The organism is Acidobacteriota bacterium (assembly GCA_026393675.1).
Lineage (GTDB): Bacteria > Acidobacteriota > Vicinamibacteria > Vicinamibacterales > JAKQTR01 > JBAXOX01.
The window spans coordinates 115,343-173,013 of sequence record JAPKZQ010000046.1; the positions used below are offsets into that span (position 1 = coordinate 115,343).

Annotated in this window: 47 protein-coding genes and 1 pseudogene (2 of these 48 running past the window's edge); 15 read left to right on the top strand and 33 right to left on the bottom strand. The window is 65.2% G+C overall.

Translation table 11 applies throughout. The annotated features are described in order from the left end of the window. The 5 genes from lnt to NT151_13485 form a co-directional block, all read right to left on the bottom strand. Positions 1-231, bottom strand: the beginning of a protein-coding gene (gene lnt, locus NT151_13465) for an apolipoprotein N-acyltransferase (GenBank protein MCX6539923.1). It extends 1,254 nt beyond the left edge of the window; the window shows 231 of its 1,485 coding nt (coding positions 1-231); the start codon lies at positions 229-231; its stop codon lies off the left edge, out of view. A 17-nt stretch (positions 232-248) separates the two neighbouring features. Beyond that, complete coding sequence (locus NT151_13470; protein MCX6539924.1) at positions 249-914, bottom strand: SPOR domain-containing protein; 666 nt, start codon at positions 912-914, stop codon at positions 249-251. A 104-nt stretch (positions 915-1,018) separates the two neighbouring features. Further along, positions 1,019-1,768, bottom strand: a complete 750-nt coding sequence (locus NT151_13475; GenBank protein ID MCX6539925.1) for a slipin family protein — start codon at positions 1,766-1,768, stop codon at positions 1,019-1,021. After that, entirely contained in the window at positions 1,765-3,201 is a 1,437-nt protein-coding gene (locus NT151_13480; GenBank protein MCX6539926.1) for a nodulation protein NfeD, read from the bottom strand. The genes NT151_13475 and NT151_13480 overlap by 4 nt, the downstream gene beginning before the upstream one ends. Positions 3,202-3,359: 158 nt before the next feature. Then, positions 3,360-5,588, bottom strand: a complete 2,229-nt coding sequence (locus NT151_13485) for a tetratricopeptide repeat protein (GenBank protein ID MCX6539927.1) — start codon at positions 5,586-5,588, stop codon at positions 3,360-3,362. 47 nt (positions 5,589-5,635) lie between these two features. Between NT151_13485 and NT151_13490 the strand changes: the two genes are divergently transcribed. The 3 genes from NT151_13490 to NT151_13500 all read left to right on the top strand — a co-directional run bounded on the left by NT151_13490 (position 5,636) and on the right by NT151_13500 (position 9,115). Then, positions 5,636-6,226 (top strand): molybdenum cofactor guanylyltransferase, encoded by a 591-nt coding sequence (locus tag NT151_13490; protein MCX6539928.1) that lies wholly within the window; start codon positions 5,636-5,638, stop codon positions 6,224-6,226. Between the two features lie 60 nt (positions 6,227-6,286). Continuing rightward, complete coding sequence (gene argS / locus NT151_13495; GenBank protein MCX6539929.1) at positions 6,287-8,326, top strand: arginine--tRNA ligase; 2,040 nt, start codon at positions 6,287-6,289, stop codon at positions 8,324-8,326. 105 nt (positions 8,327-8,431) lie between these two features. Further along, positions 8,432-9,115 (top strand): gamma-glutamyl-gamma-aminobutyrate hydrolase family protein, encoded by a 684-nt coding sequence (locus NT151_13500; GenBank protein ID MCX6539930.1) that lies wholly within the window; start codon positions 8,432-8,434, stop codon positions 9,113-9,115. Between the two features lie 3 nt (positions 9,116-9,118). On the opposite strand, the gene NT151_13505 is transcribed toward NT151_13500, so the two are convergent. The 9 genes from NT151_13505 to NT151_13545 form a co-directional block, all read right to left on the bottom strand. Continuing rightward, a complete protein-coding gene (locus NT151_13505) occupies positions 9,119-10,417 on the bottom strand; it encodes a TRAM domain-containing protein (protein ID MCX6539931.1) in 1,299 nt (432 codons plus the stop codon). A gap of 1 nt (position 10,418) precedes the next feature. Beyond that, entirely contained in the window at positions 10,419-11,135 is a 717-nt protein-coding gene (locus NT151_13510) for a hypothetical protein (GenBank protein MCX6539932.1), read from the bottom strand. Next, positions 11,132-11,908, bottom strand: a complete 777-nt coding sequence (locus NT151_13515) for a type III pantothenate kinase (GenBank protein ID MCX6539933.1) — start codon at positions 11,906-11,908, stop codon at positions 11,132-11,134. The genes NT151_13510 and NT151_13515 overlap by 4 nt, the downstream gene beginning before the upstream one ends. A 9-nt stretch (positions 11,909-11,917) precedes the next feature. Further along, positions 11,918-12,751, bottom strand: a complete 834-nt coding sequence (locus tag NT151_13520; protein ID MCX6539934.1) for a biotin--[acetyl-CoA-carboxylase] ligase — start codon at positions 12,749-12,751, stop codon at positions 11,918-11,920. Beyond that, complete coding sequence (nadC, locus tag NT151_13525; protein ID MCX6539935.1) at positions 12,732-13,577, bottom strand: carboxylating nicotinate-nucleotide diphosphorylase; 846 nt, start codon at positions 13,575-13,577, stop codon at positions 12,732-12,734. The genes NT151_13520 and nadC overlap by 20 nt, the downstream gene beginning before the upstream one ends. Further along, positions 13,574-16,216 carry a valine--tRNA ligase gene (locus NT151_13530; protein MCX6539936.1) on the bottom strand — a complete coding sequence of 881 codons (2,643 nt, stop codon included), beginning with the start codon at positions 16,214-16,216 and terminating at the stop codon, positions 13,574-13,576. The genes nadC and NT151_13530 overlap by 4 nt, the downstream gene beginning before the upstream one ends. A 202-nt stretch (positions 16,217-16,418) precedes the next feature. Beyond that, positions 16,419-17,690, bottom strand: a complete 1,272-nt coding sequence (locus tag NT151_13535; GenBank protein ID MCX6539937.1) for a response regulator — start codon at positions 17,688-17,690, stop codon at positions 16,419-16,421. Positions 17,691-17,831: 141 nt separating this feature from the next. Beyond that, positions 17,832-18,239 carry a cobalamin B12-binding domain-containing protein gene (locus NT151_13540; protein MCX6539938.1) on the bottom strand — a complete coding sequence of 136 codons (408 nt, stop codon included), beginning with the start codon at positions 18,237-18,239 and terminating at the stop codon, positions 17,832-17,834. Between the two features lie 35 nt (positions 18,240-18,274). Continuing rightward, positions 18,275-19,948: a methylmalonyl-CoA mutase family protein gene (locus NT151_13545; protein MCX6539939.1), complete on the bottom strand. Its 1,674-nt coding sequence runs from the start codon at positions 19,946-19,948 to the stop codon at positions 18,275-18,277. A 267-nt stretch (positions 19,949-20,215) separates the two neighbouring features. Between NT151_13545 and NT151_13550 the strand changes: the two genes are divergently transcribed. The 5 genes from NT151_13550 (at position 20,216) to NT151_13570 (ending at position 28,603) form a co-directional block, all read left to right on the top strand. Continuing rightward, positions 20,216-21,499 (top strand): Glu/Leu/Phe/Val dehydrogenase, encoded by a 1,284-nt coding sequence (locus tag NT151_13550; GenBank protein MCX6539940.1) that lies wholly within the window; start codon positions 20,216-20,218, stop codon positions 21,497-21,499. Positions 21,500-21,762: 263 nt separating this feature from the next. Further along, positions 21,763-24,522: a PEP/pyruvate-binding domain-containing protein gene (locus NT151_13555; GenBank protein MCX6539941.1), complete on the top strand. Its 2,760-nt coding sequence runs from the start codon at positions 21,763-21,765 to the stop codon at positions 24,520-24,522. 141 nt (positions 24,523-24,663) lie between these two features. Continuing rightward, complete coding sequence (locus tag NT151_13560) at positions 24,664-25,995, top strand: IS1380 family transposase (GenBank protein ID MCX6539942.1); 1,332 nt, start codon at positions 24,664-24,666, stop codon at positions 25,993-25,995. Positions 25,996-26,343: 348 nt separating this feature from the next. Further along, entirely contained in the window at positions 26,344-27,846 is a 1,503-nt protein-coding gene (locus NT151_13565) for a PEGA domain-containing protein (protein MCX6539943.1), read from the top strand. A gap of 226 nt (positions 27,847-28,072) precedes the next feature. Further along, positions 28,073-28,603: a hypothetical protein gene (locus NT151_13570; GenBank protein MCX6539944.1), complete on the top strand. Its 531-nt coding sequence runs from the start codon at positions 28,073-28,075 to the stop codon at positions 28,601-28,603. Positions 28,604-29,079: 476 nt separating this feature from the next. Here NT151_13570 and NT151_13575 read toward each other — a convergent pair whose 3' ends face one another. Next, a complete protein-coding gene (locus tag NT151_13575; GenBank protein ID MCX6539945.1) occupies positions 29,080-31,242 on the bottom strand; it encodes a VWA domain-containing protein in 2,163 nt (720 codons plus the stop codon). Between the two features lie 40 nt (positions 31,243-31,282). Here NT151_13575 and NT151_13580 point away from each other — a divergent pair, with 40 nt between their 5' ends. Continuing rightward, the gene (locus NT151_13580; GenBank protein ID MCX6539946.1) at positions 31,283-32,443 is read left to right on the top strand and encodes an acyl-CoA dehydrogenase; all 1,161 of its coding nucleotides are present in this window, start codon (positions 31,283-31,285) and stop codon (positions 32,441-32,443) included. Positions 32,444-32,460: 17 nt separating this feature from the next. Beyond that, positions 32,461-34,983: an accessory Sec system translocase SecA2 gene (gene secA2, locus NT151_13585; GenBank protein ID MCX6539947.1), complete on the top strand. Its 2,523-nt coding sequence runs from the start codon at positions 32,461-32,463 to the stop codon at positions 34,981-34,983. 12 nt (positions 34,984-34,995) lie between these two features. On the opposite strand, the gene NT151_13590 is transcribed toward secA2, so the two are convergent. The 8 genes from NT151_13590 to cmk form a co-directional block, all read right to left on the bottom strand. Continuing rightward, positions 34,996-35,697, bottom strand: coding sequence for a TIGR04076 family protein (locus NT151_13590; GenBank protein MCX6539948.1), 702 nt, complete (start codon positions 35,695-35,697; stop codon positions 34,996-34,998). A gap of 25 nt (positions 35,698-35,722) precedes the next feature. Further along, positions 35,723-37,582, bottom strand: coding sequence for an aldehyde ferredoxin oxidoreductase family protein (locus tag NT151_13595; GenBank protein ID MCX6539949.1), 1,860 nt, complete (start codon positions 37,580-37,582; stop codon positions 35,723-35,725). Then, a complete protein-coding gene (locus tag NT151_13600) occupies positions 37,575-38,060 on the bottom strand; it encodes a 4Fe-4S dicluster domain-containing protein (GenBank protein ID MCX6539950.1) in 486 nt (161 codons plus the stop codon). The genes NT151_13595 and NT151_13600 overlap by 8 nt, the downstream gene beginning before the upstream one ends. Before the next feature lie 49 nt (positions 38,061-38,109). Beyond that, positions 38,110-39,270 carry an acyl-CoA dehydrogenase family protein gene (locus tag NT151_13605; GenBank protein MCX6539951.1) on the bottom strand — a complete coding sequence of 387 codons (1,161 nt, stop codon included), beginning with the start codon at positions 39,268-39,270 and terminating at the stop codon, positions 38,110-38,112. Next, entirely contained in the window at positions 39,267-39,725 is a 459-nt protein-coding gene (locus NT151_13610) for an HIT domain-containing protein (GenBank protein ID MCX6539952.1), read from the bottom strand. Before NT151_13610 ends, NT151_13605 begins: the two co-directional genes overlap by 4 nt. A 99-nt stretch (positions 39,726-39,824) precedes the next feature. Then, positions 39,825-40,244: an integration host factor subunit beta gene (locus NT151_13615; GenBank protein MCX6539953.1), complete on the bottom strand. Its 420-nt coding sequence runs from the start codon at positions 40,242-40,244 to the stop codon at positions 39,825-39,827. Between the two features lie 49 nt (positions 40,245-40,293). Next, entirely contained in the window at positions 40,294-42,090 is a 1,797-nt protein-coding gene (locus tag NT151_13620; protein ID MCX6539954.1) for a 30S ribosomal protein S1, read from the bottom strand. A gap of 212 nt (positions 42,091-42,302) precedes the next feature. Beyond that, on the bottom strand, positions 42,303-42,986 hold the full coding sequence (gene cmk, locus NT151_13625; GenBank protein MCX6539955.1) for a (d)CMP kinase: 684 nt from the start codon (positions 42,984-42,986) through the stop codon (positions 42,303-42,305). Positions 42,987-43,224: 238 nt separating this feature from the next. Here cmk and NT151_13630 point away from each other — a divergent pair, with 238 nt between their 5' ends. Together NT151_13630 and NT151_13635 are read left to right on the top strand one after the other, a co-directional pair. Beyond that, positions 43,225-44,427, top strand: coding sequence for a hypothetical protein (locus tag NT151_13630; GenBank protein MCX6539956.1), 1,203 nt, complete (start codon positions 43,225-43,227; stop codon positions 44,425-44,427). Continuing rightward, positions 44,427-45,059, top strand: a pseudogene (locus NT151_13635) (pseudouridine synthase). The gene NT151_13630 and the pseudogene NT151_13635 overlap by 1 nt, the downstream one beginning before the upstream one ends. 94 nt (positions 45,060-45,153) lie before the next feature. Here the strand turns inward: NT151_13635 and scpB are convergent. From scpB to uvrC, 4 genes are all read right to left on the bottom strand, one after another. Beyond that, positions 45,154-45,864, bottom strand: a complete 711-nt coding sequence (scpB, locus tag NT151_13640) for an SMC-Scp complex subunit ScpB (protein MCX6539957.1) — start codon at positions 45,862-45,864, stop codon at positions 45,154-45,156. Between the two features lie 43 nt (positions 45,865-45,907). Next, a complete protein-coding gene (locus NT151_13645; protein ID MCX6539958.1) occupies positions 45,908-46,687 on the bottom strand; it encodes a segregation/condensation protein A in 780 nt (259 codons plus the stop codon). Beyond that, positions 46,687-47,688, bottom strand: coding sequence for a tryptophan--tRNA ligase (trpS, locus tag NT151_13650; GenBank protein ID MCX6539959.1), 1,002 nt, complete (start codon positions 47,686-47,688; stop codon positions 46,687-46,689). The genes NT151_13645 and trpS overlap by 1 nt, the downstream gene beginning before the upstream one ends. Before the next feature lie 116 nt (positions 47,689-47,804). Then, complete coding sequence (gene uvrC, locus NT151_13655; protein MCX6539960.1) at positions 47,805-49,628, bottom strand: excinuclease ABC subunit UvrC; 1,824 nt, start codon at positions 49,626-49,628, stop codon at positions 47,805-47,807. 58 nt (positions 49,629-49,686) lie between these two features. Between uvrC and NT151_13660 the strand changes: the two genes are divergently transcribed. After that, on the top strand, positions 49,687-50,538 hold the full coding sequence (locus NT151_13660; protein MCX6539961.1) for a CDP-alcohol phosphatidyltransferase family protein: 852 nt from the start codon (positions 49,687-49,689) through the stop codon (positions 50,536-50,538). A gap of 81 nt (positions 50,539-50,619) precedes the next feature. Here NT151_13660 and NT151_13665 read toward each other — a convergent pair whose 3' ends face one another. The 3 genes from NT151_13665 to efp all read right to left on the bottom strand — a co-directional run bounded on the left by NT151_13665 (position 50,620) and on the right by efp (position 52,428). Then, the gene (locus tag NT151_13665) at positions 50,620-51,177 is read right to left on the bottom strand and encodes a hypothetical protein (protein MCX6539962.1); all 558 of its coding nucleotides are present in this window, start codon (positions 51,175-51,177) and stop codon (positions 50,620-50,622) included. A 21-nt stretch (positions 51,178-51,198) separates the two neighbouring features. Next, positions 51,199-51,789 (bottom strand): thymidine kinase, encoded by a 591-nt coding sequence (locus NT151_13670; protein MCX6539963.1) that lies wholly within the window; start codon positions 51,787-51,789, stop codon positions 51,199-51,201. Positions 51,790-51,864: 75 nt separating this feature from the next. Next, positions 51,865-52,428: an elongation factor P gene (gene efp, locus NT151_13675; GenBank protein MCX6539964.1), complete on the bottom strand. Its 564-nt coding sequence runs from the start codon at positions 52,426-52,428 to the stop codon at positions 51,865-51,867. 128 nt (positions 52,429-52,556) lie between these two features. On the opposite strand from efp, the gene NT151_13680 reads away from it, so the two are divergent. Both NT151_13680 and NT151_13685 read left to right on the top strand, forming a co-directional pair. Further along, positions 52,557-52,958, top strand: coding sequence for an Hsp20/alpha crystallin family protein (locus tag NT151_13680; GenBank protein MCX6539965.1), 402 nt, complete (start codon positions 52,557-52,559; stop codon positions 52,956-52,958). A 5-nt stretch (positions 52,959-52,963) separates the two neighbouring features. Beyond that, entirely contained in the window at positions 52,964-54,151 is a 1,188-nt protein-coding gene (locus NT151_13685; GenBank protein ID MCX6539966.1) for a trypsin-like peptidase domain-containing protein, read from the top strand. Here the strand turns inward: NT151_13685 and NT151_13690 are convergent. The 3 genes in view from NT151_13690 to uvrA are tightly spaced (each overlapping or abutting the next) and all read right to left on the bottom strand, a layout consistent with a single transcriptional unit that may run on beyond the window. Then, positions 54,119-54,805: a DNA-3-methyladenine glycosylase gene (locus NT151_13690; protein ID MCX6539967.1), complete on the bottom strand. Its 687-nt coding sequence runs from the start codon at positions 54,803-54,805 to the stop codon at positions 54,119-54,121. The genes NT151_13685 and NT151_13690 overlap by 33 nt on opposite strands. Further along, the gene (locus tag NT151_13695) at positions 54,802-56,136 is read right to left on the bottom strand and encodes a HEAT repeat domain-containing protein (GenBank protein ID MCX6539968.1); all 1,335 of its coding nucleotides are present in this window, start codon (positions 56,134-56,136) and stop codon (positions 54,802-54,804) included. The genes NT151_13690 and NT151_13695 overlap by 4 nt, the downstream gene beginning before the upstream one ends. Next, positions 56,133-57,671, bottom strand: partial view of an excinuclease ABC subunit UvrA gene (gene uvrA / locus NT151_13700; GenBank protein MCX6539969.1) — the 3' portion only. The gene runs 1,455 nt beyond the window's last position; 1,539 of the gene's 2,994 nt are visible here — the last part of the coding sequence; its start codon lies beyond the right edge, outside the window; it ends in the stop codon at positions 56,133-56,135. The genes NT151_13695 and uvrA overlap by 4 nt, the downstream gene beginning before the upstream one ends.

Sequence of the window (57,671 nt, forward strand, 5' to 3'; positions counted from 1 at the left end):
CAGGCCTCCGACCACGACGGCCAAGGGCCAGTTCAGGCCGCCAAACGTCTGCATCACCGCCGGCGTCCAATACACCGTGCCGCCGAAGTAGCCGGCACCGGCCACCAGACCAAGCAGGAACGCATGGCGCGTGCGGATCTCGGGATGCCGGACCAGCGCGAGCAGCAGCGGCGCGAGCCCGATCCACGCCACGGCAGAGTGTCCGTACCGCGGAAAGCTCACTGCGAGCAGGACGCCGGAGAGGATAGCTAGCGGGTAACCCAGGGCTTGTACTGTCCTTCGCTCTCGATCTTGCGGGCCACGGCATCGGCGTCGTGCCTGGTCTTGTAGGTGCCGACCTTCACGCGGAACACGCCGGTCCGATCGCCGGCTTCCGGCGCGACCACGCGGGCCTCGTAGCCTTTGGCCTTCAGCCGCTTGACAACGACATCCGCATCGCTGCGTTTCTTGACGGCGGCAACCTGGACCGTGAAGGGACCGGTCGCCGTGGCCTCGGCCCGACCCGCAGCCGGCGAATCGTCGGGCGCATCGGGCGGCGGCTGCGGCAAGTCAGTGGAGATCGTCCCTCCTGCCGGAGTCGCAGCCGTCGTCGGCGCTTTGAGCGGCTCGGCAGGCGCTTCCGGCTGCGACAGGCGCTTCGCGTACGAAAAGTCGTCAGTCTGCGATCCGGTGGGTTTCGCGCCCGCCGCGTCGGCAGCGGGCTGGGAATCCGGCACGGCCTGCGGCGCGCTCATCATCGCGCCTTCGGCGACCGGGCCGCGCTCGGCTTGGACACCACGGCCGACCAGGACGCCAAACAGGAACATGACGCCGCAGATCACACCAGCCGCCATCAGCGCGAAGACGAGCTGCTTCTCGTTGAGGTGCACGCCGCGTGTGGTGTCGTCGGCCATCGTCAGTGCGGTGCGGTCCATCTACCCTTCGACCCGAGTTGTGTTGCGCCCCACACGGCCTGTTCGCCGCCGTGAAACGGGGCGCGATGATCCGCCGCCGTCCGCCATCCACGTGAGCTCGGGGTTTAGGGCCTGTTCAGAATCCCCCGGAGCAGATCGATTGGCAGCGGGAAGATGATTGTCGAGTTCTTCTCGGCCGCGATCTCGGTCAACGTCTGCAGGTAGCGGAGCGTCATAGCCTCCGGCCCGCTGGCAATCACATGAGCGGCCTGCGCCAGTTTCTCCGAAGCTTCGAGTTCGCCCGCGGCGTGAATGATCTTAGCACGCTTCTCGCGCTCGGCCTCGGCCTGCCGCGCCATCGCGCGCTGCATGTTCTCCGGCAGATCGACGTGCTTCACTTCGACCGACGAGACCTTGATGCCCCACGGATCGGTGTGCTGATCGAGGATTTTCTGGAGCGTGGAGTTCAGCCGTTCGCGATCAGACAGCAGGCCGTCAAGATCCACCTGCCCGAGTACGCTGCGCAGCGTGGTCTGCGCCAACTGCGACGTGGCGTAATGATAATTCTCCACCTGCACGATCGCCCGGAGCGGATCCACCACGCGGAAATAGACGACCGCGTTGACCTTGACCGACACGTTGTCGCGCGTGATGACATCCTGCGGCGGCACGTCCATAACGACCGTGCGCAGGCCGACACGGACCATGCGATCGATTGGAGCGAAGACAAGAATCACGCCGGGACCCTTTGGTTCCGGCAGCAGCTTGCCCAGCCGGAAGATCACGCCCCGCTCATACTCCGCCAGCACCTTGATGGAGCTGACCACGTACAACACCAGCAGCAAGGGAAACAGAAGAATTGGATATTCGATCATGAGCGCAACTCCTTGTTCACACCATCACGGCTCACCGTCGCGGTGAGCCCGTTGATTCCCGTGACACACACGTGTTCCCCGGCCTCGATCGCCTCGCTGGCGTGCGCAGTCCAGGTTTCGCCGTGCACCGCTATCTGACCTTCACCACCGGCTGGAATCGGCGTCAGGGCCCTGCCGCGCTCACCGATCATGCCGGCCGCGCCGGTCACCGACCGCCGTCGTTGCGAGATCACCGCGAGGCGTACGAGGAACAGCAGAATGGCCGACAGCGCGAGGACCACCGGCACGATCAGGCCCAGGCTGACGCGTAGCTCCGGCGTGGGCGCATCGATCAGGATCATCGAGCCCAGCAGCAGGCTGACGATGCCCCCAACAGCCAGCACGCCGTAGCTGGTGACTTTGATTTCGAGCACGAGCAAGACGAGGCCGAACAGGATCAGCAGCGCGCCCGCGTAGTTGATGGGAAGCACCTGAAACGTGAAAAACGCGAGGAGCAGGCAGATGCCCCCGACCACGCCTGGCAGCACCGCACCAGGCGACCACAGTTCGATGGTGAGGCCAAGGACGCCGAGGCTGAGCAGGATGTACGCGATGTTCGGATGCGCCAGCGTGCCAAGGACCCGCTGGCGGAACGACATGTCGATCACCTCCACGCGCGCGCCGGCCACCTGCAGCCGTTGTGCGCGGGCGCGGTCGAATCGCTGGACCTCGCGGCCATCCAGCTTCCGCAGCAGATCGGGCACGTCGGTGGCGATCAGGTCGATGAGCGCGGGCACGGCGTTGAGCGCCTCCGATTCGGTGAACGCCCGACTGTCGGTGACCGCCTGTTCCGACAACTGCACGTTGCGGCCACGGCCCGCAGCGAGCGTTCGCGCGTAGGCGGCCACATCCGACGCCGCCTTCTTCGCGACCGTCTCGTCCATCTTCTCGCCCTGCCCCGACACCGGATGCGCCGCCCCGATATGCGTGCCGGGCGCCATCACCGCGACATCCGCGGCAATGGTGATGAGGAACCCCGCCGACGCCGCTCGCGCGCCAGACGGCGCCACGAACACCACGATCGGCGTCTTCGCCGCGAGCATCCTGGTGATGATCGTGCGCGTGGAATCGACCAGTCCGCCCGGCGTTTCGAGGGTGAAGATCAGAAGCGCCGCCCCCTGCTCGTCGGCCCGCGAGATCGCCTCGACCATGAACTCGGCCGACACGGGGTGGATGAGGGCGTCAACGTGGGCGACCAGCACGAGCGGACTGCTCGACGACGGTCTGCCTGTTTCACCCTGGATGCCGGCTTTCGCCGGCATGACGCCACCAGGTGATTGGGCGACGGCGTGGGTGGGCTGCCAGGGGACGCTGGCAAGCGCCAGCAAGACGCCCAACCAACAGGCGCCGCGGATGGCGTACCGACGGGCTTCGAACCGGGCAGATGCAGACATGACGCGCGCTCCAGTCAGACGCGCGCTGATTATATCCCCTTAGTGCTTCGACTCGTAGCTACAGTGGCGTATTCTCGCGGGGCGATCTGGTCAACAAACTCGCTCAGCACTAAGTCCTGAGGGAATACGTTCGTCACCGAACGTATGAATCGAAGGACTTAGGCGGACATCCCGGGGCCTCGCTTCAGCCGTTCGAGCAACTGCTGCGCCTGCGTGGATGCCGGATCGAGTGCCAAGGCCCGCTCCGCTTCACTGCGGGCGAGGTCCAGGGTCTTGGCCTCGAGATACCCTTCGGCGAGCCCCAGGTGCGCGGCGGCGGTCTCCTGGCTCCAGAGCGAGATCTTGAAGGCCTCGATCGCCTCCCGCAACCGCCCTGTCCGCAGGCAGATCCGGCCGACCAGCAGGTTGGCCTCCGCGTCGTAGGGCGCCAGGTACAGGGCCCGCTTCAATTCAGGTTCGGCCTCGCGGTCGTTGTCCTGATCGAAGAAGCGGCGGCCACGGTCCAGGTAGAACACGGCCAGCTCGCGCTGATCGCGCTGGCCAATCATCTCCACGGTTGCATCGACGCGCTCGGCTCGCGGTGGCTCGATCGCCTCTTTGAGCCGCTCCTGGCCGCGGGCCGGACTCGCCGCCGCAGTTTTGAGGTCGAGCATGTCGTACGAGGACGAGAGCCGTTGGGCAAGCGAGAGTTCACGGGTCGCCTCGGCGCTCTGACCGGCCGCCTGCAACACCGTGGCGAGCAGCGCGTGGGCGGCGCCATCGGCCGGACTCAGGCGCACCGCCTCGCGCAGCCACGAGGCCGCCGCCTGGGCGTCACCATCGAGCCACGTCGCGTAGCCCAGGTTGAAGACGTAGTCCGGATCAAGCTGGTCCAGGGTGCGCGCGTCCGAAAAGTACGTTGCCGCCCGGGCTGCCTCAGCCGGCAGGGTCGTCGCTCGCAGACGTACGACGCCCAGGTTGTTCTGGATAATCGCGGACGGCGCGCGCTGCCGCAGACCGGTCAGCAGTCGATAGGCGTCCGCGTACTCGCCGACGTGAATGTGGGAGACCGACGCCAGGAATCGGGCCTCCACGGCCACCGGCGAGGTGTCCGGCACGGCCCGCACGGCCTCGAGCGCGGCCCGATGTTCACCCGCCGCCGTATGCGCCTGCCACAGCGCGATGCGCGCGACGTCGTAGCTCGGGGCTGCCTGCAGCGCGGTGTGCAGGAATCTCACTTGCGCCGCCGGCGTCTGCGCGAGCAACCCTTTGATGTAGGCCTCAAAGGCGGCCAACGGAGGTGGCGAAGACCCGAGTGCCGGCCGCTCCGTATCGGAGACGGCCGATGACGATGCCATGCCCGCCGCCAGCCGGTCGACAATCGCGAACAACTCCTGGAGCTTCCCGCGAACGACAACCGGCGGATCGAGCCGGCCCTGCCACAAGCGAAGCCGGCGCGCGGTGAAGACCAGCGCATCGCCTTCCGACGTCACCGAGCCAATCACGATATCGGTAGCCCCCACCAACTGTCCGATGCGCACGACCGTCGCCCGGCTGAGCGCCGCGAACGGCGGCACCTGCAATCGCTCGAAGGCGCGCAAGCGTTCGTACCGAACCATGGCGTCGACGCCGGCGCCCCGCAGGCGCTCGGTCAACAGGACGGCCGACGCTTCTCCGAGCCAGGAGAACCGCGGATCGCGCGTTGCATTCTCGAACGGCATCACCAGCACGCGTTCGCGCGACGCGGCCACAGGCGCGGCGGTCTGAGCGTGCAACAACCCAGGCATCAGCACACACACCATCGCGAGCAACGGCACGACGATCGACACCACCTGCCGCGGCCTGATGGGACCAACCGTCACAGCGCACTGTCCATCTCCTCGAGCCTGGCACTGCTCAACCGCGACGTCGACTTCCACGTCCAGCGCCTGAGCCATGCCGCGGGCAACGGCGGCGTAGTACACGCAGAGCGCGGTAGCCGACGCGGCTCGCACGTCACAGAAGAGCGACCGCTGGAGCACGAATATGCCACGTCCGCCCTTCCACCGCATCGACGCCCGCGTTTCCTGCCACGTGTCGACAGCGATGCGCCGCGCCAGCCGGCCAGCGGCGCGCACCCGTAGACGCCACGGCAGTCGCCGCAGCCAGGCCCGCCGGAGCGGCGTCAGTTCATCGATGGTCCATTGCGCCGTCAATTCTCCTGCTCGCGTCATCACGGCGTTGTATACATCGTCTTCCTGCCTGAGGAAACTGAAGACCGCGCGCATCGCGCCGAGGGTGACGCGCCTCGACCGCATCCGCCGGGAATTGATCCACGACTCGTAGAACTCGAGCCGCATCGGCAGCCGTTCCGAAATGGCCTGATGGAGGCTGGCGACGAGCATCCGACCGATTACCGTCTCACTCATTTTTCTGCTAACGTAACGGCTTGGTACCCGGTGTGCCGGGGCGCCATATGTCCACTGCAGCGATTCTTGCCGGAGGCCGAGCCCGCCGCCTGGGCGGCCGGGACAAAAGCCAACTCGTCATTGACGGCCAGACGATTCTCGACCGCCAACTGCATGTGCTGCGCCGCTGCGCCGACCGCGTGGTCATTATCGCCGACGATCTGGCCCGCTTCGCGGACATCGGCGTGCCCGTCTTCGGAGATCTCGTGCCTGACGCCGGAGCCCTCGGCGGCATTTACACGGCTCTGGCCATCGCGAAAGAACCCGTGCTGGTCATCGCGTGCGACATGCCCTATCTCACCGCACCGTTTCTGACCCGCGTAATGGAAGCCGCGCAGGATGCCGATGTCGCCGTGCCCCACGCCGCCGACGGGTACCACCCGCTCTGCGCGTGCTACACCCAGGCGTGTGCCGAGCCCATTCGGCAACGCCTGGACGCTGGAGTGCTGAAAGTGCTCGATCTGTTTCGCGATGTGCACGTGCGAACCATCGACCCGATTGAGATCGCCGCCTTCGATCCGGACGGCCTTCTGTTGCTCAATATCAATACACCCGACGACCTGGCCCGCGCCGAACGTGGTCATGGTCGATTGGCGTGACATCAGTCATCGTAGATTCAGGATCCCAAGCGAGTCAACGAGGCCCGAGATGAACCGCACATGATTTTGTCGATTCAGGACACGATTCGGACCCGCGTCATCGCCGCCGTCAAGCAATTGTACGGCCTTTCGCCATCAGATCTGCCTTATGTGGCGTTAGCGGGAACGCCCAACCGCGCGCTGGGCGATCTGGCGGTGCCGCTGGCCTTCGAGTTGGCCCGTCGCCTTCGAAAAGCCCCGAAGCTCATCGGTCAGGAGATCGCGGCCACGCTTGGGGCGATTCCGGGCATCGCCCGCGTGGACTGCGCGGCCAACGGGTATCTGAACTTCTACTTCGATCGCGTCTCGTACCTGACGGATCGGTTGTCCGGGCGCGTGTCGGCAGCCGTCGCCGCCCAGGCACCGGCGAAGACGATCGTCGAACACACGGCGATCAACCCCAACAAGGCCGCGCACATCGGCCACCTGCGCAACGCCGCCCTGGGCGACACGCTGGTGCGTGCGCTCAGGTTCCTCGGGAACCCGGTCGAAATCCAGAACTACATCGACGACACCGGAGTCCAGGTCGCCGACGTCGTTGTGGGATTTCAGCAACTCGAGCACCAGACGCTTGCCGATGTTGAAGCCATCGCCTCGCGGCCGCGTTTCGACTACTACTGTTGGGATCTTTACGCCCGGGTGACCGAGTGGTACGCCGGCGACAAGGAGCGACTGGCGATCCGCGCACGAACGCTGCACGATCTCGAGCGCGGCGAAGGTGAGGCTGCCGCCATCGCCGCCTTCGTCGCCGATCGCATCGTCGGCTGCCACTTGAAAACGATGGCCCGGCTCAACGTCCAGTACGACCTGCTCACGTGGGAGGGCGACATCCTGCGGCTCCACTTCTGGAACCGCGCGTTCGAGACGTTGAAGGCGCAGGGCACGGTCTACTTCCAGCCAACTGGCCGACTCGCGGGATGCTGGGTGATGCGGATCGAAGACGAGACCTCCGCCGCGGTGGAGGTTGAAGGCGAATTGTCAGGCGACGCGCCTGGCGATGCGGCGACAGACGAGGGCGATCAGGCCGAGAAGGTTATCGTGCGATCCAACGGGACGGTGACCTACGTCGGTAAGGACATGGCGTACCAGTTCTGGAAGTTCGGACTGCTCGACCGGGACTTCCACTATCGCCTTTTTGGCGCACCAGGCAAGGACGGTCCTCTGTGGGCCACGTCGTCATCGCCGACATCCGATGAGGCGTCGAGGCCGGCGTTTGGCAAGGGTCACACGGTTTACAACGTGATTGACGTGCGGCAGTCTTACCTGCAGAAACTGCTGAAGCAGGCACTGGCCGCCGCCGGTCATCCTGGCGAAGCGGAACGTTCCGTGCACTTCTCGTACGAAATGGTGGCGCTCTCACACCAGACGGCGCGGCAGCTTGGGTACGATGCCGAAGCGAACGATACGACGAAACCGTTTGTCGAGGTGTCCGGCCGGAAGGGCCTGGGCGTCAAGGCCGACGACCTGATCGACACGCTCATCGCGAAGGCCCGCGGCGAAGTCGCCAAGCGCAATGCGGAACTCCCGCCTGCCGAGCAGCAGCGGACGGCCGAAATTATCGCCGTCGCGGCGGTGCGGTATTTTCTCGTGCGGTTCTCGCGAGGCAAGGTCATCGCCTTCGATATCGATGAGGCGCTGAGCTTCGAGGGCGAGAGCGGCCCCTACCTGCAGTACGCCGTGGTGCGCGCAAACAACATTTTCCAGAAGCTGAGCGAGCGCGACGGCCTGGACACGGCGCAGGTGACGGCCCGGTTGGCCACGACCGACTCGGCCGAACTGCGCGACAGCCTGGACGACCATGGACTCTGGGCACTGGTGCTCGAGAGTTCGCGACTCGACGATATCGCGCAGCAATCGGTGCGCGGCCTGGAGTTCTCGGTGCTGGCCAAGTGGGCGTTCGGGCTGGCGCAGATGTTCAACGGGTACTATCATCGCTATCCCGTCCTGAACGAGGAGCGGGGCGACGCGAAGATCTGGCGGGCGGCGGGCGTCGCGTACTTCCGCACGCAGATGACGCGGGCATTGGATCTGATGGGCATCGAGGTGCCAGCCCGGATGTAGCGTCCGGATGACGCAGGTAATCACTCCGGGAGTGATTGTGTCAACGCGAGGATTGTGCCAAGAGGCAATCACTCCGGGAGTGATTGTGTCGGAAGAGAATGAGTCATGCAGCCACTGATTGCGGTCAGCCCTTGCCGAGCGCTTCCCGACTACCAGGAGTCCATCCGCCGGGCGGGTGGCGAGCCTCGCGTGCTGGACCCGAGCGTCGATTGCGCCGACGAGGTCGTGACCTGGTGCCGCGGCTTGCTGCTGACCGGCGGCCCGGACGTCGATCCGGCGCGCTACGGCGAGCCGCGACATTCGTCCGTGTCCGAAATTGACAGCGCCCGCGACGAGTACGAGATTGGCCTGATCAGCAAGGCGCTCGCGGCAGACGTCCCCGTCCTGGCGATCTGCCGTGGGATGCAGGTGATGAACGTGGCGTGCGGCGGCACGCTGGTGCAGGACATCCCGTCGCAGGTCTTTGGCGCCCTGGAACACGCGATGAAGACGCCGCTCTTTGGCCTCGCCCATGAAGTGTGGGTGGTGCGCGGGAGCATCCTGTGGACGTTGATGCAGAACGAACTGAAGGACGCCGAGGCGCTCGACGTCAACAGCCGCCATCACCAGAGCGTCAAGCGCGTGGCCGAGGGGTTCGACCAGTCGGCAACGGCTCCTGATGGCGTGATCGAGGGCATGGAGCGCAGGGGCGCGACGTTCTGTGTGGGTGTGCAGTGGCACCCGGAGAACTTCTGGCGCACCGGCGAGTTCAGGCCTCTTTTCGACGGCTTCATCGCCGCCGCTCAGTAGCAGTCAGCGGACCAGCACGGCGAGGACTTCGACGTGGGCCGTGGTCGGGAACAAGTCGAATCCTTGAATGGCGTGCAGGTGGTAGCCCGCGTCCACGAACCGGCGCACGTCACGGGCGAAGGTCGCCACATCACACGACACGAAGACGACGCGATCGGCGCCAAGCCCGAGCGCGCCCGCCATCGCCTCGCGTGACATCCCGGTGCGGGGCGGGTCGAGGATGAGCGTACCGGGGCCGACCCCGGTCCTCTCCTGGACGAAACGCTCGACCGAGGTGTGACGCACCATAATGGACCGGCTGTAGGGTTGCGCGTTGACCTTCAAGTCGGCCGCCGAGGCCGGATGCCCCTCAACCGCGGTGACCGCGTGCCGCCCTGTGGCCGCCAGGCACACACCAAACAGGCCGACACCGGCGTACAGATCAACGACTGGGCCGGCCGGACACGCGGCGACGACCGACGCAACCAACTGATCCAGGAGGAAGCGGTTGCCCTGGAAGAACGCCCGCACGTGTCGGCGAAACCTGATCGGTGTGACGGCAGACGCGTCGGCACAACCGGAAAGTTGGAGGGCGTCCTCTACGAATGGACTTCCAGACACGATGCGCTCCGCCCGCATGGCGGGGTGGGACCACGACAGGCCGGTGACGCCAGGCACAGGGCCGAGTTCCTCGGGGAGCTCAAGCCGTGCGTCAGGTGCCAGGTCGATGTGCACCGCGCGCATGTCGCCGCTGCGGTTCTCAGAGACGTCGAGGTCGGCTGCCCCGGTCAACCCTGCCTCGCGGAGCATCTCTGCGACGGCATCAAGCGCGAGCGCCGTCTCTGGAAGCAGTTGTCCGGACTCCCGCACGTCGCAGATGCGATGCGTGTTCTCGAGAAAGAACCCGATGCGCCCGTTGCGCACGTGCACCCGGGCCCGCATGCGGTAGCCGCGCTCGGGCGACGGCATCACGGCGATCACGTCGGGTGGATCGAGCCGCGCCAGCCTCTTGAGCCCGTCGCGGATGATCTCGCCCTTCAGACGCGTCTGCTCGGGATACTCGATGTGCGCGTAGACAGCTCCTCCACAACGCGGATCGTCGGTCACCGTTCGTCGAGCGAGATGCGGCTCGAGGGCCTCTTCGACCACGGCGTAGGCCATTGATCGCTCCACCCGTTCGATACGCACCCGCGCCAACTCGCCGGGTATGGCCCCGGCCACGAGCAGCACACAGCCGTCGTGACGCGCAATCATGCGACCGCCCGCCACCGGTTTTTCCGGCGTCACCGTCACGAGGTCTCCGACCTTCAGCGCATCGGCCACGTCAGTCGGTGGTGAGGACGGGCAGCGCGAGGCGTTCGCGCAGGATTCGGTCGGTGCAGCGCTGGTGCGCCGCCCGGTAGGCCTCGGAGGTCATGCGGCCGCGAAACGGTTCGAGTTCGCCATCGGCCTCGCGCGCAATGTCAGCGGCGGCCGATTCGCCCACCGTCGCCCGCGCCACCTCGATGAGTCTGGCATCGAGCGCGGCCAGCTCGGCCACCACCGCGTCGCGAGCCGCGCCGCGGGCGTGGCGTGAGGCCGGGTGGAGGGCGTCCAGCTGGCGGACGACCTGGTCGAGGGCGGCATCCCAACCCGACGAAGGCGACGGCCCTGTCCGAAGCGCCGTGAGGCGGACGATCACGCGATCAACATGGGTCGAAAGGGACTGTCGGCGCCGAGGCGTCGCCTGCTCATCGGTGTCACTCTCGCCCTCGCTGGCCGCCGCCAGCCGCACGCCAACCGCTCGCCGCCACGCGTCAAACGCGTCAAGGATGTCGGCTTCGCAGAACTCGATTCGAACCGGGCGCCGGCGTGGTCCCTTGGCGGCGACGCGCTGGATATGACGATCGATCCCCTGGAACGCGACCTTGAGCGGCACGCCCATCGCCGCCCATTCGCGTACCTTGTCGAAGGCCGGACCGGAAATGCGCACCAGGTGCCCCTCGTTGCTCCGGCACAGGTAGGCTTCGATCTCGCGGCAGTATTCGGAGGAATCCGTCAATGATTCCTCTCCCACAACATCCGCAGCCCGGTGAGTGTCAGGTCCCGATCCACGGCCTCAACCGTATCGGTCTCCGGGGCGATGACGTCGGCCAGACCGCCGGTGGCCAGACAGAACGCCTTGCCGCCAAGCTCGGCGCGCATCCGATGCACGAGACCCTCGACCATGCCGACATATCCGAAAAACAGCCCCGACTGCATCGACGTGACCGTGGTCTTGCCAATCACGTGCAGGGGCTTGCGCACATCAATCCGGGGCAGCTTCGCCGCCCGCTGGAACAGGGCATCGGCCGAAATCTGGATGCCGGGACAGATGACGCCGCCCAGATACTCGCCTGCCGCGGACACCGCATCGAACGTGGTGGCGGTCCCGAAGTCCACCACGATCAACGGCATCTTGCGTGACCGGCCGTACAGCTCGTAGGCCGCGATGCTGTTCACGATGCGGTCGGCCCCAACTTCGGCCGGGTTGTCGTACAGCACCGTCATGCCGGTGTGGACGCCCGGTTCGAGATTGAGGGGCCGTGTGCCGAGATAACGCTCCGCCATGTCGATCACGCTGGCGGTCAGCGGCGGGACGACCGACGCCATGACGACGCCGTCGACGGCCGCCGGCCTGATGCCGGCGCGTTCGAGCAACTCGCTCACGAGCAATCCCATTTCATCAGCCGTCCGCTCGCGCATCGTGGCGAGCCGCCAGCTGTGCCCAAGCGTCTTGCCCTCGAACACGCCGAGCACGATGTTGGTGTTCCCGATGTCAATCGCCAGCAGCATACAGCACCCCTATAACCACATGATCTCGCCGGCGGTGACCCGCTCGATCGTGCCAGCCACGTCGATGCGCAGCGCGCCACCCTCGTCCACTCCCGCGGTCAGGCCCCGGTGTACGCCCGCACCGGTCCGCCATTCCACAGACGAGCCTACCGCGGACGGGGCCAGTTCGCGCCAACGGTCGATAACCGCCGCCGTCCGGCTCTCGGTGATTGCCGCGCGGGCTCGCGACAGGTTGACCAGCGCCCGGGCCAGCAGGGCTCCCCGATCGACGGGACGACCGAGTTCGGCTTCGATCGAGGTCGCGCGCGCCGCGACGTCTGGTGGGTATGCGGCCGACCGCAGGTTGATGCCGAACCCGAGCACGATGTACTCGAGTGAGGTACCCTGCCCCGCCCCTTCCGCAAGGATCCCCGCCAGCTTCCGCCGAGCCACCACGAGATCGTTGGGCCACTTGATCTCGACGCCGAGACCGGTGGCCTCGCGAATCGCATCAGCCAGCGCGACTCCGGCCATCAGCGTCAGCAGCGCGGATCCCGGTCTTGGACCAGTCCGGAGATCCGGCCGGACGATGGTGGAGACGTAGAGCCCGGCACCCGGGGGCGAACACCAGGTCCGCCCATGCCGGCCGCGGCCGGCGGTCTGCGCCTCGGCGACCACTGTCGTGCCTTCGCCGGCCCCCGCATCCGCCAATCGCGCCGCGACATCGTTGGTCGAGGTGACCTCGGCCGCGTAGAACAGCGGCGAGCCGAACCGGCCCCGTTCGGACTGCGACCATGCCAGCGCCTCCGCGATGTCGTGGGGCAGATCGGCGGCGTGCGCCGGATCAAAGGGATCGAAGTTCAAAGGTGATGTCTGAGGCTGGAGCCGAATCGGTGAGCGCGCCGATCGAGACGAAGTCCGCTCCGTCCGATGCCAGCTCCGCGACCCGCTCGAGTGAAATCTGACCAGACACCTCAACGCGGGCTCGTCCGCGGCACTGCTGCACCACGTGGCGGAGTTCCTCGCTCGACGCCCCGGTGAACAGGAGCACTCCCGCACCGACGGCCAGCGCCTCAGCTGCCTGGGCCGACGTCGAGATCTCGACCTGCACGGGTGTATGAGGACCCGCCGCGCGTGCGCGTTTGACGGCCGCGCCGATCCCGCCGGCGAAGCGAATGTGGCTGGCCTTGAGAATCAGCCCCTCATCGAGCGCCAGCCGGCCGTTCTCGCCTCCCCCCACGCGCACCGCGTACTTCTGGAGCGGCCGGAGCAGCGGCAGGGTCTTTCGCGTGTCGGCGATGATCACGCGGCCGCCGGCAGCATCGACGAACCGCCGCGTCAGCGTGGCAATGCCCGACAGGTGTCGGACAATGTTGAGCGCGGTCCGCTCCGCCGTCAGCATCGGTGCGGCGAGACCAGTCAAGACTGCGACCTGATCGCCCGGCTGGCACAGGTCGCCGTCCTGCCGGCGCGACACCACGGCGATGGCGGGGTCCAGTTGCCGAAATGCCTCGAGCGCGATGTCCAGGCCGGCCAGCACGGCCGGCGAGCGCGTCAACAGCACGCCTTCGGCCGTCGCGTCGGGAGGGATGATGGCCTGCACGGTCGCATCTCCCCATCCAAGATCTTCGGCAAGGCTTCGTCGCACAAAGTCACGGTAGACGCCGATCTCGATCGGTTCAATGGTCATGCGCCCAGCTCCGTGAGTTGTGCTTCGAGTTTCTGCTGCCGCTCCGTGATCTGGACGGCACGCGACTGCGTCTCCTGGACGACCAACACCGGGGCGCGCTCCACGAAGCTCGCCGTCCCCAGTTTGCGCGTGATCGACTCGGCCTCGCGAGCCAATCCCGCCAGCTCCTTCCGGAGTTTCTCGATCTCGGCCTCATGGTCTACGATGCCCGCCAGCGGCACGAACACGTGCGCGTGTTCGAGCACGCGCGTGACGGTGTCGACGTTGGGCGCCACATCGCCCCGGAATTCGAGCGACTCGAGGCCAGCCAACTGGCGCAGGTACGGCGCGTACTGCTCGAGCATGGCTCGGGCATGCCCATCGGTCTCGTCGATGATCGCGGTGATCTTCCGAGAAGGCGGCACGCTGCGCTCGGACCGCACGGTCCGAATCGTCGTCACCACCTGCTGCATGTAGGCGACGTCGGCCTCGGCCGACGTGTCGGCCCACTCTGGCATCAGCGTCGGGAATGCCGAGAGCGTCACGGTGGCGGCATCATTCGGTCGTTTCGGCAGCTTCTGCCAGATCTCTTCGGTGATGAACGGAACAAACGGGTGCAGCAATCGCATCAGGCGGTCGTGCACTTCGACCAGCACCGCCACCGCCGCATCGCGCACGGGCCCGGGCTGCTGCAGATCGATCTTGACGAACTCGATGTACCAATCCGCGAACTCGTGCCAGAAGAAGTGGTACAGCCGATCGCACGCCTGATCAAACCGGTACGTGGTGAGCGCATCGTTGACGTCGATGGCCAGCCGGCTGACGCCGCTCAACATCCACCGGTGAATCACGTGCAGGTCGCGACATGGCGGCAGTACCGGACGCGCAGGCAGATCGCCGATGTTCATCAGCAGGAAGCGCGAGGCATTCCAGATCTTGTTGATGAACTGCCGGTACCCGGTCATCCGCCCTTCCGAGAGCGGAATGTCCATGCCTGGCGACGCCATGGCCGCCAGCGTGAACCGCAGGGCGTCGGCGCCGATGTCGTCCATCACCGACAGCGGGTCGACAACGTTGCCTTTCGACTTGCTCATCTTCTGGCCGCGCTCGTCCCGCACGAGGCCCGTGATGTACACGGTGTGGAACGGCACATCGCCCCCGAACTTCAAGCCGAGCATGATCATCCGCGCGACCCAGAAGAAGATGATGTCGAATCCGGTCAATAACAGGGTCGTCGGGTAGTAGCGGGCCAGGTCGTCGGTCTTGTCGGGCCAGCCCAACGTGCTGAACGGCCAGAGCCCCGAACTGAACCACGTGTCGAGCACGTCGGTGTCCTGGCGCAGGACGGCGCCGCACCGGCACGCGCTCGGATCCTCCTCCGACACGATGGTCTCGCCGCACGCGTCGCAATACCACGCGGGGATGCGGTGGCCCCACCACAACTGACGCGAGATGCACCAGTCGTGGATGTTGGTCATCCACTCGAAGTAGGTCTTCGTCCAGTTGTCCGGCAGGAAGACCACGCGGCCTTCCTCTACGGCGCGGATGGCGTCGGCGGCGAGCGGACCGATCTTCACGAACCACTGCTTCGACACCAGCGGCTCGACCACGGTGCTGCAGCGATCGCAATGACCGACGGCGTGGCGATGCTCGACGATTTTCTCGATCACACCTTCGCCCTGCAGCCGCTCCACGAGCGCCTTGCGGGCCTTGAAGCGATCCTGGCCAGCGTAGGGCCCGGCCTCCGCGGTCATGTTGCCGTCCTCGTCTATCACCGACACGCTCGGCAGCGAGTGTCGCTGGCCCATCGCGAAGTCGTTCGGATCGTGGGCGGGCGTCACCTTGACGGCGCCGGTGCCAAACGCCGGATCAACAAAGGCATCGGCCACGATCGGCAGCATGCGGCCGAGCACGGGCAGCACGACGCGTTGGCCCACCAGGTGCCGGTATCGCTCATCGTCCGGGTTCACCGCGATGGCCGTGTCGCCCAGCATCGTTTCCGGGCGCGTGGTGGCCACCGTCACACCAGCCCCGCCGCCGACGCCCGCGTACCGGACAAAGTAGAGCTTGCCGTCACTCTCCCGGTGCTGCACCTCGAGGTCGGAGAGCGCCGTTCGGCACCGCGGGCACCAGTTGACGATGTACTTGTCACGATAGACCAGGCCCTCACGGTAGAGCGACACGAACTCGCGGCGCACAGCGCGCGACAGGCCCGGATCGAGCGTGAACCGCTCGCGCGACCAGTCGACCGAGTCGCCCAGCTTCCGCATCTGACCGGTGATCGTCTCGTGGCTGACCTTCACCCACTCCCACACGCGGGCTTCGAAGGCCTCGCGGCCCAGATCGTGGCGCGTCTTCTTCTCCTGCGCGAGTTGTTTCTCCACCACGTTCTGTGTCGCGATGCCCGCATGGTCGGTCCCCGGCAACCACAGCACGTCGTAGCCCTGCATCCGCTTCCAGCGCGCGATGATGTCGGGCATCGTGTGGTTGAGGGCATGGCCCATGTGCAGCGACCCGGTGACGTTGGGTGGAGGCAGCACCATGCTGAAGACGGGCTTGCCGCTGCTGGCGTCGGCGCGGAAGGCGCCAATCGACTCCCAGAAGCTGTACCAACGCGCGTCAACGTCTCGGTGATCGAAGGCTTTCGGTAGCTCGGACATCGGGTTTCCTGGAGAACCGTGAAGCGTACAGCGTAACCGCACAGCCGCCAGCCTATCAAGCGAGGCTTCGGCTTCGCTCAGTGCTTCGACTCGCAACTGCGGTTGCGCATTCTCGCAAGGCGATCCCGTCAAAATGCTCGCTCAGCACTGAGTCCTGAGAGAATAAGTTCGTCGCCGAACTTATGAATCGAAGGACTCAGCCCTACTTGATGGTGGCTTTGACCCGGTCGATCTCTTCGCGAACCAGCTTCTCGGCGATGCGAGAGACGATGTCGGTCACCATGTCGCGCACGACGCGGTCCGACATCCGCTCGACGACCTCGCTCGCGACGCGCTCGACGAGGCCGTCGATGGCGTCTGGCGAGAGCGTGGTGGGCGCCGTGACGGGCGCGGCCTGGCCGTGTTCAGCTGCCAGGAGCGCAGAGAAGGCCTGCGCGATGGCGGGCGCATGCTCGACCGCCTGGGACTCGGTTCCGGAGACGCCCACCGGCGGCTCGACGGGTGGCGACAACCAGCGGCCCGACGCCGGTAGCGGCTCGGTGGCATGGCTCGACGGCGCCGGCACTCCGGCGGGCGCCGCTGACGGGTCGAGCGGTTCGGGCTTGAGCGGGGTCTGTTGCATCGATGCGAACGCGGCATCAAGCTTCTCAAAGTAGTCGTCGAGTTCCGCGGCCGAGGAGGACGGGAGCGGCAGGGCAGGCGCGCCGAATCCGGGCACGGCAATCGGGGTGCGCCGGCTGATACGAATGGTGGATGGGTCGGCCGCCAGCACCTCGCGTTCCGGCGCGGCGAACGGGCTGTCGGTGGCGAGCGGTACGTCGGCCAGCCCCGCGTTCGGTTCCCGTTCCACTGAGGGCCGAAGATCCGGCACGGCCTGATGCGACCACTCGGAGGCGTTGGAACGCGCTCCGTATGCGGCCAGGTCCAGCGCGGGCGTAGCCGCCAGGAATGCGTCGAGCGGCGACAAGGGCGGCGCCTGGAGCAGCGTGGCTGCCGGTACCGCGATCGGCGGCGCGTCGAATACCGGCCCGACCGCCGGAGGAGGCAGGGGCGCCACCCGCCGGTCGACCACTACTGGTGGAGCCGTCGCGGCGCGGAGCGGCGGGGCCGCATCGAGCAGCTCGTTCACCCGCGTGATCACCATCTGGGGCTCGAACGGCTTGGCCAGCACGCCGTCGCAGCCGACCTCCCGCGCCCGCTGTTCGTCGACCGGCTCGAACGCTCCGGTCAGCAGCAGCACGGGAATGTGTGACAGGTGCGGCGTGTTCTTGACGTAGGCCGCCACCTCATACCCATCTAGTTCCGGCATGCCCACGTCGGCCAGCACGATGTCGGGGCGATCGGCCTCAATGCGGCGGATCGCCTCGCGTCCGTCGCCAACCGCGATCACCTCGATATCTTCGTCAGCGAAGGTCAGCTCGATGACGCGCTGGATGGTGACGCTGTCGTCGGCCAGCAAAAGCCTGTGCGGCATAGCCCCAAGTACCTGAACAGAAACGTGTTAGCGCCCGAGCGGCCTATCCGCCAAAGCGTAGTCTCCGGCTGCGTGGGAAGTCAAGCAGCCACAACGGGTTATCGGAATAAGTGCGGTGAGGGATTAGCCGGATCGCCAGTCTTACACGATCTCTGCGCGGGAGCGGGCGTGACCGGTGATGTAGTCGATGATCTCCTGCATCCGCGTGCCGGGCCGGAAGACCCCGTGGATGCCGACCTCGGCCAGCCGCGCCACATCAAGATCGGGAATGATGCCGCCGACCACCACCAGGACGTCATCGAGGCCCTTCTCCTTGAGCAGGCGCATGACCTCCGGGCAGATGTGGTTGTGCGCGCCTGAGAGGATTGACAGGCCGATCACGTCGGCGTCTTCCTGGATGGCGGCGCTGACAATCTGCTGAGGTGTCTGCCGGAGCCCCGTGTAGATCACTTCCATGCCGGCGTCGCGCAGCGCCCGAGCGATCACCTTGGCTCCGCGATCATGCCCATCGAGCCCGGGTTTTGCGATGACAACTCTAATCTTCGACATAACTCCCCGAATCCCGAACCCCGAATCCCGCGCCCCTAGATCATCGGCTGTTCAACGTACTCGCCCCACACCTCGCGGAGCGCATCACACATCTCGCCGACCGTCGCATACGCGCGCGTCGCCTCGAGCAACGGGATCATCGTGTTCGCCGTGCCTTCGGCCGCGCGCTTGAGATCGTCAAGCGCCTGGCGCACCCGCCCATTGTCGCGATCGCGGCGGAGCGCGCGGAGCCGCTCGATCTGGCGCGCCGCGGCGGCTTCGTCGATGGAGAGAATGGGCACCCCCCGGTCCCCGTCGACGACGAACTGGTTGACGCCGACGATGATCTTCTCTTTTCGCTCGACGGCCTGCTGAAAGCGATAGGCGCTGTCGGCGATCTCGCGCTGCGGGAATCCGCGCTCAATGGCCGCTACCATGCCGCCCATCCGATCGATCGTCTCGAAGTAGTCGAGCGCGCCCTTCTCCATGTCGAGCGTCAGCTTCTCGAGGAAGAATGAGCCTCCGAGCGGATCGACGGCGTGGGTCACGCCGCTTTCGTGGGCGATGATCTGCTGCGTCCGCAGGGCGAGTGTGGCCGCCTCCTCGGTGGGCAGCGCCAGCGCCTCATCGAGCGAGTTGGTGTGCAGCGATTGGGTGCCGCCGAGCACGGCCGAAAGCGCCTGCAGCGCCGTGCGGACGACGTTGTTGTACGGCTGCTGCGCGGTGAGCGACACGCCGGCCGTCTGGGTGTGGAAGCGGAGCTTCCACGACCGTTCGTCCTTCGCGCCAAACCGGTCGCGCATCACGTGGGCCCAGATCTTCCGGGCCGCGCGGTACTTGGCGAGTTCCTCGAAGAAGTCGCTGTGCGCGTTGAAGAAGAAGGAAATGCGCGGCACGAACTGATCGACATTCAGGCCCGCATCAACGCCGTACTGCACGTACTCAACCCCGTCGCGCAGCGTAAACGCCAGTTCCTGCAGTGCCGTCGCGCCGGCCTCCCTGATGTGATACCCGCTGACCGAGATCGTGTTCCACTTCGGCACCTGCTCGGCGCAGAATCCGAACACGTCGGTGATGAGGCGCATCGAGGGGCGCGGCGGATAGATGTACTCCTTCTGCGCGATGAACTCTTTCAGGATGTCGTTCTGGATGGTGCCGGAAATCGTCCGCCAGTCGGCCCCCTGCTGCTCGGCGACGACCAGATACATGGCGAACAGCATCGGCGCCGGCGAATTGATCGTCATCGACGTCGTGATGTCCGCAAGCGAGATGCCTTGGAACAACGTCTCCATGTCGGCCAGCGACGCGATACTGACGCCGCACTTCCCGACCTCGCCCAGCGAGAGTTCGTGATCGGGGTCGCGACCCATCAGCGTAGGCAGGTCGAATGCGACGCTCAGGCCGGTGCCGCCGGCCGCGAGCAGATGCTTGTATCGCTGGTTGGTCTCCTCGGGCGTCCCAAACCCGGAAAACTGCCTCATCGTCCAGAGCTTGCCGCGATAGCCGCTCGGATGGATGCCCCGGGTGTAGGGAAACTGACCCGGTTCGGCGAGATCGCGCGCCTCGTCCCACCCGGCCAGCGATTCAGGTGTGTACAGGCGGTCGATGGGGCGTCCAGAGATCGTGGTAAACGAGGTATCCCGCTCCCCACTCTTGTGCAGCGCCGGCTCCAGCGTCTCCTTTGCCCAACGCGCGATGCCGGAGGCCGCCTCGGGGGTCGCAGTCTTCATGTCTGACAGTTTATACCGAAGTGGCGCAGGGCCGAGGAGCCTGTTGAAGCGGCCTCGCCGCGTTGAACTCCTACTGTTTTGATGTGGCTTGACTTGCCACTGACCAATGGGTACTCTGGCCCCAACTGCCGTCGGGGGTTGCACTTGGCTCATCTATGCAACTTCTGCCGATGCCCCCGGTGAGACGAGCATTCAAATTCCTAGCGTTGTTCAGTTTGAATTCATCAACCGTTGAGTGCGGCGCCGCGGCGCCGGAGGAGTGCGACAGTGTCCAAGCCATTCAATCCGTTTGAAATGGCGCAGGCCCAGTTCGACAAGGTGGCCGACATCCTCGATCTGGATGCCGGTACCCGCGAGCTGTTGCGGTGGCCGATGCGCGAGTTTCAGTTCGCCATCCCCGTTCGCATGGATGACGGAAAAGTGAAGGTGTTCCGCGGCTTCCGCGTGCAGCACAACGATGCCCGCGGCCCCAACAAGGGCGGCATCCGCTTCCATCCGCACGAGACGCTCGACACGGTCCGCGCGCTGGGGACGTGGATGACCTGGAAGTGCGCGGTCGTCGACATTCCGCTCGGCGGCGGGAAGGGCGGCGTCATCTGCGATCCGCACCACCTGAGCGCCCGCGAGCAGGAAGGCATCTGCCGCGGCTGGGTGCGGCAGCTGGCGAATAACGTGGGCTATACGCGCGACGTCCCGGCGCCCGACGTGATGACCAACCCGCAGCATATGGTCTGGATGATGGACGAGCTTGAAGTCATCCACGGCGGCAAGGAGCCCGGCTTCATCACGGGTAAGCCCGTGGGCATGGGTGGCTCGCTCGGCCGCACCGAGGCCACCGGCTACGGCGTCATCTACACCGTCCGCGAAGCCTGTAAGATGCTGGGCCTCGGCATCACCAAGTCGACGGCCGCCGTGCAGGGCTTCGGCAACGTCGGGCAGTACTCGGTGCAGCTGTTCACCAAGTACGGCGGCAAGGTCATCTGCGTGTCGTGCTGGGACGAGGCCGACCAGAAGACCTACACGTTCCGCAAGATGGATGGCGTGACGTTCGAAGAGCTGATTGGGATCACCGACAAGTTCGGCACGGTCGACAAGGCCAAGGCCAAGACGCTCGGACACGAGATCCTGGCTGGGGACGCCTGGATCGAACAGGATGTCGACATCCTCATTCCGGCCGCGATCGAGAACCAGATCACCGGCGACAACGTGAACCGGATCAGCAAGAAGGTCAAGCTGGTGGCCGAGGGCGCCAATGGCCCGACCACCCCGGAAGCCGACAAGGTCCTCGAGGCGCGCGGCATCTACGTGATTCCGGACTTCCTCTGCAACGCGGGCGGCGTCACCTGCAGCTACTTCGAGCAGGTCCAGGGCAACATGAACTACTACTGGCCCAAGGACGAAGTGTTGAGCAAGCTCGATCACATCATGACCAACGCCTTCCATGGCGTGGCCGAACTGGCCAAGAGCAAGAAGCTGTACACCCGCGACGCGGCGTATGTCATCGCGATCAATCGCGTGGCGAGCGCCTGCCATCAGCGCGGGTGGGTGTAGGACGGGATTCGGGGTTCGGGAGTCGGGGTTCGGGGCCCACAGGGTAATCGAAAGGGACCGGGAGCAACGAGCTTTCGGTCTCTTTCTTCGTACCTGATTCTCGGTCGTCGGGAGTCGTGAGCCCAATCCCTACACACCGCATCCCGCCTTGGTATCTTCCCCTGACCTGCGCGTGGCCCGTCGAAGTTCGACCGGGGAATTCCGCCCGAATCCCGAATCCCGATTGAGTCCCCTCCCTCCGTCAGTCCATACTGTTCACATCCATGACGACTCCTGGCGACGGCCCCATCGACATGTTCGACCGCCTGCGCGAGCGGGCGAAGGAACTGACCTGCCTCTACCAGGTGCACGACCTGACGTCTGACCCTGAACGGACGCCAGACGACGTCTGTCGCGGCCTGGTGACGGCGATTCCGCCAGGCTGGCTCCACCCGGATTCGTGCTGGACCAAGATCACGATTGAGTCGTCGGTCTACGAGCCGTCGCTCGTCACCGAGACGCCATGGGTGCTGCGGGCGCCAGTGCTGGCGATGGGCAAGCCGGTCGGCGCCGTGGAAGTCTTCTACGCCCGCCACTTCCCGAAGGTCGACGAAGGCCCGTTCCTCAAGGAGGAGCGCCGCCTCATCGACGCGATTGCCGCGTTGCTCGGTCAGTACCTCACCGAGCGACGCCTCCGCGGCATGCTGCGCCACTGGCACGTCTCGCTCGAGCAATTGCCCGTCGATGACCGCCGGGAATGGCGCGTCATTGTCGAGTTCCTCCGGCGCACGGACCCGCACCTGCTGCAGCGCGTGTCGCGGCGGATGATCAACCATCTCGTCTGGCAAGGCATCGAGGAAGCGCAGAACCTGCTGGAACGCCTGGGTGCCAATCAGCGCAACCGGGAAACATCGGACGAGAATCGCCCGCTCGAGCGGGCGAGCCTCGATGAGGTGATGGGCATCACCAATGCCGCGTTCCGGATTGCCGCCTCGAACCTGAGCGACGACGAAATCGTGCACGTCATCGATCTGTGGGTCAAGGACGACAAGAGCGGCTTCCTCGTGGAGGCGGTGGAGAACCAGCGCACGTCGCTTGGCGAGATCGCGGATGCGCTCGAGCGCTTCCAGCATATGGGATTCGAGGACAAGGAACTGTCGCGATCGGTGCAGCTCGGCCTGCGCGTGTCGCTGGTCCGGCGGTTCCTCACCGAAGATCTCGAGTACATCAACACGGCCAAGCACTATCTACACGTGCACGATTTCTGCGACATTGTGCAGCACGTGGTCTCGCCCGCCGGGTCGCGCGGCAAGCTGGGCGGCAAGAGTTCGGGCCTGCTGCTCGCCTACAACATCGTCCGCCGGTCCGAAGAGTACGAGGACGCGCTCGGCGCCATCAAGATCCCGAAAACCTGGTACCTCACCTCGGACGGGATCCTCGCCTTCATCGACCATAATCACCTGCAGGATATCCACAACCGCAAGTACCTCGAGATCGAACAGGTCCGCAAGGAATACCCGCACATCGTCCAGGCGTTCAAGAACTCGGATTTTCCGAAGGAAATCCTCAAGGGGCTCGCCGTCGCGCTCGACGACATGGGCGATCGGCCGCTGATCGTCCGCAGTTCGAGCCTGCTCGAGGACCGGATTGGATCGGCGTTCTCAGGCAAGTACAAGAGCCTGTTTCTGGCCAATCGCGGCACGAAGCGTGAACGGATGCTGGCGCTGCTCGATGCGATCGCCGAAGTGTACGCCTCGATCTTCAGCCCCGATCCGATCGAGTACCGCGCCGAGCGCGGCATGCTCGATCTGCACGAGGAGATGGGCGTTATGATCCAGGAAGTGGTCGGCACGAAGGTCGGCCGCTACTTCCTGCCCGCGTTTGGCGGCGTCGCCTTCAGCAACAACGAATTCCGGTGGTCGCCGCGCATCACGCGCGAGGACGGCCTGGTGCGCCTGGTGCCCGGCCTCGGCACGCGGGCCGTGGATCGGCTGAGCGACGACTATCCCGTGCTGCTCGCGCCGGGCCAGCCGGGCCTGCGCGCGAATGTCACGCCGCAGGAGGTCATCCGCTATTCGCCGAAGCGTGTCGACCTGATCAATCTCGAGGCCAACCGGTTCGCGACGGTGCTGATCTCGGATCTGCTCAAGCAGTACGGGGCCAAGTACCCGATGTTCAAGCAGGTCTTCTCGCTCTGCGACCGGGACGGATTGCGCCCGGTCGGAGGCCTCGACTGGGACGGCTCGACTGATGACATCGTGGCGACGTTCGAGGGGCTCGCGACCACGACGCCCTTCCTCGCGCAGATGCGATCACTGCTGCGGGTGCTGCGCGAGAAGATCGGCGGCCCGGTCGACATCGAGTTCGCGCACGACGGCAAGGACTTCTACCTGTTGCAGTGCCGGCCACAGAGCTACATGGACGAGGTGGCCGCGACGCCGATTCCGCGGGACATCCCGGCTGAGCGCATCATCTTCACCGCCAAGCGGTTCGTCTCGAACGGCCGGCTGCCCGATATCACGCACATCGTGTTTGTCGATCCGCACCAGTACGAGCGTCTCGAGAACCTGGACGCGCTGCGCAACGTCGGGCGCGCGATGGGACGGCTCAACAAGCTGCTCCCGAAACGCCAGTTCGCCATGATTGGACCAGGTCGCTGGGGCAGCCGGGGCGATATCAAGCTTGGCGTCACGGTCACATACTCGGATATCAGCAATACCGTGTTGCTCATGGAAGTCGGGGAGAAACGCGGAGGCGCGATGCCCGAACTGTCGTTTGGCACACACTTTTTCCAGGACCTGGTCGAATCGGCGATCCGCTATTTGCCGATCTATCCCGACGACCCCGGCGTGATCTTCAACCGGGCATTCCTGTTGAACGCACCGAACCAGTTTGCGGCACTGGTTCCGGAGTTCGCGAACCTGGCCGACACCATCCACGTGATTGACGTGGCCGCCTCAGCCGATGGCCAAGTGCTACGGGTCTTGATGAACGCGGATCAGGACGAGGCGATCGGGTTCCTCGCCACGCCGGGACTGGCGTAAAGGCGGGGTCAGATCCAAAACACAACATCTTAACCCGGATTTCCGATTTAGCTGTGGTACCTTCACCCATCCGATCAGTCGCCACGCCTTGATTTGCGCGGGTTCCGCACGAGGAACCCCCGCCAGAATGGGTGACACCCTGTGGGTGAGAAGGAATCCGAGCCCTTTCAGTTCACCTTCAACGGGTTTCTGAAGGTCGCGTTTCAGGGATCGCGCGTTACGTCGGACGCGGGCTTGATCTTGGTCCGCGAACTGGATGAACGCCTCGGCCTGGAGGCGATCATGGCCGAGCACCTGAGCGACTCCCGCCACGGCCTGAACACGCAGTTCCGGCTGCCCGATCTCCTGCGGCAGTCGGTGTACAGCCGCTTGGCGGGCTACGAAGACCTCAACGACGCGCAGCGTCTCTCGACCGATCCGACATTTCGTCTGATCGGGTCGCCGACGCGGTGGGACCGGAGCGCGGCCCTGACCTCCACGCTGCATTGGTTCGAGACCGAGCTGCTGACCCATGAGGAGAACCTCGTCGGGTTGATGGCCGTGAACCGCGACCTAATCGGACAGGCTGAGACGTTCGACCGATCCGACCGTACGGTGCTCGACATGGATTCCAGCGAGAGCCCGGTGCATGGGCAGCAGGAAGGCAGTGCCTACAACGGCCACTTCGAGACGGTCTGTTATCACCCGCTATTCCTGTTCAACGATCTCGGCGACTGTCTGGCGGCGAAGCTGCGGCCGGGGAACGTCTCAAGCGCGGACGACTGGGAGGAGTTGCTCGTGCCCGAGGTCGACCGCCAGCAGTCCGAGGGGCAGCGCGTCGCGTTCCGGGCTGACGCCGCCTTCGCGCGGCCGGCGATCTACGAGGCGCTGGAGGCGCGCGGCGTGGGCTACGCCATCCGCATCCCGGGCAACAAGAATCTGGAGCTGGCGATCGAAGACATCCTGTTTCGGTCGCCGGGTCGGCCCAGCCGGAAGCCGTTGGTCCGCTACAAAAGCTTCCAGTATCAGGCGGACAGCTGGACCACGCCCCGGCGGGTCGTGGCGAAAGTCGAGCATCACGCGGGCGAGCTGTTCCCGCGCGTCGGTTTCATCGTGACAAATCTCCCGCTCCCCAATCGCGCCGTGGTGCGGTTCTACGACAAGCGTGGCACGGCCGAGCAATGGATCAAGGAGGGGAAGCAAGCGGCGCACTGGACGCGCCTGTCATGTCATCGGTTCCGGGCGAATGAGGTCAGGTTGCAGCTGAGCGTGCTGGCCTACAACTTGGGGAATCTGTGGCGCCGACTCTTGCTACCGAGACGGATCGAGAGCTGGTCGCTCACCAGTCTCCAGCAGCGCCTCGTCAAGACGGGTGGACGGCTGGTCAAACACGCAAGGTATTACTGGCTCCTGCTGGCCGAGAGCCACCTGACGCGGCGCCTGTTCGGCGCGATGCTCCGGCGGCTCTGGGCGCTCCCGGTGCCGACCGGCTGAGGGACGATGGTGGTGGGAGACCGTTTGGGCGAAGAGAGGGCGCAACGCGAGAGAGGTGTCGGAGAACTGTGGGCGGTGGCGGGTTCGGCGTCCGGAACTCAGGTCGCCGTGGCGGGCGTCATGAGGTGCGACCCCTGCGACCAGAGTATTCGAGCAGGAGAGAGCGACCGGGTGTAGGATGTGGCCGATCTTCGGAAGCCAAATCGGAAATGTCAGGTCACAGGACTGGCGGCGGTCCCCCTGACCTCCTGAACGCGGGGCTCGACAAGGGCACGGTTCGAGAAGCACGGGGGCTCGCCCAACTCGATCACGGTCTCGAGGGCCTTCCAGGCCACACTGAGGACAAGCATGAAACACTGTCCCAAATGCAACATCGAGCTAGCAGATGAATTCAGATTCTGCAAGGAGTGCGGTTGCCCTCTCGCCGACGATGGCGGCATCGAGCCTACAGCGCATTGCCCCGCGTGCGGCGTGGTTGTTCAACGTGAGTGGAAGTTCTGCAAGGCCTGCGCCTCCGATCTTAGGCAGTTGCCCGTCCAGGCACAGACTTCTGCCGAAGTTGTCTCGACGTCACTTCCCAAGCCGGCTTCACCGCCACGACCTGAGACGAAGGAACTGCCGCCGACACGCCGACGGATTGGGCTGCTCGCCGGCGTGATTGCTGCCGCAACGATTGCGGCAGCGTCGGCCGTTGGCTGGTACTTATGGGGAGTGTCTGTTTCAATCGCATCGACACCTGCCGGTGCTACCGTGTTCGTCGACGGTGTCGAAGCCGGGACGACGCCACCTCTTGGCGCGATAGCGGTTCGGCACACGCGACACGGCGGGCACCTCGTGCAGCTTAGGCTCAACGGGTACGATCCGTGGAGTGAGCTGGTGGAATTCGGTCCGACGGAGTTCTCGAAGGAGGTCAACGCGCAGCTTGTTGCCGCAACGGTTTCAATCAGTGTGAGGAGCATACCCCCCAACGTCGCTGTCGAGATCGACGGGCGGCTAGTCGGCCGGACAGATGCGGCAACCGGGGTGCTCACCGTCCCTGGGCTGTCCCGCGCACCGCACAGAGTGATCTTGCACGGCGCGGACCTTAATGAGTGGGTTCGTGACATAGCGGGGCAGACCTCCGAGACGATCTCCGCGACACTCGTGCCCATCAGCGCAGCAACGGCGAGGCTTGCTGACAGTCAACCGACCGCAAGAGAGGGTGGCCGAAAAGCAGGTGATCTGAGCTCAGCCGACTCCACCATCCTGCGCGGGACCGACGCGCTCGGCGAGGCGACTCTGGTCGCTTATTGGCGTTTCGAAGGCAACGCGTACGACTCACGAAGAGACGTCGAGGGAATCGCACATTCTGTCTCGTATGGTGCTTCCTACGGGAGGGTCAACAAAGGCGCGAGTTTCAACGGAGCCAACTCCTACATTGGTTCGGCCGCGTTGGACGTTTCGTATCCTCTGACTATTGTGTGTTGGGAGAAGAGCACGGCAGGCGGAGGCGCCGTGATCAGTTGGCAAAACGAGGTTCAAACAACGGGACCGTGGTTTTCTCTTGATAGCGGTTGGTCTCAGAATGGTCCGTCGTTCTTCAGAGTTAACTGGAAGGCCACGAATCTAAGAGACGGGAACTGGCATCACATTGCCGTGACCGTCGATGCCTCCGGAACGGTAACACAGTACGCGGATGGGAACCTGGACTACTCCGGTAGGCCGGGAGTGAGTGGACGAGCTGGACAATACGCAATTGTCGGAGCTATCGCCACAAACCAGTACTTCTTCAACGGCCAACTTGATGAGCTGGCGGTTTTCGGCCGCGTTCTTACGGCTGCCGAGATACGCAATCTGATCAATGGGCGGTAGTGAGTCGGCCGTCACGAGAGCATCTCCACTGACGCCTGCGGTACACCGTACGGTCGGGGAGTATCTGGGTGGGTTATGCGGCGTGGGTCACGCGACTCTGTAGTGGAACACGCGGCCGGATTAACTTGGAAGGAGGGAGCTTATGTCTGCGTTCTGCGCCCACTGCGGCACTGCACTCGATCCAGATGCCAAGTTCTGCCCATCATGCAGTCGACCCGTCAGCACCGTGACCACGTTCGCGTCTGATCTTCGCGTCGGCGTCCAGAGCGGCGTCCGCTCGATTGTGCAGGCTCCGTCAATGCAGGTGCCTCCTGCGGTGTGGGCAGGCGTCATCCAGATCTTCTGGGTCGTTCTCACCGTCGGCGCGGCCCTGACCTATTCGCTCCTCGCCCTGGCTGGCACGCTGGCCACCGGCGGAGCTGGGTTGTTCGGGCAGCAACCCGTAGCGGAACGGTACGCCGTTTGGCTGAGTATCTCCGCGCTCTTCTACCTCGTGCAATTATCGTGCCAGCTCCCCCTGGCGTTCGGCCTGTTCACGATGAAGCGCTGGGCCTACGGTCTGTATCTGTGGACGGTCGGTCCGCTGACACTCATCGGCTTGATTCTGAGGTTTGTCGCACCGTCCACCCCAGAACTGGACCAGAGGCTTCCGTTGTCACTCAGCATGCTGAGCGCCCTCAGCTTGGTCTTTGCGCTAGGGCTCCTTGCCTTGCAGGTGTTTCTCGTGCTCAAGAGCAAGGACCGATTCGTGGGCTGAGCATCTAGCATCCGGGATGGAGTTCTGAATCGCCTCGGCCGGTTCGCGTGTTGTGAAGTCAAGAGGGCATGACCTCCCGAACCCTTGATCCTGTCGCCACCAGGGTCTACTTCGTCGACCTTGGCGGCTGGCTGACCATACTTCTCGCTGCCCTGGCTCTTCTGATGGGCTCTGGCGTCTGCTAGAGGAGAGGTGTTACTACAATCTCGACCAGCCAGGGATTGGCACAGGCACCCGGCGCCGACCCACAGGTGGTGACCGTTCGTCTCCAGGTCCCGACTTGTGACGCGTGAGCAACAGACTTGGCCGATGTGTGTTCAGTGGTGTGAGGCGGTACGGGAGTGGGCCGCGGCCACGGGGGCGGTGATTCCAGAGCTGTCGGATCAGCTGCACCTGGTCCCACATTGGGAAATCAGGCTTAAGGCGTCACATCACCCGAAGATGTTGTGTTTTGGATCTGACCCCAGACACTCGGTCTAGCTAATCACGCGGATCGCGATCAGTTCGGCGGCCTCGCCGCCATCACCCGTGGCCTTCACTTCGATCACGTATTCTCCTGGCGAAAGACCGGCCAGCGGCAGATCCACCTGGTAGAACTCCCCTGCTGTATCCGGCGCCTTGACGCCCAGGTCGCTCATCTTCTGGCCCACGCGATTGAGCAGTCGGACGGTCACGGTCGGCGCGGCTGAGCGTGGGGCATAGGCCGAAAACCGGATCAGCAGCCGGTCGGTGCGCCGAAACTGCCTGAGTGCCGTTGGCGTGGGATCAGCGTCGCGCGTCAGCGACTGCAGCTCGCGTGCGGTGTGCGTGCAGAGCACAAGCGGCGTCGACAACGCCACCTTCTGCTCGGAGAAGTCGGGGATGGTGAACTCCTGCTGCGCCGCATCGATGACCTGCCCCGCGGCGTTCTCAATCGACGTGCGGAGCTGCATCTTCCCAGGGCGCACGTCGAAACTGACCTTGGATGGCGCCCGCACGCCCGCCGCCGGTGTCGTCCCTGCCGGCGCGGCGGCTCCCGCCGCTGCGCGGGCTGGCGCGTCCTCAGGCACGCGGCCGCGGAAATACACGTCGCCGCCCGATTCGGTCGCAACTACCGACACCCGCGACGGCTCCGGACGTTTCTCGCCGGGAACCGGAGGCAGCGGCTCCCATACGTACGTCACGCGGGTTCTGCCATCCGCGCCGCGCGCGGTGCCAATCCACGTCGCGGCCACCGATTCGCGCGGTACGGCCTCAACGGCATTGAGCGCCCGCTCGACCGCCGCGGGCGGCTTTGGCTTGGGCGGCGCTGCCGCCTTGGCGGCTTCTTCCGCCGTCGGCGCCCAGTAGCCCTTCCTGGCGCGCACCTGCATGCCCGGCCGCTTCAGCCTGACGTCGATCTTGTGGAACTTGCCATCGGGCGTCGTCAGTGACGAGTTGTACCCCACCAGATAGTACGAACTGGTGTCGCGAATAACCTGCTTGAGACCCGCGGCCAGGTCGTTGCGATTGATGATGGCCCGGCCATCCGTATTGTTTGCGAGCTCGTGTAACGTGTCCTGCGACACGCGGAGCGTATCGAGATCCAGACGCTGGTCGACGTTTTCGTTGATGTCGTACTCGTTGACCGCCAGTCCACGTGGATCCAGCGCGTAGATGGCCGTGTTGTTGCGGTTCGCCGTGTCGGAGATGTCCTTGAGCTTCTGCTGGATGTCAAGATCCGCCTGGAAGCGCGCGCGCTCCTCGGTGCGGGGGTCGGCCGCGGGATTCGCCCTGCCGGGCAACCCCGCCATCGGGCCGCTCATCTGGGCCGGCAGCATCCCGACAAAACCCTCGCTGACCAGGATGACGGCCTTTCGGCCTTCCCGCATCGATCCCAGCCTGACCGGCAGCCCCTCGAGCGCCGAGAGCGTCACCTGGTTGCGCAGCGTCTCCACAACCTGCGTCGGATAGTGGGCGTACTCCTGTTCGAAGGCGTTGCGCGGGGCGTAGTTGAACTTCCGCCCTTCGAACTTCCTGACCACCTGCACAAGTGCATCGCGATCACGCGTGAATGTCAGGGCGCTCACCGGCGTCAGGGGGTACATGATGGCCACCATGTCGAGCGGCCCCAGCTGCGTCGTCAAAAACTGCACAAGCGTGTCTCGGATGCGAATGGAATTCTGCAGCCGCACGTGGTAGTCGTCGAGGAAAATGACGAACAGCCGCACGTCGTCCCTGGCCGCCTCCGCTTCCTCGTCGTACATCGAGTGAATCGGTCGTGCAGGTTCCGCGCCCGGCTCTGGCACACCGTTCGAATTGATCAGCCGGAAGAGGTCAATCGCCTGGGGCTTCCCGTCTTCGAGCACCTCGAAATCCGACTGCGTGAGATCGGTCACCGCGTTGCCCTGCCGGTCGGTGACGATGATGTCGACCCGAACGACGTTGACGCCGGCGCGAAACACTGGCGCCTGGCCTTTCTGCGGTTGCGCGGCCTGCGCCGGATCGCCTGAGGGCGGTTTGGTTCCGGTCTTCGGAGGCGGCTGCTGGCCGGGCGGCGGCGCGGTGGGTGGTGGCTGGGTCTGAGGCGGCTGAAACGCCTTCGGAACGCCGGCGCTCACAGCAAGTCCCATGAGTACGACCAGCCCAATCCTGCCGGCAGCGTCGAGGAACCTGCGCATTATTCGATGATAACATTAGGGCTCTTTACAGGAGACGCCCTTGTCAAACGATGCTGCCACACCCGCCCTGACTCAGCTTGCCGAAGACGAAGTCCTGCTTCGCGACAGCGTGGCCGAATTCGCCGAGGCCCAGATCCGGCCGTTCGTCCGCGAGATGGACGAACACGCGAAACTGCCGAAGGAGCTGCTCACACAACTGTTCGATCTCGGCGTGATGGGCATTGAGATCCCCGAACAATACGGCGGTGGGGGCGCGAAATTCTTCCACGCCGTGTTGGCGGTCGAAGCCCTGTCGGCGGTCGACCCGTCGGTGGGCGTGCTCGTCGACGTCCAGAACACGCTCGTCATCAACGCGATCATCCGGTGGGGTTCAGACGACGTGAAGTCGCGTTTCCTTCCGCGACTGGCCAGCAACACGGTTGGCGCGTATGCGCTGTCCGAGGCCGGATCCGGGAGCGACGCGTTCGCTCTGGCCGCCCGGGGCCTGGCCGATGGCGACCACTTCGTCATCGACGGTCGCAAGCTCTGGATCACCAACGGCAACGAAGCCGATATCTTCATCGTGTTCGCCAACGTGAACCCGGAGGCCGGCTACCGCGGCATCACGGCGTTCGTGGTCGAACGGGGCATGGCCGGCTTCACTGTTGGCAAGAAGGAAGACAAGCTCGGCATCCGGGCCAGCAGCACGTGCGAACTGATTCTCGATGGCTGCCGCGTGCCGAAGGCGAACATCCTCGGCGAGGTCGGCAAAGGATACAAGGTCGCCATCGAGACGCTGAACGAGGGGCGGATCGGCATTGGCGCGCAGATGATCGGCCTGGCCAGCGGGGCCCTCGGACACGCGATTCGCTACACGAAAGAACGCAAGCAGTTCGGCAAGCCGATCGCCGACTTCCAGCTCGTCCAGGGGCAACTGGCGCGCGCGGCGACCGAGATCGAGGCGGCACGCCTGCTCGTCTACAACGCGGCGAGGCTGCGTGACGGGGGCAAGCCGTTCCTCACCGAAGCGGCCATGTGCAAGATCTACTCGTCGGAGGTCGCCGAACGCGTCACCTCGCTGGCGATCAATCTGTATGGCGGGTACGGATTCGTGAAGGACTACCCGGTGGAAAAGCTCTGGCGCGACGCGAAGATCGGCCAGATCTACGAGGGCACGTCGAACATGCAGTTGGTGACCATCGCCAAACAGATATTGGGATAGGGATTCGGGAGGGCCGTGTGACGGGCGATTTCCTGGGAACGCCGGGCTCCCCTTCGAGTTCCCTCAGGGCTGGCAGCCCGGCCACGCTGGAGCGTGGCGATCCCGGGGAGCCCGTCGAAGGCTGGACATTCCGCGACTCGATTCGCAGGAGCTACCGGACGCTGGCGGGACTACCCGTCGAGTACGATCTGCGTAGCTATCGCAGGCACCTCGCGCGCATCGACGCCGTCAACGTGGCGCGGCTGTCCGACGGCCAACTCCGCGCGCAGTTCGACGCCGCGAGGCGGCGGGCGCTCGATGGCGAGGACCTCGACGACCTGCTGGCCGAGGTCTACGCGCTGACACGGGAAGTGTGCGCGCGCGTGCTGGGCCTGCGCCCCTTCGACGTCCAGATGATGGCCGCGATCGCCCTCCACCAGGGCAAGCTCGCGCAACTGGCAACCGGCGAGGGCAAGACGCTCGTCGCCGTTCTGCCCGTTGCGCTCAACGCCCTCACGGGACGCGGCGTGTATGTCCTCACCGCCAATGACTACCTCGCGCGCCGCGACGCGGCGTGGATGGGCGGCGCATACCGCTTCCTGGGACTGTCGGCTGCCTCGGTGGCACAGGGGCTGAGTCGAGAGGAACGCCGGGAGGCCTACGCGGCCGACATCACCTACGTGACGGCCAAGGAAGCCGGCTTCGACTTCCTCCGCGATCACACCGTCACGGACCCGGCACACCTGGTGCAACGCCCCTTCCACTACGTCATCGTCGACGAGGCGGACTTCATTCTGGTAGATGAGGCCAGGGTCCCGCTCGTCATTGCCGGTGAAACGGCATCTCCCGACATCAACCACCGGATGATCGCGGGGGTCGTCGGCCAACTGCGAGCGGGAGTGGACTACCGGACCGATGAGCACGAGCGGAACGTGGCCATCACGGACGCCGGCTTCCGGCGCATCCAGAAGTTGCTGACATGCGGACCGTTGCACGCGCCGAAGCAACACCTCCTCCTCGCCGCGATTCACGTGGCCCTCCACGCGGAGGTCCTGCTCCATCGCGACCGCGACTACATCGTCCGGGATGGGCGAATCGAATTGGTGGACGAGTTCACCGGTCGGGTGGCGGACAACCGGCGCTGGCCTCACGGCATCCAACCGGCCGTCGAGGCCAAGGAGAGTGTGGAGGTCCGCATCGAGGGCAAGGTGCTCGGTTCGATGCCCATCCAGCACTTCGTCAGATTGTGGCCGAAGATCGCCGGCATGACCGCCACCGCCGTCCCATCCGCCGTCGAGTTCAAGGAGTTCTACGAATTGACGACGGTGGTGTTTCCACCGAACCGTCCGTGCAGACGCGTCGACGAACCGGATGTGGTGTTCTCGCACGGCCAGGCAAAAATGGCCGCGCTCGCCGACGAGATCGCGCGCGTCCACGCCACCGGCCGTCCCGTGCTGGTCGGCACGGCAAGCGTCTCGGAGTCGGAGGAACTCGGCCGCTCGCTGCGCGGACGGCGGATCAAGTGCCGCGTGCTCAATGCCCGGCACGACGCTCGCGAAGCGCTGATTGTCGGCCGCGCTGGCATGCCCGGCGCAGTCACCATCTCCACCAACATGGCCGGACGCGGCACCGACATCGTCCTCGGTGGCGGTGATGCGCAACTGCGCGACCAGGTGGCGGCGCTTGGCGGTCTGTACGTGATCGGCACGAACCGTCACGAGAGCCGTCGCATCGACGACCAGCTAAGGGGACGTGCCGGGCGCCAAGGCGACCCGGGCAGTTCCCGGTTCTTCATCAGCCTCGAAGACGACCTGATGCGCCGCTACGGCGTCGTGTCGCTCATTCCGCCGCGGCACCGGCCCCTGCGCCAGGACCGGCCCGTCACTGACCCCATCGTCAGGCGCGAAATCAGTCGAGCGCAGCGCATTATCGAGGGGCAGAATTTCGAGATCCGTCGCACGTTGTGGCGCTACTCGGCGATGGTGGAGGAGCAACGCGCACAGATGTGCGAGCGGCGGGAGGAATGGCTGCACGACGCCATCGAGCCGAGGGCATGCGTCGAAGGAGCACCCGAACACTACGCCACACTGCAGCGCGCGGTCGGCGCGACCCAATTGCGGCGCGTCGAAAACCGCCTCACGCTCATCCTGCTCGACAGGCGATGGAGCGCGCACCTGGGCCTGATCGAGGACATCCGCGAAGGGATTCACCTGCAGCGGTACGGCGGCCGCGACCCGCTCACCGAGTTCCAGAGACAGATCATCGACGCCTACGCCGCCATGATGGAGGGATTGCGCGATGAGGTGGTGGAGACGTTCAGGCGGCTGTCGGCCGAGCATGGGACGATCGATCTCGATCGCGCCGGCCTGCGTGGTCCGACGTCGACATGGACGTACCTGATCAACGACAATCCCTTTTCCTCGTTCGGGCTCTCGCTTATCGCCCCAGGCAACTTCGGCATGTCCGTGGCCACCAGCTTCCTCGCTTTGATATATTGGCCGTTCACGATCGTCGCCGTGACGGTGTTGTTCGTGCGCCGCCGGCTGGGGCGGAGGAAGTAGTGGGCCTCGCCCCTACTTCGTCTCCCGCTCAAATCCGATGCGCAGGATGACATTGCCGGCCGGATCAGGACAGATGACGGTGTGATCGTCGGCCATCCAGTCCCACGGCTCCACGCGCCGTTGTTTGGCGGGGAGCAACGGCAACGCCGCGTGCAACGCATAAAGACAGAAGTGGCGCCCGGGTGGAATATAGAGACGCCCGTCACGCATCGCGAAGGAGTCGCCCGGTTTCATCCCTGATGTGCATTTACCCCCGATGCGTTCGACCACCACGCGGAGATCCTTGAGTCTTCCCGTCGCGGCCGTCGAAGACTCCGCAGCTCCCAGCACAGGGTCCGAACCGACGTGCCCGCCGCGACCAGCCTGTTCGGCAGTTGAGTCTGGCCCGGGCCGGTCGTTCGCCAGCGGGTCGGCCAGCTCGGAGGGCGTGAGTTTCCGCACCCGCTCAACCTTGAACACGACGCGCCCCTTGGGGTCGGGGCACTGGACATGATGTACACGCCACATCCAGTCCTCGTCGTTGGCTTCGCAGATCTCCCGCTCCTTCGGCGTGATGAGGGGAAGGAGACTCTGAAAGGCCCACGCGCAGATGTAGCCGCCATCCGGGATGCTCAGGTCGCCATTACGGACGTAGAAGTGATCACCAGGCTTCATCGGGGGGTCGGCGGTACATGTCCCGAGCACTTTGGTGACGGTGATCTTTAGTTCGTACATATCCAGTCCCGAGATGGGTTGCCGATCAGCCGGTTAGCCCGAGTTCGTTCAACTTTTCCTCGGTCGGCAGACCAGTGGCGACATCCCACCCGCGAGCGCGGTAGTACTCGTCCAGCATGGGTTCCAGCTCCACGACGGCCCCCGCACTGGGATTGCCTTCCGGCAACGGTTCATTCAGGAATCGCCAGGGCAGCGTGTCGTCCTTGCGCCCAATACCCTCGCGGGCGTTGAACATGCGTTCCAGGTTGACGATGCGCTCGCCCGTTTTTCGGACGTCGTCTCCGGTGAGGGTCCAGCCTGTGGCCGCCTGCAGCAACTCGGCGGTGTCCTCCCACGTGAGGACCTCCATGTTGTTGTAGGTGTTCTTGCACACGCCTGTCGCATCGGCTATCGCGGCCATCTCCTCGAAGTGTTTGACGACCAGCCCCTTGCCCTTGTGTTCGAGCCGAAACGCGGTCTCCGGGATGCCGAAGCGCCGAATGCCTTCCTCGGGGTCGTTGGAAAACTCGAACCACGGCTCCGCACGCAGGTGGTCGGCACCCCGGCTCGAAACGGCGTTGGCGAGGCCATAGGCTTTGATCGTCCGGACGTCGGCCTGGAATATCTCCAGCCCCTTGCTGTGCATCGCGAAGCGCTCTGATCCGCGGCCCAGGCGTTCGGCCGCCCGCCTCACGCCGTCTGCGAGCAGATCGCCGAATCCTTCCCGATGGGCCACCTGGTGGACAAGCGTCAGGATGGCCTCTCCGTTTCCCCACGTGAGATCGAGGCCCCCGGTGTCCGCGCGGGAGAGCAAACCCCGTTGGTAGCACTCCATCGCCCAGGAGATCACCTCGCTCAAGCTGATGGCGTCCAGGCCGTAGCGGTTTGCGAGGTCGACGCACTTCAGCGCCAGCGGCAGATCGCCCGACCCAACCCGGGCGGTGAAACCGGCGAGAGGCTCGTACTCGGGGCCCTCGAGGCGAAAGCCCGGAAAGCGCGGATCATCGATGACGAGAAAGCGGCTGCAAGGGATATTGCAGGCGAAACAGGCCTTGCTCTTCGTCTTGTAGAGGGTCTCGATGGCCTCTCCGCTGACCGCATCGGTCGCGTCGAAGTGTCCGCTCTGGAAATGACGCGTGGGGAGCGCTCCGATACGGTCGAGAGACTTGACCAAGCGTGTCGTGCCAAGGCGCACGCGAACGTGGTAGTCAGCGTGGCGGACGATCTTCTCGTCCAGGCGCGCGCCCAACTCGCCGAGGCGCGCGATGTCGGCCACCGAAATCGACCCGGATCCGCGCACGGCGACGGCCTTCAACTGCTTCGACGCCATCACCGTGCCCATCCCCGTTCGGGCAGCGGCCCGGTGCAGGTTGACGAAGACGCCCGCGAAACGGACGCCGTGCTCCGCGCCTCGGCCAATGGTCGCGACCTGCGTGTCGCGATCGCCGAGGTCGTGCTGGACGGCCACCGTCGCGTCCGGCACGTCCCGACCCCACAGGTCCTCCGCACTCCGAAGCTCCACCTTGTCGTCTTTGATGGAGAGATACACGGGCCGACTCGCGCGACCCTCGACGACGATCTGGTCGTAGCCTGCGAACTTGAGTTCGGCGCCAAAGAACCCGCCGGCGTTCGAGTCGCCGAGAATCCCGGTTTGGGGCGACATCGCGGAGATGTTGAAGCGTGCGCCGCCCGGGAATGGCGTTCCGGCCAGGGGCCCGGCGCCCAACACCAGGATGTTCTGTGGTGAGAGTCCGTCGGTGTGCGGCGGGAGGTGGTCCCAGAGCCGTTTGACGTTCAGCCCGCGCCCGCCTAGGAAGGCCCGCGCGAGGGCCTCGTCAGTGGGACGACGATGGATGGCGCCGGTGGTGAGATCGACGTGCAGGACGGTGCCGCCGTAGCTATGCACAATGTCCTGCCGGTCGGCTGGTCTGTCGATCGGGGCCGTCTGGCGGCGTCTGTCCACCCGACGCCTCAGCGTCCGGATCCCCGTAGGCCAGCGCGCCCGTGACGCAGCGCTCCACGCACGCCGGATCGCCGTCGCAGAGGTCGCAGAAGAGCGGCAGGCCGCTCAGCGGGTGAACCGACAGGAGGCCGAACGAGCAGGCATCCGCGCAGGCCGTGCAGCAGAGGCACTGTTCGGAGTCGAGCAGGATCGTGCCGGCGCTCTGGTGTCTGGCCAGTGCCGTTGTCGGACACGCTGAGACGCAGGACGCGTCGAAACACAACCGGCACACTCGAGGGCGGTCCAGGCCGGCCGACTCGTCCTTGAACACCCTGATGCGGGCCGAGGCGGTGCCAAACCGTCCCTCGTGGCGGGCCACGCACGCGACCTCACAGGCGCGGCAGCCGCTGCAGAGCGCCTCCCGCACCAGGATCTGTTTCACTCGTGCATTCCCTCACGTTGCAGGTCTGCCAGCGGAACTGTGACGCTGTCTACCCGTGGCGCCGGATGCCCAGCACACGCTCGGCGATCACCATGCGCTGGGTTTCCGAAGTGCCCTGGTAGATTTCTGTCGCACGCGCGTCGCGGAAGTAGCGCTCAACCCTGGATCCGCGCCGGTAGCCGGCCGACGCCAGGATCTGCATCGCCTTGTCGGCCGCCTGGTGCGCGGCCACCGACGCCGCCAATTTCGCCTGCGCGGCTTCGGTCACGATGCTGGTCTGCGTCGCTTTCAGTGACGCGGCCTTCCAGGTGAGCATGCGCGCCGCGTCGAGCTCGGTGGCCATGTCGGCCAGCATGAACTGGATGGCCTCGTACTCCGCGATGGGCTTGCCAAACGTGTGACGGTGCTTCGCGTGGTGCAGCGCCTCGTCGAGCGCGGCCTGGCCGATGCCGAGCGCCTGCGCCGCGATGGCGACGCGGCCGCCTTCGAGCGCCCACATGGCCACCTTGAAGCCCTCGTTGACCGCGCCCACCACATGGTCGGCCGGTACACGGACATCGCTGAACGTGAGGTCCATGCACCCAAGGCCGCGGACGCCCAGCGAGTCGGCCCGTGCGGTGCGCTCGATGCCCGGTGTGCTCATCGGGACGAGAAACGCCGTGATGCCGTGCGCGCGCTGACCTGGCCGCGTCACCGCGAACACCAGCGCGACGTTGGAGACTTCGGCGCACGCGACCCAGACCTTGCGCCCGTTGAGGCTGTACGCCTTTCCATCCTCGACCAGCGTCGCCTGCATCTCGACGTTGGCGGCATCGGTGCCGGCGTTTTCCTCCGAGAGCCCGAAGGAGCCCACCGCCTGCCCGGTGGCCAACGCCCGCAGCCATCGCTCCTTGTGGACATCGGCGCCGAATCGCGCCAGCACCTCGGCGACAAGCGAGTTGTTCACGATCAGGATGACGCCGACCGTCGCGCTCGCGCGTGAGACGGCCTCCACGGCCAGGGCATAGCTCAAGTAGTCGCGTCCGCCACCACCCCACGCCTGCGGCACGGTGACGCCCATCAGGCCGTGCTCCCCAGCGTGCTTCAGCAACGTCACGGGGAATTCGCCGCTCTCGTCGATGTGCGAAGCCACCGGCTCGACGTCGGTCCGGGCGAACTGCTCGATCGCGTGCTGGAATTCCAATTGGGCGGGAGTGAGTTCAAGGATCATGGTGTATGGCCCAATCGCTCGAACACCGGCCTCAGGCGTGCGGCGGATTGATCGAGATCCTCCGGAAGCACCCGCACTTCGCCGACGACCGAGACGAAATTGGTGTCCCCATTCCAGCGGGGCACGACGTGGATGTGCACGTGATCCACGATGCCGGCGCCGGCGGCCCGGCCGAGGTTCATCCCGACATTCAGTCCCTGCGGGCGGTACGCCTCACCAAGCGCCGTCTCGGCGAGCGACGTCAGTTCGATCATCTCGGCACGTTCCGCCGGCGACGCCGCGCCCAGCGTCGCGATATGGCGCGCCGGCACCACCATGAGATGCCCGCTGTTGTAGGGAAACATGTTCAGGATGACAAAGGCGGTTTTGCCCCGGTACACGACGAGACGGGCATTTTCGGCATTGGCGACCGCCTCGCAGAAGACGCACCCCTCCGCGTCACCGGCCTTGCTCACGTATTGAAGCCTCCACGGCGACCACAGGCGTTCCACCAGAGTGTCATCCTTGGCACGCCGAAGCCGGAGGCGAAGGCGGCCCGAGCGCGCACGCCAGCGTCAGGACGCGGCCGGCGGCGGGTTCTCGTTTGAGGTCGGAAACACATCGGCCGCGCCCGGGCCAGCGGCCGGCTGGACCTCCAACTCGTGGTTGATCAGGTCCTTCAGTTCCTTGCCTGGCTTGAAATACGGCACGCGCTTGGGCGGCACGTCCACGCGGGCGCCCGTCTTCGGATTGCGCCCCTTGCGCGGCTCGCGCTGCCTGAGGCGAAAACTCCCGAACCCCCGCAGCTCGATCTTCTGGCCCTTCTGGAGCGCCTCGATGATGCTGCGGAAGACCGTGTCGACAATGACCTCGGAGTGTTTCTTCGTGAGGTCTGACACGCGCGAAACTTCTTCGACGAGTTCGGCCTTGGTCATGGATGACTCGCGGCAGGGGGATGACCCCCGGGGGACGCGCGCGACCCGATGTCGAGTCACGCCGCCCCCCGGAGACGAACACCTGGCCGCCTCGTTGGCGGCCGTACGACTACTTCTCGTCCCGCTGCTGCAGGCGGAAGTGATCTGCCAGGGTGGCCTGCGGTTTTCCGGTGCTGTCGGAATACGTGGCCCAATCGGCGCGATCCTGGTCCAACCTCATCGCGCGGATGCTCAAGCCGATCTTCCGCTCCGACGGACTCAGCTTGATGATCTTCATCGGGTAGGTCTTCTCCACCTCGAGTTCGATCTTCTCTTCCAGCTGATCGTCGAACTCGGACACATGGATCAGGCCCTCGATCCCCTCGGCCAGTTCCACGAACGCGCCGAAGTTGGTCATCCGGACCACCTTGCCGTCAATCGTGTCGCCCACCTGATGCTGCGAGAAGAACTCGTCCCAGATGTCGGTGGCGAGCTGCTTCAGCCCGAGCGACAACCGCTGGTTCTCGGCGTCGATGTTCAGCACGATCGCCTCGACCTTGTCGCCCTTCTTCAGCACTTCAGACGGGTGCTTGATCCGCTTGCTCCACGACATGTCCGAGATATGGATGAGGCCATCGATATCCTCTTCCACCTCGACGAACGCGCCGAACTCGGTCAGGTTGCGCACCTTGCCAACAATGCGCGCGCCCACCGGGTACCTGGAGGCCAGCTCGTGCCACGGGTTGCTCTCGATCTGCTTGAGGCCGAGCGAGATGCGCCGCGCACTGGGATCCACGCCGAGCACCATGGCTTCGACGGGGTCGCCCTGGTTGAGAATCTTCGACGGATGCTTGACGCGCTTGCTCCACGTCATCTCGGACACGTGGATCAGGCCTTCGACGCCCGGTTCGAGCTCGATGAAGGCCCCGTAGTCGGTCAGGCTCACGACCTTGCCCGACATGCGCGCCCCGACCGGGTACCGGTCGGTCACGTTGCTCCACGGATCCGCCATCAGCTGCTTGTGGCCCAGCGACACGCGCTCGGTCGTTGGGTCGTACTTGAGCACGATGACGTCGATTTCGTCGTTGACCTTGAAGATCTCCGACGGATGGCCCACGCGCCCCCATGACATGTCCGTGATATGGAGCAGGCCGTCGATGCCGCCAAGGTCGATGAAGGCGCCGTAGTCGGTGATGTTCTTCACCGTGCCGCGCAGCACCTTGCCCTCGGCCAGCGTCGCCAGCGTGTACTTCTTCTTCTCGGCGTTCTCTTCTTCGAGCAGGACCTTGCGCGACAACACGATGTTCCCGCGCTTCTTGTTGACCTTGATGACGCGCATCCGGAGTTCCTGGTTCTTCAGGGCATCCAGATTCCGGACGGGGCGCACGTCGACCTGCGAGCCGGGCAGAAACGCCCGGACGCCGATGTCGACGGCCAGACCGCCCTTAATGCGCTCGATGACGCGACCGATGACGACCTTCCGATCCGCGTAGGCCTTCTCGATCTCGTCCCAGATCTTCATCTTTTCCGCTTTTTCGCGGGAAAGAACGACGTAGCCGTCCTTGTCTTCAGTCCGCTCGAGCAGCACGTCGACCAGATCGCCGGGCTGGACGGTGATCTGCCCGGTCTCGTCGAAGAACTCCCCGACCGCGATGACCCCCTCCGACTTGTAGCCGACATCAACGATGACTTCCGACGCGGTCACCTTGAGGACCGTGCCCTTGACGACCTCGCCTTCAGAAATATTCCGGAAGCTCTGGTCGTACAAGTCCAACAGGCGGGCCATCTCCTCGGGATCGACGTCGTCGTCGTGCATCCCCCCCTTTGGCTTCAGCGTCTTGATCGGCTGGGACTTTGATGTCCTGCCGGTCGATTCTCCCGTCTGCACTGCCAGATCCGGGCTGTTCGTACCGTCTTCGTTCGCCATGCCTTGCGCGTCCTCCTGCACTTCGTGAATTGCCGGTCTTGGTGTTCAGTGCCGGCGACTGCAGATGGTGGCCGGGTCGTACCCGATAGCCACAAGCAGTTGAGTTTACGACACTTAGACGATGCGGTCAATCACTTGATTCTGAAGGTGATTCGGGCGCAAAAAGTGATCGGGTCACTGTTTCGCCGATGGGGGCTGAAAAAGTGACCCGATCACTTTTCGGAGGACGACTGACGGACGGCGGATGTCTGCTTCGCTCTGACGATAACCAACACGCGCTCAACGACTTGTTGGATCGGGAGATTCGTCGTGTCGATCGTGGTCGCATCTATTGCCACAGTGAGCGGCGAGGCTTGCCTGGTCCGGTCGTTCTCGTCACGCCGCTGCATCGCCTGGGCGATGTCGGCCAGCACCTGTGTCTGGCTGGACGTGTGGGCCGGGTCGTGCGCCCGGCGCCGCGCCCGCTCTTCCGGAGACGCATCCAGATAGATTTTGACGTCGGCGTTCGGAAACACCACCGTCCCGATATCGCGCCCCTCCATCACGACGCCGTCCGGTTCCGCCATCGCCCGCTGCCTGGCGACCAGGGCTTCGCGCACGCGAGGCAGTCGCGCCACGCGCGTGGTCGCCCGGTCGATCTCCGGCGTACGAATCGCGCGAGACGCATCAGCGGCATCGATCCGGATGTCGCTGCCATCGATGTCGATCGTCGCGATCGCCGCCAGCCGTGCGATCTGATCTTCGTCATCAAGAGGCAGCCCCAGTTGCTCGGCGCGCCAGGCCACCGCGCGATACATCGCGCCCGTGTCAACGTGGCGAATCCCAAGCACGGACGCGACCTCCCGCGCCACCGTGCCTTTGCCTACACCTGAGGGACCGTCAATCGCGATGATCATAATCAGCTCGGGATCCGGGAGTCGGGGTTCGGGACTCGGGAGTCGAGAATGCCGTGAGACATGCGTCGTCCTGGGAACGCCGGGCTCCAGCCCGGCCGTTGTCCTGGCCACGCTGGAGCGTGGCGATCCCGGGAACCCAGTCGAACCGCTTCGGAGCGGCCTTAGGGATGAAGGAATGGGGAGCCTGCCGCCCGAATCCCGAATCCCGAACCCCGATTCCCGAGCTCAGGAGTGTAACATGAGGCCGATGCGTCTCCAGGCCCTTGCCTCCGTCGTCGTCGTGCTGGTAGCCACCACGGCCCTCTCGGCACCGTACGTCCGATCGTACACGCGCGCGGCGGCGGTGTTCGCACGGATGGCCCATCTCGAGGGCCGCGTGACCAACGCGCTCGAGTGGGAACGGGAAGACGTCACGATCGAGATGACGGCCGTTCCGTCGCGCCACGGTGACCTGCGAACCCGGCTCTTCATCCCGGCGCACATCCGGCGGGCGGTCACGTTGATGGCTGGCGTCAACATGCTGGGCATCGAGGAACCGCGGCTGTACGGGCTCGCCTACGAACTGGCCAGCGTCGGTGTGGCGGTCATCACCCCCGACACGCCGGATCTGAAGCGGTTCGACATCACGGCCCGCACCACCGACATGATCGAGGACAGCGCGCTGTGGCTGTCGCGGCAGCGGCGGCTGACGCGGGACGGCCACATCGGCATGGTCGGCATCAGCTTCTCAGGCGGCCTGTCCATCATCGCCGCTGGCCGTCCGGCGCTGCGCGATCGCGTCGATTTCGTATTGTCGTTCGGCGGCCACGGCGACTTCCCGCGCGAGTTGCGGTTCCTCTCCACCGGCAAGGAGCCGGCGCTCTCGACCAATGACGGTGCCGGCGGCCATCACACGGCGACTGGTGAGGTCTACCGGCGCCCTCACGACTACGGGGTGGTCATCATCCTGCTGGATCTCGCCGATCGCCTGGTGCCTTCCGAGCAGGTCGGGCCACTTCGTGAGGCGATTCTCAAGTATCTGCTGGCCGGACACTACGAACTGATCGACAAGCGTCTTGCGAAGGTGACCTTCGACGACGCGCTCAGGCTCGCGGAGGCGCTGCCGGAGCCATCGCGAACATACATGCGGCAGGTGAACGATCGCGACGTCGAGAAACTGGGGCAGCTCGTGGCTCCCCTGCTGGCCTCGCTTGGTGGCGACCCCGGCCTGTCGCCCGAGCGGTCCGCGCCGCCGACCTGCCCGGTCTATCTGCTCCACGGCACCGACGACACGGTGATTCCGTCGATCGAAACGCTGTGGATGGAGCGATACCTCCAGGGCAAGGCGCCTGTGCGGGTCCTGCTGAGCGGCCTGATTACGCATGCCGAGCTCGACCGGCAACAGAACATGCGTGAGGTCTGGCAGCTCGTCGATTTCTTTGCGGCGCTACTGAGGCAATGATGGAACGTCTACAAAAAATCCTGTCGGCCGCCGGTGTGGCGTCGCGTCGCGCCGCCGAGGTCCTGATCACACAAGGCCGCGTCAGCGTCAACGGTAAGACGATTCTGGAACTCGGCACGAAGGCCGACCCTGGCCACGACGACATCCGCGTTGATGACCAGCGGATCCGGATCGCCACCCATCACCGGTACATCCTGCTCAACAAGCCGCGTGGATATGTGACGACGAGAAAGGACCCGGAGCGCCGATCGACGGTCCTCGATCTGCTGCCGGACGTGCGTGAGTACGTGTACCCGGTTGGGCGGCTCGACTACGACTCCGAGGGCCTGGTGCTGCTGACCAACGACGGCGCGCTGGCCGAGCGCATGCTCCACCCGCGTCACGAGGTGGAACGGGAATACCACGCGCGCGTCCGCGGCGTGCCAGACGAGGGGGAGCTCGATCGGCTGCGCCGGGGTGTGACGATCGAAGGCCGCCGGACCTCGCCGGCCGCTGTGAGACTGGTCGAGACGAAGCTTGGCACGCGGGAGGATCAGTCGATGATCTCGATCGTGGTGCACGAAGGGCGCTCGCGCCAGGTGCGGAACATGTGTGAGGCGATTGGGCACCCGGTGGTGCGGTTGCGCCGGGTGCGGTTCGGGTCGATCAGCGACCCGCGCCTGCCGGTTGGTTCGCATCGGGAGCTGACCCGCGGCGAAGTGGAGCGGTTGAAGCAGGCGGCCGGACTCAGTGCACCTTCTCCTCGCCCTTCTCAGCGGCCTCCACAGGGTCCGCCGCCGGGTCTTCCGCCGGCGTCATCTCGTCCGGCGGCATCCCGTCCGGCGGCGACGTCGTCTCGACGGCCTCGTCGCCAGGCACCTCCAGCGGGAGCATCTGATCGGCCGGCATCGGCTCGGAAAGCGCCGTCGCCAGATCGAAGCCGAGCAGGTCGGCCATATCCTCGACCTTCGGGAGGTCGCCGAGGTCGTTGAGCCCGAACCGCATCAGGAATTCGCGGGTCGTCGCGTAGAGGAACGGGCGCCCCACCACCTGCTTGCGCCCGGCGATCTTCACCAGCTTGCGCTCCATCAGCGTCGCCAGCACGCCCGACGTGTTCACGCCTCGAATCTCGGCAATCTCGGTCGAAGTCACCGGCTGGCGATACGCGATGACGGCGAGCGTTTCGAGCGCTTGCACCGACAGCTTGGTGGTTTTGCGTTCGTGGAACAGTCTCCGGACCCACTCATTCAGATCCGTTCTGGTGACGATCTGCATCCCGCCCGCAATCTCGATCAGTTGAAGCCCACCAGGTTGCTCGTAGTCGAGCTTGAGCGCCTCGAGCGCCCGCTGAACGTCCTCATTCGGCTCGCTCGCCAGCACCTTGCACAGCGCCTTCAACGTCAGCGGCTCTGGCGACGCGAAGATCAGCGCTTCGACGATGGCCTTGAGTTCCTCCATTGCCTCTTTCCTGTCAGCATGTCGCGCCAGGTCGACGCCTGCGCTATCCAGCGTTCTCAGCCGCCTTCGGCCGCTTGTACACCCTGATCGTCCCGAACATCCCTGCCTGAAACACCCGCACCAGTCTAAGCCGGATCATTTCGAGCAGAGCCAGAAACGTCACGATCAGCGCGGGACGCGAGTTGACGTCATCGAACAGATCTTCGAACCCGCAGGCTTCAGTTTCCGACAGCCTTCCAAGCAACTGTTCGATCCGATCCTCAATCGAGACCTGCTCGGCGGGCAGCACCAGTCGGGGCCGCTGTTTCGCGCGGTCGAGCACGGCCTTGAAGGCGGCCATCAGGCTGAACAGATCGACCTCGGTCTCGGTCTCATACTCGTCGCCCGCGATGTCGGCGACGCGTTGATCGGGCCGCTGCCACTGCGCGCTGCGCAGCGTCTCCCGCTCGTGGAGCAGGTTGGCGGCGGTCTTGTACTTCTGATACTCGAGCAGCCGGTTGACCAGCGCCTCGCGCGGATCCTCCTCGTCTTCGTCTTGCGAGGGGTCCGGACGCGGCAGCAGCATCCTCGACTTGATGTGGATGAGCGTGGCGGCCAGCACGAGGAACTCACCCGCCAGGTCGAGGTCCAGTTCCTGCATCAGCGCGATGTATTCCACGTACTGCGCGGTGATGATCGCGATGGGAATGTCGTAGATGCTCACCTCGTTCTTCTTGATGAGGTGAATCAGGAGGTCGAGCGGGCCGGAAAAATGCTCCAGGCTGACGCTGTAGGCATCAGGCGACGACTCGAACTCGATCCCCGTGGGAGGCGTTTGCGACATCACCGGTATGCGATCTTCATGGCCTCGCGGACCCGCGCCATCGTCTCGGCGGCAATCGCCCTGGCGCGCCGCGACCCTTCCTCGACGATCTCGCGGACGCGAGATGGGTTGGCCAGCACCTCGGCACGGCGCTGTCTCATCGGCTCGAGCGTTTTCTCGAGCGCCACGATCAGCTTCTTCTTCACCTCGACATCGCCGACCCGGCCGGCCCGGTAACGGGCCTTGAGTTCGTCGACCTCGTCTGTGTCGTCGTTGAACGCGTCGTGGTAGGTGAAGACCGGGTTGCCCTCGACATTGCCCGGAATATCGGCGCGGATCCGCGCGGGATCCGTGTACATCTGCATCACCTTGCGGCTGACGGCGTCGGTATCATCCGCCAGATCGATCGCATTGCCGTAGCTCTTGCTCATTTTCCGGTTGTCGAGTCCCGGCAGCCTCGGAAAACGCGTCAACAGCGGCTGGGGCTCGACGAACACCTCGCCGTAGAACGCGTGGAAGCGCCGCACGACCTCGCGCGAGAGTTCGAGGTGCGGCACCTGGTCCTCGCCCACCGGAACGAAGTGCGCGTTGTACATGATGATGTCCGCCGTCTGCAGCAGCGGATACCCCAGGAAGCCGTACGTCGAAAGATCCTTCTCGGACAGCTGGTCGCGCTGCTCCTTGTAGCTCGGCACGCGCTCGAGCCACGGCACCGGGATGATCATCGAGAGCAGCAGGTGCAGCTCGGCATGTTCCGGCACGAGCGACTGTACGAACATCGTGCAGCGTTCCGGATCAAGGCCCGCCGCAATCCAGTCGGCCACGTTCGAATAGGCGTAGCTGGCCAGATCGTCGGTGGCGGCGTACTCGCTGGTCAGCGCATGCCAGTCGGCCACGAAGTAGAAACTGTCGTACTGCTCCTGCAGCGGCACCCAGTTGCGCAAGGCGCCAACCAGGTGGCCCAGGTGCAGACGGCCGGTTGGCCGCATCCCGGAGACGACGCGAGCTTTGGCAGAGGACACGGGGTTCACCTATACCCTTCGGCTCAGTTGTGTTGCGCAACGCGTGGCACGTTCGCAGCCGTCAAGTGAGCTCAGGGTCTACGACAAGGAGATTCAGGCTAACACGAAACCAGGCATCAGCCGCGTGCGAAGTGGGCCAGCACGGCGTCGGCGGCCCTCGCGCCAACCACCGCGCACAGATCTTCGCGACTGGCACGGCGTACGCCGGCGGCACTGCCGAACGTCCTCAGCAGCGCGTTTCGGCGCCGGGGCCCGATGCCGGCGATGTCGTCGAGTTCGGAGCGCAGGTCGCGTGTGCGCCTGGCATGGCGGTGAAACGACACGGCAACACGATGGGCCTCGTCGCGGATCCGTCGAAGCAACAGCAAGGTCGGGTGGTCGACATCAAGCGCGATTGGCTCAGGCCGATCGCGCGTGACGATCAACTCCTCCTTCTTGGCGAGGCCGGCGGCGACCAGGTTCCCGAGACCCAGCGACTCGAGGGCCTCGTAGGCCGATTCGACCTGTCCGCGGCCGCCGTCGACCAGAACGAGATCCGGAAACGGACCTCCGCGCGCGAGAAGCCCCTGGTACCGTCGCAGCACGACCTCGCGCATGGCCGCGCAGTCGTCCGGCTTGGCCGGTGCGGCCGATGCCGCTCCCCTGACGCGGAACTTCCGGTACTCGCTCCGCCGCATCCGTCCGTCCTCGCAGACGACCAGCGACGCCACGGTCTCCGCGCCTTGCAACGTCGAGATATCGATGCACTCGATCCGCCGGGGAAACGCCGGCAAGCTGAGAATGGCGCGCAGGCTCTCCAACGCCTCGTAGTTGGCGACCGCGCCCCCGCTGAACCTGGATTGATACGCCATCGACGCGTTACGCGTGGCGAGATCGAGCAGGCCGCGCCGGTCCTGGCTTCGCGGGACGGCAATGGTCACGCGGCGGCCCGCGCGGGCGCTCAGCCACGACTCGAGCGCGTCGCCATCGTCGGGCCGCCCGGCCACATGGATCTCCGGCGGAATGTCGTGCCCCTGGTAGAACTGGCCGAGCGCGGCACCCAGGACATTCTGCTCGGGTTCGTCGCCACCGGCGTCGGGTTCGGCGACCAGCTCGACGCGCTCGATCACCCGGCCGTTCCGCATCTGGAACACCTGGATGATCGTGCCGGACGGCCCCGACTTGAGGCCGAACGCGTCGCGGTCGCCGAGTGTCGGCGTGGCCATCTTCTGCTGGCGGTCCCGCAGCGTCTCGAGCGTGTGAATCGCGTCACGCAGGTGCGCAGCCTGCTCGAACGACTCACCCTCGGCGGCCTCGTGCATCTCGGTCGTCAGACGGCCGATCAGTTCGTCGGTGCGGCCCTCGAACAGGAGGCGGGTTCTGACCACCGCCGCCGCGTACTGCTCAGCGGTGCACAACGTCTCGACGCACGGCGCGAGGCACCGGCCGATGTCGAACTCGAGACACGCGCGGCCCCGGGCACCGGTGATGTGTTCCTGGCAGGATCGGATCCCGAACACGCGGTGGGTCAGCCTCATGGTCTTGCGAGCGAGACTCGCCGGCATAAACGGTCCGGCGTACACATCGCCGTCCCGTTCGACGCGCCGCGCCACCAGCACGCGAGGAAACGACTCGGTGGTGGTCAGTTTCAGGTAGGGGTAGTTCTTGTCGTCGCGCAACAGGATGTTGAAGCGCGGCAGCCGCTGCTTGATCAGGTTGTTCTCGAGTGCCAGCGCCTCGACGACTGAATCGGTCACGACCACGTCGACGTGATCGACCTCATCGAGAAGCCGGTCGTGCCTCGGCGACGCGCCCCTGGCCCCGAGATAGCTGCTGACGCGGTCGCGCAGATGCGCCGCCTTGCCGACGTAGAGCGTCTGACCGTCGCGACCGAGGAACACGTACACACCCGGTTGCTCGGGCAGGCGGGCAATCTGATGCTTGAGGTCCTCAATAGGCATGGAATAAGATGTCGCGACTCGTTTCTTCGGCCCGAGCTCTCTTGATTATACGAAAGCCATGACCTTTACGGGTTCCATCGGTTTCGTCTTCAACTTTCCGCTCCGCGCGATCATCTGGGCATGCGTGAAGCTGGGCATCCACCCGAACGTCCTGACCATCACGGGCGTCCTCATCAACGTCGTCGCCGCGTGGGAACTGGCATTCGGCCATCTCTTTTCCGCCGGCTGGTGGATGGTTGCGGCCAACATGTTCGATTACATCGACGGCAAGGTCGCCCACGAGGCGGGCGTGGCCAGCGAGTTCGGCGGGTTCTGGGACTCGGTGATGGACCGGTTCTCGGACATTTCGCTCTTTATCGGCCTGATCGCGCTCTACAACGAGCGCGGGACCGGCCATGGCGACTACGTGCTGATTACGTCGCTGGCGATGATGTTCTCGGTCCTGACCAGCTACACGCGGGCGCGCGCCGAGTCGCTGGTCGAGAAGTGCAAGGTCGGCTTCATGGAACGGCCCGAACGGATCGTGCTGTTCATGATTGGCGCGTTTACGAACCGGATGGCCGCAGTCCTGTGGGTGATCCTGGTCCTGTCGATCGTCACCGTGCTGGCTCGGATCTACTTCACCTGGCGGGAATTGAAGGCGGGGCGCAGCCTGGCGGCGGTCAAGGCCGGCACGGCGCCATCGCCGATTCCGTCAACACAGATGGGGACGGTCCAGAAGGTGATGACGCTGCCAGTGCTGATTGTCTGGCGGGGACTGTTCTGGACCTACGAGCGGGCCACCTGGCAGTACGACATCATGGTGATCACGATCCTCATGTTCGTGTGGGGCACGCCGGCGCGGTTCCTCGGCGATCCGACGGCGCTCGACGGCATCGGCCTCTTCCAGTGGATCCTCGGGCTGAAATAGGTGTTGCCGGGTCTGAAGACCCGGCCTCCAGTTCTAATATCCCGGCCTGCACTTCTTGCTCCTTGCATCTTCCCCCCACCTCTACACGTCTTCCCGCTCATCGTGTCCGCCGAGATCGAGCGGCGGGTGCTGGAAGTGGAGGTCGTGCGCCTTGATGTGGTCGCGCAGCAGCCGGCGCGCTTCGCCATAGTGCTCCGGCGGGACGCTGAGACGGCCGGCCCGTTGCTGGTGTCCGGCCACGACGACGATCGCGGGCGTCGGGTCTTCTCGCCATGTCAGCCCGGTGACGTCGCCGTATTTCACGAATCTCCGCTCGAGCCAGAGACCGTCCCGGTAGAACCCGCGCTCGACCCGGAAGCTCAGCGGGTAGACGATGCCGTAGTAGGCGAACATCATCACCTCGCCGAACACCTGGCCGAGCAACCAGTGGAGCACGAGGAGTTTGTAGAGGATCACGAGGCCGAGACCGACGGCGATCCATTTTGACAGCGCGAAGGTCCTGGGCCTGGGCACCACCCAGGTCAGCAGCGCGTTGGGTCGCCGCCGCCGGAACGCCAGGTAATCGTTGAGCAGGACCAGGTTGGCGGCCAGGAATCCGAGGCCAAACAGCAGCAGCAGCGCGCCGAGGGGATTCGCCACCAGTTTCCCCGTCCGCGATCGCTAGGCCGTCCTGGGTTTGTCGCCGCCCGCCAGCGACGGGTCGAAGCACCGGCGGCAACGCGCCTCATAGGTGCCCTGCGAGCCCAGCAGCAGGCGGTCGCTGCTGGCGACCAACCGCTGCGTATGATTGGCCGGGTTGCCGCAGACCATGCAGATGGCGAGCGTCTTGGTGATGTACTCCGCGATCGCCAGCAACTGCGGCATCGGTTCGAACGGCTTGCCGAGATAATCCTGGTCGAGACCCGCGACAATCACCCGCTTGCCGCGACTGGCGAGCGTGTTGCAAACCGCCGGCAGCTCGGCATCGAAGAACTGTCCTTCGTCGATCCCCACGACCTCGGTGTTGTCGTCCACCATCTGCAACAGTTCGTTGGAGCTCAAGACGTTTCTCGACTGGATGCGCATCTCGCTGTGCGAGACGATTTCGTCCTCGCTGAACCGGCTGTCGAATTTCGGCTTGAAGATCTGGACCTTCTGGCGGGCGATCTGCGCGCGACGGAGGCGGCGGATGAGCTCCTCGCTCTTCCCGCTGAACATGCTGCCGCAGACGACCTCGATCCAGCCCGTATGGCGCGTGCGTTCGATATCCATGGACAATCCAGGGATTGGGGATTGGCACGAGAGTGTCTCCCTAATCCCTAACCCCTAATCGCTAACCCCTAATGCCTACACCCGGGCCTGATACTCGCCCGTCTCGGTATTGACCCGAATCCGGTCGCCAATCGTCACAAACGGCGGCACCGACACGACCAGGCCCGTCTCGAGCGTCGCCGGCTTCAACTGTGCACTCGCGGTCGCCCCCTTGATGGCCGGCGCCGTGTCCTTGACCGCCAGGTCCACCGTCTGCGGCAACTCGATCCCCACCGGTTCGGCTCCGTAGAACTCGACCTTGATGGTCGACTCCGGCACGAGGTAGCCAATCATCTCGCCCAACACTTCGTCGGAGAGCGTGATCTGGTCGTAGGTGCTCGTGTCCATGAAGTGGTGACCGCCCGCGTCGCTGTACATGTACTGCATTTCGAGTTCGTCAAGCGTCGCCCGCTGGATGGTATCTTCCGACCGCAGCCGTTGTTCCACCTGCGCCCCGTTGCGCAGGTTGCGCATCTTGACGCGAACAAAACCGCGGAGGTTGCCGGGCGTGACGTGCTGCAACTCGAGGATCCTCAACAGGTCGCCCTCCAGTTGGATGAGCATGCCTTTTCTGAGACGCGTGGCCTGAATGGCACTCATGATGTCAACTGCTGTCCTGTTGGCCTTCGCAGCCCGTAGACGCCCTTGCAGGCGAGTTTTGCCCTCGTACAGACCGTCGATCGTAGCACATCTGGTTGGGCCCAACCAAACATGCTAGCATGCGATTCGTGGCCTTTTCTCGCTGGGATCCGCTCCATGATCTGCTCGCGCTGCACGAACGGCTGAACCGTCTGGGATCGGAGGAGGCGCCCGGCTGGACGCCAGCCGTCGACCTGTACGAAACGGCCGACCGCTTCGTCGTCAGCGTCGAACTGCCCAGCCTGAACCGCGACGACATCCGCATCGATGCCCAGGAGCAGACGCTCGTCATCCGTGGCGAGCGGCCTTGCCAGACGCCGGGTGACGCCCGGTTCCTGCGGGTCGAACGGGGACATGGCGCGTTCGTGCGTTCCTTCTCGCTCCCCCAGCCTGTTCGGGCCGGGGAGATCTCGGCGGAATTCCGCAACGGCGTCCTCACGGTGCTCGTGCCCAAGGTGCTTCCGCAGACTCGTCGCATTAAGGTCGACTGACTGCCATGAAACGACTGTTGTTCGCCATCCTCACTATCAGTGTTGGTTTCGCGGCCGGGCTGGTCGTCACGGGCCGCCTGCACATCGCCCAAACGAGTACGGCCGCGCCGACGGCCGGCGATCAGGTTGGCACCAACGCGACACAGGTCACTGCGACCGGACGCACCACGGCGGGGCTCCCGGACTTCACGGGCGTTGCGGCCGGCACCGTCGGCGCTGTGACGAACATCTCGTCGCAGCAAGTCGTCCGGACGTCGAATTCGCCGTTCGCCAATGATCCGTTCTTCCGCTATTTCTTTGGCGACGATTCCGAGATGTTCGGCGGACGCGACCGGCGGGAAACCAGTCTCGGGTCCGGAGTGGTCGTGTCATCAGACGGCTACGTCCTCACGAACAACCATGTCGTCGGCGACAACACCGCTGAGATCACGGTGTCGCTGGCCGACAAGCGCGAAATGCGCGCGCGGGTGGTCGGCACCGATCCGCTCACCGACATCGCGCTATTGAAGATCAACGCGACCGGGCTGCCGGTGGTGCCCTGGGGCGATTCGTCGAAGCTGAAAGTGGCCGAGTGGGTCTTGGCGATTGGCAATCCCTTTCAGCTGAGCCAGACGGTGACGCTCGGCATCGTCAGCGCGATCGGCCGGACCAACGTCGGCGTCGCGGCGTACGAGGACTTCATCCAGACCGACGCGGCCATCAATCCCGGGAATTCCGGAGGGGCGCTCATCAATGCGCGGGGCGAATTGATCGGCATCAATACCGCCATCTACAGTCAGAGCGGCGGCTACCAGGGTATCGGCTTTGCGGTGCCGTCGAACCTGGCCCGTCGCGTGATGAACGATCTCATCAAGTACGGATCGGTGCGCCGCGGATCGATCGGTTCGGTTGAGGTCCTCTCGCTCACCTCGCAGCTTGCCGAACAGTTGGGCATCTCAATTGGCAAGGGTGTACTCGTCAACCGGATGGCCCGGAACTCGTCCGCCTACGACGCCGGCATCAGACCGGGGGACGTGATCGTGACCGTGAACGGCAAGGACATGATCGACGACTCGCAGTGGGTCAGGGTCGTCGCCGACGCCCCAATCGGGAGCACGATTACGATCGGCGCCATTCGCGACGGTAGGAAGGTGGAATTCCGCGTGCCCGTCCAGGCGATGTCAACGGGTAGCCGCCCGGCGGGCCGACGTTGAGCTGGAGCACGTGATGTATCGCGCCCGGGTACCGGACACGCAGGGATTGCCGATGGCCAAGCATCGCCACGGCCTGTCGGTGCCAACGCGAATCCCAATCCGCGCACTCCACCCGATATCGTGAATCGTCTTCCCGCGATCCTCGATCCACAACGTCGCACGCGCTGACCTCGCCAGGTCGACCCGGTTGTCGTCCAGCGTAATCCCCATGGCACACGTCAGGTTCCCAGGGCCCCGGCACAACTCGTGTGTGGAAACATCCGGCCCGCTGACTCGCCGGCTTTGGCGCCGACGTATGTGCATGAGTTCGATCCCCGACACGGGCTCGAGGGCACGAATCAGCACGGCAGCCGGAGCCCCGGCCTCTTCGGTGACCGCATTCACGAGATAGTGCATGCCGTAGTTCAAGTAGACATAGGCATGGCCCGGCTCGCCATAGAGCGGCTCGTTACGAGGCGTCGGACCTGGTGCGGCGTGGCAGGCGGGATCGGATTCCCCGATGTAGGCCTCGGTTTCGACGATGAACCCGCTCGTCAGACCATCACCCGATCGATGGACCAGCAGCTTGCCGAGCAGGTCTCGGGCGACGTCGAGGGTCGGCCGCCGGTAGAAGGACCGCGGCAGCACGCGGTCGCGTTGACCCCGACTGGTCACGGCGTCCTGGGAACCCCGGGCTTACGAATCATCAGCCGCTTCTGCGATCGCAGCGAGGCTGCCGCCACGGTTCTGTCGCGATCGCGGGCCAGCATGTCGAGCGCCGGCAACGTCGCAACACTCCCGATGATGCCCAGCACCTCGGCGACGCCCGCACGCACCCTGGCATCACGGTAGGATGCGGCTCCGCCAAGCGACGGCGCGATGGCGGAGCCGAGTTCCACCAGGTAAGCGAACGCGTTCTCCTCGAGATCGGCGCGGCCGAACCCGTCGATGATCGCGCTGAGATCGCTGAAGTCGCCGATGCGGGCCCGGGCAAACGCGGCGGCCTGGCGAACCACGGGCGATCGGTCGGCCGCGGCGCGGGTCAGCAACGCGTTGAGGGCGGCGCGGTCGCCAATCCTGGCCGTGCCTTCGAGCGCGATCCGGCGAAGTTCCTCGTCATTCACCTCAAAGGCGCTCGCAAACTGACTCACACTCGACGGATGCGCGATGTGAGCCAGGGCGTTGAGCGACGCCAGGCCGAGCTTGTCCCGCTTGTAGTATCCGCAGAAGTCGACCAGCGACCGCACGGCGCGGTCGTACCGCAGCGCACCAAGCGCATTGATGGACGACAGGCGAACCAGTTCGTCCGGATCGTTCATGGCCACGATGAGCAGGTCGCCCACCTCCGCGCGCTGGGCGAGCCATTCCTGATTGGCCTTTTCGTCGCGAAGCGCCGACTCGTACAGCCTGCCCAGCACGTGGATCGACGCGGCTCGCAGCGCTGGATCAGGATCCTTCATGGCAGCCAGCAGCCGCGACACCACACCCTTGGCATCAGGGAACTGACCGCGCTTGACGAGCGACGGCCCAAGCACTCCAACCGCGTACATCGCGTCGAACCGGACTCGCGGCGTCGAGGACGCGATCCCGCTCACCAGCGCCGTCATGACGGATGCCTGAGGCACGTTGGCCACGGTCGCACCGGGCCCCTGCACGAACGCCAGCAACGGAAGTCTGGCGTCCTTCGACTTGACGATCCGGTTCGCGACCGCCCGCGTGTAGCCTTCGTCGGCGAGGAACAACGACACTTCGGTTGCGATCGCCTGGGCCTGGACGTCGGCCACCGGGTCGCTGATCAACGCGGCCACAGGCGCCACCGCATCGATGTAGCCGGCACCGGCCAGCAGGCCCAGCGCGTCGATCCGGACCTTCGCGTCCGGAGACTTCAGCCGCGCGACCACATCCTCGTACGCGATCTCCTGACCGCGAACGGGCTGTCCCATGCCACCGGCCATGATCGCCACCAGCGCCACGACTGCCGACCGGGATTGCACCGTGCGTCTCATGCCACGCTCCCTGTTTCCCACCCACGCGGCTCGCCGGTCAGCACGGGCCGCAGGAATCGCCCCGTATGCGACCCCTCGTGCGCCGCGATCTGCTCGGGCGTGCCTGTCACCACGATCTGGCCTCCCCGGTCGCCGCCTTCGGGACCGAGGTCAATCACATGATCCGCTGTCTTGATGACATCGAGGTTGTGCTCGATCACGAGCAGCGAATGTCCAGCCTGCAGCAGTCGCCGGAACGCCGCGAGCAACTTCGCGATGTCGTCAAAGTGTAACCCCGTCGTGGGTTCGTCGAGAATGTACAGGAGCCGCTCGCCGCCCGACACGGCCAGATGCGCCGCGATCTTGATCCGTTGCGCCTCACCGCCCGAGAGCGTCGTCGCCGGCTGCCCCAGCCGCACGTAGCCGAGTCCAATCTCGTCGAGCACCTGCAGGCGGCGCAGCACCTTGGGAGAGGCGCTGAAAAACGACAGCGCCTCGCGGACGGTCAGGTCGAGCACCTGGTGCACGTTCTTGTTCCGGTACCGGACATCGAGCACCTGGGGCTTGAACCGCTTGCCGTCGCAGACGTCGCACGGCACGAAGACATCGGCCAGAAACTGCATCTCGACCCGCACCTGGCCCTCGCCCTCGCACGCCTCGCACCGCCCGCCCGGCACGTTGAAGGAGAAATGGCTCGCCGTCAGGCCGTTGGCCCGGGCGTCCTTGGTCGACGCGAAGAGTTCGCGGATCGGATCAAACGCCTTCAGGTACGTCACCGGATTTGACCGCGGGGTCCGTCCGATCGGCGTCTGGTCCACCAACACGACGTCGGTGATGAACTCAGCGCCTTCGAGTTTCCGGTGCGCGCCGACCTTGCGTTCGGTTCCGCCCTTCAGCCGCTTGATGGCCGGGTAGATGATGTCGTGCACCAGCGTCGATTTGCCCGACCCGCTGACACCGGTCACCACGGTCAGCGTATTGAGCGGAATCTCCACGTCGATGCCGCGGAGATTGTGCTCGGCGGCCCCCAACACCCGCAGGCGCTGCCCGGTGCCGCGCCGGCGTTGCGAGGGCACCTGGATGGACAATTCGCCCCGCAGGTACTTCGCGGTCAGCGATCGCGTCTCCTTCATCAACCCCTCGAGCGCGCCGTTGTAGATGATGCGCCCGCCCTGCTCGCCGGCCCCCAGACCCAGGTCGACGATGTGGTCACCCATACGGATCATGTCGGCGTCGTGTTCGACCACGAGCACGGTGTTGCCCTGGTCACGCAGCGCGCGCAGGATGTCGATGAGCCGCTGGTTGTCGCGCGGGTGCAGGCCAACCGACGGCTCGTCGAGCACGTACAGCGTGCCCACCAATGCCGACCCCAGCGATGTCGCCAGGTTGATGCGCTGCGCCTCGCCGCCCGACAGCGTTGACGAGAGCCGGTCCAGCGTGAGGTAGTCGAGGCCGACGTCGCTCAGGAATCTCAGTCGCCGCCTGATCTCGCCGAGCAGCTTGTCGGCAATCGCCGCGTCCTTTTCGCCAAGCGCCAGTCGGCTGAAGAACCGCTG

What these genes read in the sequence shown, in the direction of transcription:
- NT151_13685 (MCX6539966.1), top strand. Translation starts at nt 52,964, where the DNA reads ATGAAACGACTGTTGTTCGCCATCCTCACTATCAGTGTTGGTTTCGCG.
- uvrC (MCX6539960.1), bottom strand. Translation starts at nt 49,628, where the DNA reads ATGCCTATTGAGGACCTCAAGCATCAGATTGCCCGCCTGCCCGAGCAA.
- NT151_13530 (MCX6539936.1), bottom strand. Translation starts at nt 16,216, where the DNA reads ATGTCCGAGCTACCGAAAGCCTTCGATCACCGAGACGTTGACGCGCGT.
- cmk (MCX6539955.1), bottom strand. Translation starts at nt 42,986, where the DNA reads ATGATCATCGCGATTGACGGTCCCTCAGGTGTAGGCAAAGGCACGGTG.
- NT151_13645 (MCX6539958.1), bottom strand. Translation starts at nt 46,687, where the DNA reads ATGTCGCAAACGCCTCCCACGGGGATCGAGTTCGAGTCGTCGCCTGAT.
- NT151_13540 (MCX6539938.1), bottom strand. Translation starts at nt 18,239, where the DNA reads ATGTCGAAGATTAGAGTTGTCATCGCAAAACCCGGGCTCGATGGGCAT.
- NT151_13575 (MCX6539945.1), bottom strand. Translation starts at nt 31,242, where the DNA reads ATGCGCAGGTTCCTCGACGCTGCCGGCAGGATTGGGCTGGTCGTACTC.
- NT151_13485 (MCX6539927.1), bottom strand. Translation starts at nt 5,588, where the DNA reads ATGAGTGAGACGGTAATCGGTCGGATGCTCGTCGCCAGCCTCCATCAG.
- NT151_13660 (MCX6539961.1), top strand. Translation starts at nt 49,687, where the DNA reads ATGACCTTTACGGGTTCCATCGGTTTCGTCTTCAACTTTCCGCTCCGC.
- nadC (MCX6539935.1), bottom strand. Translation starts at nt 13,577, where the DNA reads ATGACCATTGAACCGATCGAGATCGGCGTCTACCGTGACTTTGTGCGA.
- scpB (MCX6539957.1), bottom strand. Translation starts at nt 45,864, where the DNA reads ATGGAGGAACTCAAGGCCATCGTCGAAGCGCTGATCTTCGCGTCGCCA.
- efp (MCX6539964.1), bottom strand. Translation starts at nt 52,428, where the DNA reads ATGAGTGCCATTCAGGCCACGCGTCTCAGAAAAGGCATGCTCATCCAA.
- NT151_13605 (MCX6539951.1), bottom strand. Translation starts at nt 39,270, where the DNA reads ATGATCCTTGAACTCACTCCCGCCCAATTGGAATTCCAGCACGCGATC.
- NT151_13670 (MCX6539963.1), bottom strand. Translation starts at nt 51,789, where the DNA reads ATGGATATCGAACGCACGCGCCATACGGGCTGGATCGAGGTCGTCTGC.
- NT151_13535 (MCX6539937.1), bottom strand. Translation starts at nt 17,690, where the DNA reads ATGCCGCACAGGCTTTTGCTGGCCGACGACAGCGTCACCATCCAGCGC.
- NT151_13500 (MCX6539930.1), top strand. Translation starts at nt 8,432, where the DNA reads ATGCAGCCACTGATTGCGGTCAGCCCTTGCCGAGCGCTTCCCGACTAC.
- NT151_13555 (MCX6539941.1), top strand. Translation starts at nt 21,763, where the DNA reads ATGACGACTCCTGGCGACGGCCCCATCGACATGTTCGACCGCCTGCGC.
- NT151_13545 (MCX6539939.1), bottom strand. Translation starts at nt 19,948, where the DNA reads ATGAAGACTGCGACCCCCGAGGCGGCCTCCGGCATCGCGCGTTGGGCA.
- NT151_13590 (MCX6539948.1), bottom strand. Translation starts at nt 35,697, where the DNA reads ATGTACGAACTAAAGATCACCGTCACCAAAGTGCTCGGGACATGTACC.
- NT151_13480 (MCX6539926.1), bottom strand. Translation starts at nt 3,201, where the DNA reads ATGTCTGCATCTGCCCGGTTCGAAGCCCGTCGGTACGCCATCCGCGGC.
- argS (MCX6539929.1), top strand. Translation starts at nt 6,287, where the DNA reads ATGATTTTGTCGATTCAGGACACGATTCGGACCCGCGTCATCGCCGCC.
- NT151_13475 (MCX6539925.1), bottom strand. Translation starts at nt 1,768, where the DNA reads ATGATCGAATATCCAATTCTTCTGTTTCCCTTGCTGCTGGTGTTGTAC.
- NT151_13620 (MCX6539954.1), bottom strand. Translation starts at nt 42,090, where the DNA reads ATGGCGAACGAAGACGGTACGAACAGCCCGGATCTGGCAGTGCAGACG.
- NT151_13515 (MCX6539933.1), bottom strand. Translation starts at nt 11,908, where the DNA reads ATGCTGCTGGCGATTGACATCGGGAACACCAACATCGTGCTCGGCGTG.
- NT151_13695 (MCX6539968.1), bottom strand. Translation starts at nt 56,136, where the DNA reads ATGAGACGCACGGTGCAATCCCGGTCGGCAGTCGTGGCGCTGGTGGCG.
- NT151_13630 (MCX6539956.1), top strand. Translation starts at nt 43,225, where the DNA reads ATGAGGCCGATGCGTCTCCAGGCCCTTGCCTCCGTCGTCGTCGTGCTG.
- NT151_13565 (MCX6539943.1), top strand. Translation starts at nt 26,344, where the DNA reads ATGAAACACTGTCCCAAATGCAACATCGAGCTAGCAGATGAATTCAGA.
- NT151_13490 (MCX6539928.1), top strand. Translation starts at nt 5,636, where the DNA reads ATGTCCACTGCAGCGATTCTTGCCGGAGGCCGAGCCCGCCGCCTGGGC.
- NT151_13470 (MCX6539924.1), bottom strand. Translation starts at nt 914, where the DNA reads ATGGACCGCACCGCACTGACGATGGCCGACGACACCACACGCGGCGTG.